This is a genomic window from Psychrobacter pacificensis (assembly GCF_900101915.1).
GTDB classification, from domain to species: Bacteria; Pseudomonadota; Gammaproteobacteria; order Pseudomonadales; family Moraxellaceae; genus Psychrobacter; species Psychrobacter pacificensis.
This window is the reverse complement of record NZ_FNAL01000017.1, coordinates 1-57,671: the sequence shown is the minus strand read 5'-3', so window position 1 is coordinate 57,671 and position 57,671 is coordinate 1. Positions and strand designations below refer to the sequence as shown.

44 protein-coding genes, 1 tRNA gene and 2 pseudogenes (1 of these 47 running past the window's edge) are annotated in these 57,671 nt (G+C 44.1%); 30 read left to right on the top strand and 17 right to left on the bottom strand.

The window, feature by feature from the left end; all coding sequences use genetic code 11:
* Positions 1 to 306: the 3' portion of a tyrosine-type recombinase/integrase gene (locus tag BLR43_RS10175; protein WP_093070922.1), read on the top strand. It extends 969 nt beyond the left edge of the window; the window shows 306 of its 1,275 coding nt (coding positions 970–1,275); its start codon lies off the left edge, out of view; it ends in the stop codon at positions 304 to 306.
* A 233-nt stretch (positions 307 to 539) separates the two neighbouring features.
* On the top strand, positions 540 to 3,326 hold the full coding sequence (gene ppc, locus BLR43_RS10170; protein WP_093070920.1) for a phosphoenolpyruvate carboxylase: 2,787 nt from the start codon (positions 540 to 542) through the stop codon (positions 3,324 to 3,326).
* Positions 3,327 to 3,511: 185 nt separating this feature from the next.
* Here the strand turns inward: ppc and BLR43_RS10165 are convergent, their stop codons facing one another.
* On the bottom strand, positions 3,512 to 4,474 hold the full coding sequence (locus tag BLR43_RS10165) for a hypothetical protein (protein ID WP_093070918.1): 963 nt from the start codon (positions 4,472 to 4,474) through the stop codon (positions 3,512 to 3,514).
* Between the two features lie 246 nt (positions 4,475 to 4,720).
* Here BLR43_RS10165 and BLR43_RS10160 point away from each other — a divergent pair, with 246 nt between their 5' ends.
* From BLR43_RS10160 to BLR43_RS10135, 6 genes are all read left to right on the top strand, one after another.
* Positions 4,721 to 5,734, top strand: coding sequence for a LysR family transcriptional regulator (locus BLR43_RS10160; RefSeq protein ID WP_093070916.1), 1,014 nt, complete (start codon positions 4,721 to 4,723; stop codon positions 5,732 to 5,734).
* Positions 5,735 to 6,050: 316 nt separating this feature from the next.
* A complete protein-coding gene (locus BLR43_RS10155) occupies positions 6,051 to 7,337 on the top strand; it encodes an NRAMP family divalent metal transporter (RefSeq protein WP_093070913.1) in 1,287 nt (428 codons plus the stop codon).
* Positions 7,338 to 7,696: 359 nt separating this feature from the next.
* Positions 7,697 to 8,590, top strand: coding sequence for a methylisocitrate lyase (gene prpB / locus BLR43_RS10150; protein ID WP_093070911.1), 894 nt, complete (start codon positions 7,697 to 7,699; stop codon positions 8,588 to 8,590).
* Positions 8,591 to 8,651: 61 nt separating this feature from the next.
* Positions 8,652 to 9,779: a bifunctional 2-methylcitrate synthase/citrate synthase gene (gene prpC, locus BLR43_RS10145; protein WP_071001556.1), complete on the top strand. Its 1,128-nt coding sequence runs from the start codon at positions 8,652 to 8,654 to the stop codon at positions 9,777 to 9,779.
* A 272-nt stretch (positions 9,780 to 10,051) separates the two neighbouring features.
* On the top strand, positions 10,052 to 12,703 hold the full coding sequence (gene acnD / locus BLR43_RS10140; protein WP_093070908.1) for a Fe/S-dependent 2-methylisocitrate dehydratase AcnD: 2,652 nt from the start codon (positions 10,052 to 10,054) through the stop codon (positions 12,701 to 12,703).
* Between the two features lie 201 nt (positions 12,704 to 12,904).
* Positions 12,905 to 13,144, top strand: coding sequence for a type II toxin-antitoxin system Phd/YefM family antitoxin (locus tag BLR43_RS10135; RefSeq protein WP_093070906.1), 240 nt, complete (start codon positions 12,905 to 12,907; stop codon positions 13,142 to 13,144).
* On the opposite strand, the gene BLR43_RS10130 is transcribed toward BLR43_RS10135, so the two are convergent.
* Positions 13,141 to 14,091, bottom strand: coding sequence for a hypothetical protein (locus tag BLR43_RS10130; protein ID WP_093070904.1), 951 nt, complete (start codon positions 14,089 to 14,091; stop codon positions 13,141 to 13,143). The genes BLR43_RS10135 and BLR43_RS10130 overlap by 4 nt on opposite strands.
* A 70-nt stretch (positions 14,092 to 14,161) precedes the next feature.
* On the opposite strand from BLR43_RS10130, the gene prpF reads away from it, so the two are divergent.
* The 4 genes from prpF to BLR43_RS10110 all read left to right on the top strand — a co-directional run bounded on the left by prpF (position 14,162) and on the right by BLR43_RS10110 (position 19,681).
* Entirely contained in the window at positions 14,162 to 15,397 is a 1,236-nt protein-coding gene (gene prpF / locus BLR43_RS10125) for a 2-methylaconitate cis-trans isomerase PrpF (protein ID WP_093070901.1), read from the top strand.
* A 38-nt stretch (positions 15,398 to 15,435) separates the two neighbouring features.
* Positions 15,436 to 17,289 (top strand): ABC transporter ATP-binding protein, encoded by a 1,854-nt coding sequence (locus BLR43_RS10120; protein ID WP_093070899.1) that lies wholly within the window; start codon positions 15,436 to 15,438, stop codon positions 17,287 to 17,289.
* Between the two features lie 71 nt (positions 17,290 to 17,360).
* The gene (locus BLR43_RS10115) at positions 17,361 to 17,987 is read left to right on the top strand and encodes a GNAT family N-acetyltransferase (protein ID WP_093070929.1); all 627 of its coding nucleotides are present in this window, start codon (positions 17,361 to 17,363) and stop codon (positions 17,985 to 17,987) included.
* Between the two features lie 152 nt (positions 17,988 to 18,139).
* Positions 18,140 to 19,681 carry a bifunctional 2-methylcitrate dehydratase/aconitate hydratase gene (locus BLR43_RS10110; protein ID WP_093070897.1) on the top strand — a complete coding sequence of 514 codons (1,542 nt, stop codon included), beginning with the start codon at positions 18,140 to 18,142 and terminating at the stop codon, positions 19,679 to 19,681.
* Between the two features lie 39 nt (positions 19,682 to 19,720).
* Here the strand turns inward: BLR43_RS10110 and BLR43_RS10105 are convergent, their stop codons facing one another.
* Positions 19,721 to 20,500, bottom strand: a complete 780-nt coding sequence (locus tag BLR43_RS10105) for an SDR family oxidoreductase (RefSeq protein WP_071001548.1) — start codon at positions 20,498 to 20,500, stop codon at positions 19,721 to 19,723.
* A 204-nt stretch (positions 20,501 to 20,704) separates the two neighbouring features.
* Between BLR43_RS10105 and BLR43_RS10100 the strand changes: the two genes are divergently transcribed.
* From BLR43_RS10100 to BLR43_RS10090, 3 genes are all read left to right on the top strand, one after another.
* Positions 20,705 to 22,093: a DUF2868 domain-containing protein gene (locus BLR43_RS10100; RefSeq protein WP_071001547.1), complete on the top strand. Its 1,389-nt coding sequence runs from the start codon at positions 20,705 to 20,707 to the stop codon at positions 22,091 to 22,093.
* Positions 22,094 to 22,214: 121 nt separating this feature from the next.
* Entirely contained in the window at positions 22,215 to 23,189 is a 975-nt protein-coding gene (locus BLR43_RS10095; protein WP_093070894.1) for a sterol desaturase family protein, read from the top strand.
* A gap of 125 nt (positions 23,190 to 23,314) precedes the next feature.
* Positions 23,315 to 25,009, top strand: coding sequence for a DUF3482 domain-containing protein (locus tag BLR43_RS10090; RefSeq protein ID WP_093070892.1), 1,695 nt, complete (start codon positions 23,315 to 23,317; stop codon positions 25,007 to 25,009).
* A 28-nt stretch (positions 25,010 to 25,037) separates the two neighbouring features.
* Here the strand turns inward: BLR43_RS10090 and BLR43_RS10085 are convergent, their stop codons facing one another.
* The 3 genes from BLR43_RS10085 to BLR43_RS10075 form a co-directional block, all read right to left on the bottom strand.
* Positions 25,038 to 26,063, bottom strand: a complete 1,026-nt coding sequence (locus tag BLR43_RS10085) for an ArsA family ATPase (RefSeq protein ID WP_093070889.1) — start codon at positions 26,061 to 26,063, stop codon at positions 25,038 to 25,040.
* Between the two features lie 52 nt (positions 26,064 to 26,115).
* On the bottom strand, positions 26,116 to 26,427 hold the full coding sequence (locus BLR43_RS10080) for a cory-CC-star protein (RefSeq protein ID WP_093070887.1): 312 nt from the start codon (positions 26,425 to 26,427) through the stop codon (positions 26,116 to 26,118).
* A gap of 115 nt (positions 26,428 to 26,542) precedes the next feature.
* Entirely contained in the window at positions 26,543 to 28,225 is a 1,683-nt protein-coding gene (locus BLR43_RS10075; RefSeq protein WP_071001544.1) for a carbon starvation CstA family protein, read from the bottom strand.
* 307 nt (positions 28,226 to 28,532) lie between these two features.
* Between BLR43_RS10075 and BLR43_RS10070 the strand changes: the two genes are divergently transcribed.
* On the top strand, positions 28,533 to 29,201 hold the full coding sequence (locus tag BLR43_RS10070) for a hypothetical protein (RefSeq protein ID WP_071001543.1): 669 nt from the start codon (positions 28,533 to 28,535) through the stop codon (positions 29,199 to 29,201).
* 92 nt (positions 29,202 to 29,293) lie between these two features.
* Positions 29,294 to 29,857, top strand: a complete 564-nt coding sequence (locus tag BLR43_RS10065) for a hypoxanthine-guanine phosphoribosyltransferase (RefSeq protein ID WP_071001542.1) — start codon at positions 29,294 to 29,296, stop codon at positions 29,855 to 29,857.
* An 82-nt stretch (positions 29,858 to 29,939) separates the two neighbouring features.
* Here the strand turns inward: BLR43_RS10065 and recD are convergent, their stop codons facing one another.
* The 3 genes from recD to BLR43_RS10050 form a co-directional block, all read right to left on the bottom strand.
* A complete protein-coding gene (recD, locus tag BLR43_RS10060; protein ID WP_093070884.1) occupies positions 29,940 to 32,144 on the bottom strand; it encodes an exodeoxyribonuclease V subunit alpha in 2,205 nt (734 codons plus the stop codon).
* 73 nt (positions 32,145 to 32,217) lie between these two features.
* Positions 32,218 to 36,744 (bottom strand): UvrD-helicase domain-containing protein, encoded by a 4,527-nt coding sequence (locus tag BLR43_RS10055; protein WP_093070881.1) that lies wholly within the window; start codon positions 36,742 to 36,744, stop codon positions 32,218 to 32,220.
* 72 nt (positions 36,745 to 36,816) lie between these two features.
* Positions 36,817 to 41,322: an exodeoxyribonuclease V subunit gamma gene (locus BLR43_RS10050; RefSeq protein WP_071001539.1), complete on the bottom strand. Its 4,506-nt coding sequence runs from the start codon at positions 41,320 to 41,322 to the stop codon at positions 36,817 to 36,819.
* 411 nt (positions 41,323 to 41,733) lie between these two features.
* Here BLR43_RS10050 and BLR43_RS10045 point away from each other — a divergent pair, with 411 nt between their 5' ends.
* From BLR43_RS10045 to BLR43_RS14050, 5 genes and pseudogenes are all read left to right on the top strand, one after another.
* A complete protein-coding gene (locus BLR43_RS10045; RefSeq protein ID WP_071001538.1) occupies positions 41,734 to 42,234 on the top strand; it encodes a hypothetical protein in 501 nt (166 codons plus the stop codon).
* Positions 42,235 to 42,307: 73 nt separating this feature from the next.
* Entirely contained in the window at positions 42,308 to 43,141 is an 834-nt protein-coding gene (locus BLR43_RS10040) for a hypothetical protein (protein WP_071001537.1), read from the top strand.
* Between the two features lie 70 nt (positions 43,142 to 43,211).
* Positions 43,212 to 43,287 (top strand) — tRNA-Arg (locus tag BLR43_RS10035).
* 166 nt (positions 43,288 to 43,453) lie between these two features.
* A complete protein-coding gene (locus tag BLR43_RS10030) occupies positions 43,454 to 43,786 on the top strand; it encodes an integrase arm-type DNA-binding domain-containing protein (protein WP_071001536.1) in 333 nt (110 codons plus the stop codon).
* Between the two features lie 212 nt (positions 43,787 to 43,998).
* Positions 43,999 to 44,640 (top strand): annotated as a pseudogene (locus BLR43_RS14050) (transposase); the annotation flags it as partial.
* On the opposite strand, the gene BLR43_RS10020 reads toward BLR43_RS14050, so the two are convergent.
* The 6 genes from BLR43_RS10020 to BLR43_RS09995 all read right to left on the bottom strand — a co-directional run bounded on the left by BLR43_RS10020 (position 44,621) and on the right by BLR43_RS09995 (position 49,675).
* Positions 44,621 to 45,106 (bottom strand): DUF305 domain-containing protein, encoded by a 486-nt coding sequence (locus tag BLR43_RS10020; protein ID WP_058025818.1) that lies wholly within the window; start codon positions 45,104 to 45,106, stop codon positions 44,621 to 44,623. The pseudogene BLR43_RS14050 and the gene BLR43_RS10020 overlap by 20 nt on opposite strands.
* Positions 45,107 to 45,133: 27 nt before the next feature.
* Entirely contained in the window at positions 45,134 to 46,096 is a 963-nt protein-coding gene (locus tag BLR43_RS10015; RefSeq protein ID WP_093070879.1) for a copper resistance protein B, read from the bottom strand.
* Positions 46,097 to 46,121: 25 nt separating this feature from the next.
* Positions 46,122 to 47,822 (bottom strand): copper resistance system multicopper oxidase, encoded by a 1,701-nt coding sequence (locus tag BLR43_RS10010; RefSeq protein ID WP_071001534.1) that lies wholly within the window; start codon positions 47,820 to 47,822, stop codon positions 46,122 to 46,124.
* A 117-nt stretch (positions 47,823 to 47,939) separates the two neighbouring features.
* On the bottom strand, positions 47,940 to 48,581 hold the full coding sequence (locus tag BLR43_RS10005) for a DUF411 domain-containing protein (protein ID WP_071001533.1): 642 nt from the start codon (positions 48,579 to 48,581) through the stop codon (positions 47,940 to 47,942).
* Positions 48,582 to 48,716: 135 nt separating this feature from the next.
* Positions 48,717 to 49,310, bottom strand: coding sequence for a c-type cytochrome (locus BLR43_RS10000; protein ID WP_071001532.1), 594 nt, complete (start codon positions 49,308 to 49,310; stop codon positions 48,717 to 48,719).
* A gap of 86 nt (positions 49,311 to 49,396) precedes the next feature.
* Positions 49,397 to 49,675, bottom strand: coding sequence for a hypothetical protein (locus BLR43_RS09995; RefSeq protein ID WP_071001531.1), 279 nt, complete (start codon positions 49,673 to 49,675; stop codon positions 49,397 to 49,399).
* Positions 49,676 to 49,864: 189 nt separating this feature from the next.
* On the opposite strand from BLR43_RS09995, the gene BLR43_RS09990 reads away from it, so the two are divergent.
* The gene (locus tag BLR43_RS09990; protein WP_093070877.1) at positions 49,865 to 50,587 is read left to right on the top strand and encodes a heavy metal response regulator transcription factor; all 723 of its coding nucleotides are present in this window, start codon (positions 49,865 to 49,867) and stop codon (positions 50,585 to 50,587) included.
* A 1-nt stretch (position 50,588) separates the two neighbouring features.
* On the top strand, positions 50,589 to 52,058 hold the full coding sequence (locus BLR43_RS09985; RefSeq protein ID WP_093070875.1) for an ATP-binding protein: 1,470 nt from the start codon (positions 50,589 to 50,591) through the stop codon (positions 52,056 to 52,058).
* A gap of 309 nt (positions 52,059 to 52,367) precedes the next feature.
* Here BLR43_RS09985 and BLR43_RS13490 read toward each other — a convergent pair.
* Positions 52,368 to 52,511 (bottom strand): annotated as a pseudogene (locus tag BLR43_RS13490) (IS3-like element ISPar2 family transposase); the annotation flags it as partial.
* A gap of 246 nt (positions 52,512 to 52,757) precedes the next feature.
* Between BLR43_RS13490 and pqqA the strand changes: the two are divergent.
* The 6 genes from pqqA (at position 52,758) to BLR43_RS09955 (ending at position 57,111) form a co-directional block, all read left to right on the top strand.
* Positions 52,758 to 52,832 (top strand): pyrroloquinoline quinone precursor peptide PqqA, encoded by a 75-nt coding sequence (pqqA, locus tag BLR43_RS14045; protein ID WP_143007430.1) that lies wholly within the window; start codon positions 52,758 to 52,760, stop codon positions 52,830 to 52,832.
* Between the two features lie 79 nt (positions 52,833 to 52,911).
* Positions 52,912 to 53,823 (top strand): pyrroloquinoline quinone biosynthesis protein PqqB, encoded by a 912-nt coding sequence (gene pqqB, locus BLR43_RS09975; RefSeq protein ID WP_071001528.1) that lies wholly within the window; start codon positions 52,912 to 52,914, stop codon positions 53,821 to 53,823.
* Between the two features lie 21 nt (positions 53,824 to 53,844).
* Positions 53,845 to 54,612 carry a pyrroloquinoline-quinone synthase PqqC gene (gene pqqC / locus BLR43_RS09970; RefSeq protein WP_290127425.1) on the top strand — a complete coding sequence of 256 codons (768 nt, stop codon included), beginning with the start codon at positions 53,845 to 53,847 and terminating at the stop codon, positions 54,610 to 54,612.
* Positions 54,609 to 54,905, top strand: a complete 297-nt coding sequence (gene pqqD / locus BLR43_RS09965) for a pyrroloquinoline quinone biosynthesis peptide chaperone PqqD (protein WP_093070872.1) — start codon at positions 54,609 to 54,611, stop codon at positions 54,903 to 54,905. Before pqqC ends, pqqD begins: the two co-directional genes overlap by 4 nt.
* On the top strand, positions 54,902 to 56,053 hold the full coding sequence (gene pqqE, locus BLR43_RS09960; protein WP_071001526.1) for a pyrroloquinoline quinone biosynthesis protein PqqE: 1,152 nt from the start codon (positions 54,902 to 54,904) through the stop codon (positions 56,051 to 56,053). Before pqqD ends, pqqE begins: the two co-directional genes overlap by 4 nt.
* Positions 56,054 to 56,064: 11 nt before the next feature.
* Positions 56,065 to 57,111: a dipeptidase gene (locus tag BLR43_RS09955; RefSeq protein ID WP_197496708.1), complete on the top strand. Its 1,047-nt coding sequence runs from the start codon at positions 56,065 to 56,067 to the stop codon at positions 57,109 to 57,111.
* A 243-nt stretch (positions 57,112 to 57,354) separates the two neighbouring features.
* Here the strand turns inward: BLR43_RS09955 and BLR43_RS09950 are convergent.
* Positions 57,355 to 57,671: IS30 family transposase (locus tag BLR43_RS09950; protein ID WP_057694202.1), on the bottom strand; the 317-nt coding region annotated here is incomplete at its 5' end.

The following is a 57,671-nucleotide window of genomic DNA, read 5'->3' as shown; positions in this document are numbered from 1 at the left end:
TTTGCCTCAATGCGCGGTTCAAGCAATGCTTATATCAGCAAAGCCACACTGGTACAGATATTTCACCGGCTTGGATACAAAGACGTGCAATGCGCGCATGGCTTTCGGGCCTCGGCCAAAACCTTGCTTATGGAACAGCCAGAGTTACGCTACTCAGACATCGTCACAGAATTACAGCTGGGTCACAGGATAAAAGACACGCACGGCGGGGCTTACAACAGACTTGATGAAATCGATACTAGGGTAAAGATGATGCAAGATTGGGCGGATTATATAGATAAGCTGCGAGATTACGCTAAGACGTAAGCCAAGTGAACTCGAGCTAAGAATTGTTTGAAAAATAGACGGGGCGTTAAATACACTATAATATGACGAACATCAATTGATAAAAAATTGCTTTGAGCGTCAGACATAACTACCCATTCATGTTAAATTGTAAAAAACGGTAAGGATGTCTGTAGAGATAAAAAATCTATGATAGCCCTAATATTATACTCGTTAACACTGTACTCACTCATTTAATAAGAAGGTTGTTAAGGATGACTTTAGATAATAACGTACTACGTAAACGCACCAGCTTATTGGGTTCATTGCTAGGCGATGCCATTTCTCGCCAATCTGGAGAGCAGACAATAGAGACCATTGAGACCCTGCGTAAAGGTTTCATTCAACAGCGTCGTGAGCCAAATGAGGCACATAAACAGCAGCTTATCGACTTTATTGCGTCTCTGGACAATCAAACTTTAAAAAACGTCATACGTGGATTTTCTATCTATTTTTTCCTAGCCAATCTCAGCGAAGAAAACTACTTGCGTGAGCAGCGTCATAAGCTGCGTATGCAATCGGAGCAAAGCTGGGAAGGGTCATTTCGTCGTACCTTACTTGAATGTCGTGAACGCAATATCGAGCCCGCTCAAATGCAGGAGCTGATTGATCAGCTAAAATTTACACCTGTATTTACGGCGCATCCCACCGAAGCGCGCCGTCGTACCACAATGAATATCTTACAAAGTCTATTCACGCACAGCGATGCTTTAAACAATGTGTCTGAAAACAGTTTCGCCTACGAGCAAGCCAAAGAGCAAACCGCTCAAACGATTGACTTATTATGGTCATCAGATGAAGTGCGCACCCGCAAGCCATTGGTCTATGACGAGATTAACAACGGCCTGCATTACTTTAATGCCAGCTTATTTAATGCCATTCCCAAAGTATATCGTAATATCAAAAAAGCCATTGTTGATATCTATCCAGAGCTGACCGACTATCCACTGCCTGCCTTTATGAGCTTTGGCTCGTGGATTGGCGGTGATAGAGATGGCAATCCTTTTGTGACGTTTGAGACCACAGAGCTTGCCGTGTTGATGCATGCTGATACCGTACTGCGTCACTATCAAGTACTACTCAAAAAACTGCGCCGACAGCTCATTCATAGTGACACTATTGTCACCGTGTCTCCCGACGTATATGCCAAGATCAAAAGTTATGATGAGCTCGATCAGCGTGTATTTGATTACAACCTCGATGATTACGGCAACGAGCCGTATCGTCGATTGCTTTCTTTAATACTCACTAAGGTCAATGCCACCAATCGCCGCATTCAAAGCAAAGGGACTGACATCGAGGCTGAAAAAGACGCATACGCCAATCCAGAAGAGCTGCTAGAGGACTTACGTATTATCCGTCAAAGTGTCGCTACTCACGACAAGGCGCATGCAGATGGGTTGTTGCTTGATGTGATTCGCCTGGTCAAAACTTGCGGCTTTCATTTGGCGGCGCTCGATATCCGCCAAGAGTCGTCTTATCATGGTGAAGTGATTGCAGATATCTTTGCGAGTGCCTCCAACCTGCCTGATTATCAAACGCTAAGCGAAACCGAACGTCAAGAGTGGCTCACACGCTTGTTAGAAAAACCGGGTACGCCGCTCATCTATACCGATAACCTAACAGACAAAACACGTGAGCAATTGTCATTGATGAATTCGGTCGCCACCTTACGCAAATTGGTGGGACAGGCGACTTTTGGCAGCTATGTTATCTCAATGACCAATAATGCCAGCCAGCTACTAGAAGTGTTGCTGTTAATGCGATTTGCAGGCTTATGTACGATTGATGCTGACGGTCAATTGTCTGCTGACCTACCTGTCGCACCGTTGTTCGAAACCATCGAAGATCTTAAAAACATCGATAAAATCTTGCCTGCTGTGTTAGACAATCCACTATATCGCGGATTGCTACAGAATACAGATAATACGCAAGAGATCATGCTAGGTTATTCGGACTCATCAAAAGATGGCGGTATCATCACCTCGGCTTGGCAGCTGTATAGTGCGCAGCAAACCATTAATAGTATTGCTGAGCAATATGGTATAAAAACACGATTATTCCATGGTCGCGGCGGTTCGGTGAGTCGCGGCGGCGGCTCAACGCACAAAGCCATTGCGGCACAGCCGGCTGGCACGTTACATGGTCAGATTAAAGTGACCGAACAAGGCGAAGTGCTTTATGCCAAATATGCCAATACGGATACTGCCGTGTTTGAGCTGACCATGGCAATCACGGGTACACTCAAAGCCTGCTCGACAAGATTTGTCGTGCAACCGACTGAGTTGCCAGAGTATGAAGCCTTGTTTGCACGGTTAGCAGAAGCAGGCGAACAACGTTATCGAGAGCTGACCGATCATACAGAAGGGTTTTATAAATTCTACTCACAAGTGACCCCAGTACAAGAAATCTCTTTACTGAACATTGGCTCACGTCCTGCCCATCGCAAAAAAGGCTTGCCAAGTAAAACCACATTGCGAGCGATTCCTTGGGTATTTGGCTGGTCGTTAGCACGCTTTACCCTACCTGCTTGGTATGGCGTTGGTAGTGCTCTGCACAGTGTCAGAGACAAAGAGATTTTGATGAAAGAGATGAATGCGCGCTGGCCATTTTTTAGTGTCTTTATCAGTAATATTGAGATGGCTTTTACCAAATCTGAGATGAATATTGCACAAGCATATAGCCAGTTGTGTGATGACGAGGCGCTACGCGAACAGATCATGAGTGAGGTGCTCGATGAGCATGAGCTAACCTCCTCTGGCCTAAACTCTTTGCTAGATCAAGAGGATTTGCTAGCTAGCCAGCAAAATCTGGCTGCCTCACTGCAGTGGCGAGATGCTTATTTGGATCCTATCAACTATATCCAAATCGAGCTGTTAAAACGTGCTAGACAACAAAATGAAGATACAACAGATAACCATAAAGATGGCGATCTCAATGTAGAAGACCCATTAATCCGTAGTATTAACGCACTGGCAGCGGGTTTACGTAATACGGGGTAAGAGACGATACGACTGACCAACCAACGAGAATATTCTGATAGATTGCTACTGTCATAGTTATTTTCAGTGTGCTTGCCAGCACGATGGTGATAAAAAAATGTACCGTCGCCCATTATTTTTCCGTGGCACGGTACAAGGTACTATATGCCTCCGCTGTAATTAAAATGCGCCTAAACCTAACTATTCTAATCGTTAGTCTCACGATACAACGTGGTTTGTGACTCTTGCCTAAAGTCTTCATAGGTAATGGCAGCATCAATCTCTGGAGCTGGAGAGGGTTCTATAGGCTCAACTTCAGCTGCGGGCACGTTTTGTTCGCCATTGTCTGCATTAATCGATTGTGCTGACACTAACGGCTCCTCGACCGTATTGGCGTCATTAGGTAATGGATCGTCATCGCTATTCACTACAGGTTCGGCGCCGACCACTGGCGTGCTAGTGGTCGGCGCAGGCGCTGTCCCATTTAAGCCACTATCATTGCTAACAGTAGTATCAGAAATAGAAATCGATAAAAATCCTGTAAAAATAAGGGTAAGTACGACAATAGCAATAAGTAGTGAACCAAAAATCATACCAATAATGAGAGGTTTTTTACTACTGACCGCTGTCTTTTGTGGTTTTATAGCATCCCTATGAACTGGTTTCAATGGGTTGGATTTAGTATCTAAAGGGTCATCGATCGTTGTGTTAGATAAAGGCGTCGCTTGATCGAGAACGACAGAAGATGGCTTTTTTTCTTCATTATTCTTACTTAAATCACTATTTAAGTTATGGTCAACACCAGCATAATTATCCATTCGTGTATCTGACACCTTGTTTTGTGTCGATGCATTTTGACCTGAAAAATCAAAAGTAGCGTTTGTTGTGCCGATGTCGGCAAACTCTAATCTTGGCTCTTTATCGTTACTTTCATCTTCGAATAGTTGCAACTCTTCTACGCTTAGAGGCTCAAAAGCAGGTAACTTACTGGCCGTTTTTAAGGATGTTGAATCATCATTATCATTTTGGGTATCATTTTCTGCGCTTTGGACTCGACTGATAAAACGTTCGTAAATATTGTTTTTGACACGCTTAGGCGATTTTTTATGAACGAGTTGAGACAACTCTTCGTCAAAATCAGTACCGATGTCTTTTTTTTCGTCGTTCATAAAATAAAACCAAGCCAGTTTATGCTACTGACAGTAAATGACTGATAAAATGAAGTTGTGATTTTTATTGCTCAAATGTAACAGCATCACTAGTCCCCAATATAGTTGCTCACTCCCCTATCTTCAAGCACAATTTATTTTAGGTCGCTAATATTTGCACAGCTCGTCTTAAGTTAAGTAATGAGGTAGAAGCTTATTAAAAACGGCTTGTATAGAGACAACATATACCATAACAGGCTTAATAACATGGATTTAAAACAGCTCAATGCATTTATTGCTGTCGCGAATTTGCGCAGCTTTAGTGCAGCCGCAGAAAAGACAGGACTGTCACAGCCAAGTTTGAGCCGCCTGCTGAAACAGCTTGAGACTGATATGGATGTCGTGCTTATCGATCGTTACCACAGGCCATTACATCTGACTGAAGCGGGCGCATTTTTTTACGATAAGATAAGCACCATACTGACAGAAATCGAGACCGTCACGAGTATGACCCAGCGTTTATCAGCGCCAAGTAGTGCGCTAAACATTGGCTTTGTGCCGTCAGTATTATATGGGTTACTCCCTGAAATCATCGCCATGCTCAAGCAGTCCAATTCTGATATAGAGGTCAACCTCAAAGATATCAGCTCTTATCAGCAAATGGAGGCACTCAAATCTGGTGAGATTGATATCGGTTTTGGGCGTTTTGCCCATCAAGATCCATGGATTCAACAAATATTACTGCGTCATGAGCGCTACGTGGTGGCCTTACCAAAGTCGCATCCTCTTGCCCATGTAAAGGAGCAGCGATTGATAGATTTGGCAAATAATCGCTTGATTTTATACCATCAAACGCATTTGCCGATTGCCACCACACTACCAACATCAGAGTCCATCAAAGCAAAGCAGGAAGCTAATACAAAAACCAGACGTGTCATCAATGAAAAATCTGCACTTAGCGAGCCGATTACGGAGCCGTTGTTACATTTGTTTGCACAATACGGTATCTCACCCTTTATGACCACCACGGTGAGTGACTTGCAAGTAGCTCTAGGCTTAGTCGCTGCGGGCGAAGGTATCACGCTTGTACCTGCCAGCTTAACCACAGTACGTACAGAACAAATCAGCTATCAGCGTTTGGTACACGAAAACGCCACCTCTCCTATTTATTTGCATACTCTCAAAGATTTTGTGCATCCAAGTATCTCTGAATTATTGAATGCTATCTATCAGGTCTATGAAGAACGAGGCATCACCTACCGGCGACAAAAATTTGTGTAACGTCCTTAAATGACCAGATATTGCGTGGATATTGTGTTATAAAGAAACGCCAAAAATAATCTGCCCTAATACTTGATATTATCAGATTAATATGCTAACCAAAAAGAATGGCAATGCAAACAAATAGTAATAACTATCACTGTTAATAAATAGAATAATCATTCTCCTGAATCGTATTGGTGTGCTAAAGTCGATACAAGATTAATCGTTTTATAAAAAAACACGTATAAACACGTATAAAGCGGTTGTCTAGTGATCACTGGCAAACTGACACAGGTAAGTGATGTTTTGCCGTTTTAACCATTTCGAGGTATTCATGTCCACACAACCACTCAACAACCCAAGTACCACTGACGATATCGTTACTGAGCAACAAGAAGGCTTTAGTTGGCGTATCTTTGGCCCAGGTATTTTGATGGCGACCGCTGCAATCGGTGGCTCGCATCTGATTTCATCGACGCAGGCTGGTGCTATATATGGCTGGCAGTTGGCGATTATGATTGTTTTAGCCAACGTATTTAAATATCCGTTTTTTCGCTTTGCAACTGATTATGTTTACGATACGGGCGAGAGCTTGATTGCAGGCTACGCCAAGCGCTCAAAGGTGTATCTTTGGGTATATTTTATCCTCTCTATCTTATCAGCGGTCATCAGTACGGGTGCGGTCTCGCTAATTGCAGCGGTGATTTTAGGCTTTATGCTACCCGCCTCTCTTGAGTTATCGACGATGGTGCTGTCTATGATCATCGTGGCCGTCTCTTGGTTCTTTTTAATAGCCGGTCATTATAAATTGCTCGATGGCGTGACTAAATGGATTATGATTGCTTTGACGGCAGCTACCGTTGCCGCAGTCATGATTGCCGCTGGCAAGCCCACGGTTATGGCAGCAGATTTTATTGCTGTGTCTCCTTGGAACCTAGCGACACTCGGTTTCATCGTCGCACTCATGGGCTGGATGCCAGCACCGCTTGAGTTTGCCGCGATTACTTCTATGTGGACCTCTGCCAAAGTCAAAGCCGATCACACCACGCACAAGCAAGGCTTGCTCGACTTTAATGTCGGTTATGCCGTTTCAGCGATTCTAGCCTTGTTTTTCTTATCGCTTGGTGTGTTTGTCCAGTATGGTTCAGGACAAGAGATTGAGTTGGTCGGCGGTGCTTATATCAACCAGTTAATCAATATGTATACGGCAACTATCGGTGAATGGTCACGATTGCTGGTAGCGTTCGTCGCCTTCATGTGTATGTTTGGCACCACGATTACTTGTGCCGACGGCTACGGCCGTGCCAATGCTGAGTGCTGGCGACTGCTTAAAGGCGAAAGCGAAATCAATAAAAAGCAAATCGCTTTTTGGACGACATACGCTATCGGTGGCGGGCTTGTGATTATTACGTTCTTCACAGGACAATTGGGCGCAATGCTTAAGTTTGCCATGATATCCGCGTTTGTCTCTGCGCCTATCTTTGGTTGGCTCAACTACTCACTGGTTAAGAAACATAAAAAACTGTCCGCAGGTATGAACGCTCTGTCTATCGCAGGCTTGATATTCTTGGCAGGATTTGCTTTATTGTTCTTAGCCAATTTGGCAGGTTTATTTGCTTAAACTTAGTCTTTTTTAAGCTCATGATAAATAAAGCCCTAATAGCTCAGCTGTTAGGGCTTTTTGGTGGGAGCAGGACAATTTGTAGAGCAATATGCCTATTGTAATTGTAACTAAATGTAAATTATAAAGCCTCTTAATATTTGAATATTTGGGTAATATGAATACTTATCATAGCGAAGTATTGAAAAATACATAATGCTATTTGTTTTATGAATAATATTAAATTAACTACAATAAATCATTAAAAATAATAATCAAAAATTTATAAGCTAACCTTTGCAGACGTGGATAATTGGGTATAATCAGTGACAACAACAAGATTATTTTCTATCCATACAAGCTCATGAAAGGATACTCACATGACCTCACTCTCAGCAGGTGCACGCTTTCGCAGTGCGCTTAAACAAAAAAATGATAATAACCAGCCACTACAAATTGCAGGCGCGATCAATGCCTACACCGCGATGATGGCGACCCAAGTCGGTCACCAAGCGCTGTATCTCTCTGGTGGCGGTGTGGCAAACGCGTCATTTGGTTTACCTGACTTGGGTATGACCAGCCTTGATAACGTGCTAGAAGACGCTCGCCGTATTACGGATGCAGTCGATACCCCGCTACTTGTCGATATTGATACCGGCTTTGGCGGTGCGTTCAACATTTCTCAAACCATCAAAAAAATGGAAAAGGCAGGCGTGGCAGCCGTCCATATCGAAGACCAAGTCGCGCAAAAGCGCTGTGGTCACCGTCCTAACAAAGAAATCGTCAGTATCTCAGAAATGGTTGATCGCCTAAAGGCGGCATTGGATGCGAAAACGGATTCTGATTTTGTGGTGATGGCTCGTACTGATGCGTTATCAGTCGAGGGCTTAGACGCTGCTGTTGAACGTGCCGTTGCCTTTGCCGAAGCAGGTGCAGACATGATCTTTGCAGAAGCGCTGACCGATATCGAGATGTATCGTAAATTTACCGATGTACTCGACATTCCCGTCCTCGCCAATATGACCGAGTTTGGTCAAACCGATCTGTATACCACTGACCAGCTGTACGGTGTGGGCGTCGATATGGTGCTGTACCCACTATCCGCTTTCCGCGCCATGAATAAAGCGGCATTGAATGTCTATCAGCACTTGCTCGATGACGGTACGCAAGAAAAAGTCGTCGATACCATGCAGACGCGCATGGAGCTTTATGATTTCTTAAACTATCACGAGTTTGAGCAAACCTTAGACAAGCTGTTTGCGGACAATAAATAATCATAATAAGCAGTATTTTCACTTAACAATATAAAAAGCTACCCACAAAAGGAATGTAGACATGGCAGCACAGAAAGAACTTTCAGGTGCAGGACTTCGCGGACAAGTCGCTGGCAAGACAGCATTATCGACCGTTGGCAAATCGGGCTCTGGTCTGACCTATCGCGGCTATGACGTATCAGAGCTGGCGGATAAATGTATTTTTGAAGAAGTCGCGTATTTACTGCTATACGGTAATTTACCTACGCAAAGCGAGCTTGAGAATTATCAAGCTAAGCTCAAAAGCCTGCGCGGCCTACCACAAGCATTAAAAGACGTGCTTGAACGTATTCCAAGCGATGCGCATCCAATGGATGTGCTACGTACTGGTTGCTCAATGCTGGGCAACCTTGAGAGCGAAACGGATTTCGCTCAGCAAAACGATAAAACTGATCGTATGCTTGCCGCATTCCCCTCAATCATCAACTACTGGTACCGCTTTAGCCATGATAACGTGCGTATCGAGACTGAGACGGATGATGCGACCATCGGCGGTCATTTTTTGCATCTGCTCAAAGGTGAAAAACCAAACGAGCTGCACGAAAAGGTCATGAACGTGTCGCTTATCTTGTATGCAGAGCACGAGTTCAACGCCTCGACCTTTACTGCGCGTGTCTGTGCGTCTACTTTATCTGATATCCATTCTTGTATCACTGGCGCAATCGGTTCACTACGTGGTCCATTGCATGGCGGCGCGAATGAAGCGGCGATGGATATGATTGAGGGCTTTAGCTCAGCTGATGAAGCCGAGACAGAGATGATGGCCATGCTAGCACGTAAAGACAAAATCATGGGCTTTGGTCATGCCATCTATAGCGAATCAGATCCACGTAACGTCGTCATCAAACAATGGTCTGAAAAACTGGCCGCTGATGTTGGTGACGAGGTGCTCTACCCTGTGTCTGTGCGTGTTGAAGACGTGATGTGGCGCGAGAAAAAATTGTTTGCCAATGCTGACTTTTTCCATGCATCAGCCTATCACTTTATGGGTATCCCAACCAAACTCTTCACGCCAATATTTGTCTGTTCACGCTTGACTGGCTGGGCCGCTCACGTATTTGAGCAACGTGCCAACAACCGTATCATTCGCCCAAGTGCCGAATATACGGGTGAAGAGCTGCGTCCTGTACCAGATATGAGTGCGCGTTAAGTTGATTTCTTTTAAGTAGCTATTGTTACGTACTTATTATCAGCTAGCGGCAGTGCTAGCTGATACAGGTATGTCGATTGAGCCTAGCTATGATATTTTTAGGTTTGATCGTCATACGCTATTTTTTTATAGATCATGCCATCTTAACTTTCAATATCGATTCTTTAGCAAAGCCTGCAATAACGAACGATGATTTTGCTAAAGGAATGAATTTTTATCTAATATCGACGTTTAACTACTTATCAAAATTAGCCAACAGCCAAAGGTGACTTATGGACAACGCCCTCGTACAACCCATGAACGATGAGTTCAAAAAACCACTTCCTGATACTGACCTTTACTACTTTGACACTCGCGAAGCGGTCGAGCGCATCGAAGCAGGTGCTTATGACAAGCTACCGTTCTGCTCAAAAGTATTGTGTGAGAACCTAGTGCGCCGTTGCCCACCAGAGGATTTAACGGCAGCGTTAAAGCAGCATATCGAGGGTAAGCAAGATTTAGATTTTCCTTGGTACCCTGCCCGCGTCGTTTGTCATGATATCTTGGGTCAGACGGCCTTTGTTGATTTAGCAGGCTTGCGTGATGCCATCGCTGAGCAAGGCGGTGATCCGTCTAAGGTAAACCCTATCGTGCCCACTCAGCTGATCGTTGACCATTCATTGGCCGTTGAGCACGCAGGCTTTGAAGAAGACGCCTTTGAGAAAAACCGTGCGATTGAAGAGCGCCGTAACGATGACCGTTTTCACTTCATCAACTGGTGCCAGTATGCCTTTGACAATGTCAACGTCGTACCACCGGGTAACGGCATCATGCACCAGATCAACCTAGAGAAAATGTCACCTGTTGTACAAATCGTACACAATAAAGCGGGTGAAAAAGTCGCATTCGCTGATACGTTGGTCGGTACGGATAGCCACACGCCGATGGTCGATGCCCTAGGTGTGATCTCAATCGGTGTGGGCGGTCTAGAAGCCGAAAGCGTCATGCTAGGTAACCCCTCTTATATGCGCCTGCCTGATTATGTGGGTGTTAAATTAACAGGCAAGCTGCAAAAAGGCATTACTGGTACGGATCTCGTACTGGCGATGACGGAGTTCTTGCGTGATGCAGGTGTGGTCTCTACCTATATTGAGTTCTTTGGTGACGGTGCACGCCAGCTAAGTGTCGGTGACCGCGCCTCTATCTCCAACATGACGCCTGAATATGGCGCCACTGCTGCGATGTTCTATATCGATGAGCAAACCATTGACTATCTACGTCTGACGGGTCGTTCTGAGGAACAGATTAAACTGGTTGAGCAGTATGCTAAGCAAACGGGTCTATGGGCTGATGGCATGGAAAAAGCCGAATACGCACGCGTCCTTGAGTTTGATTTGTCATCAGTCGGTCGTAACATGGCAGGCCCGTCGCGTCCCCATGCCCGTGTATCTACTGATGATTTGGTAGCCAAAGGCATCGCCCACGCGCCTGATCAAAAACTCCCTGAACCAAAAGATGGTCTCATGCCAGATGGCGCAGTGATTATCGCGGCGATTACCAGCTGTACCAATACCTCAAATCCACGAAACATGGTGGCCGCAGGTCTTGTCGCTCGTAACGCGAATGCCAAAGGACTATTGCGTAAACCGTGGGTTAAGTCCTCACTCGCACCCGGCTCAAAAACGGTCAAAATGTATTTAGAAGAAGCAGGTCTAATGCCAGAGCTACAAGAAATCGGTTTTGATGTAGTAGGCTTTGCCTGTACGACGTGTAACGGTATGAGCGGTGCACTTGACCCTGACATCGAGCAAGAAATCATCGACAATGATTTGTTCACCACGGCAGTGCTATCTGGTAACCGTAACTTTGACGGTCGTATCCATCCGTATGCCAAGCAAGCATTTTTAGCATCGCCGCCACTGGTTATCGCTTATGCCATCGCTGGTAACATCCGTTTTGATATTGAAAAAGACTCGTTGGGTAAAGACCAAGACGGCAATGATGTCTATCTAAAAGACATCTGGTTTGATGACGAAGAAGTGGATGCCATTGTTGCTTCTGCTGTTAAGCCTGAGCAGTTTAATGCCGTATATATCCCCATGTTTGATGAGGCCAAAAAAGATACGGGCAAAGCGTTAAGCCCATTGTACGACTGGCGTGAAATGACCACGTATATTCGCCGTCCGCCGTATTGGGAAGGTCAAATGGCAGCGATGAACAAACTAAAAGGTATGCGTCCGCTTGCCGTATTAGGTGATAACATCACAACCGATCATATGTCGCCATCAAATGCTATTCTTGGTACGTCCGCAGCTGGCGAGTATTTGGACACTATGGGCTTGCCTGCCGAAGACTATAACTCATACGCGACCCATCGCGGCGACCATTTAACCGCGCAACGTGCCACCTTTGCCAACCCTAAACTATTGAACGAAATGGTACGCGATGAAGATGGTGAAGTTATCCAAGGCTCACTGGCGCGTGTTGAGCCAGAAGGTCAAGTCATGCGCATGTGGGAGGCGATTGAAACCTACATGAACCGTGAGCAGCCGCTGATCATCATCGCAGGTGATGGCTATGGTCAAGGCTCAAGCCGTGACTGGGCGGCCAAAGGCGTCCGTCTCGCTGGTGTGGAAGCGGTTGTCGCTGAAGACTTTGAGCGTATTCATCGTCAAAACCTCGTTGGTATGGGCGCACTACCCGTGCAGTTTGCGCCTGGTATCAACCGTGAGACGCTCAACATCGATGGTACAGAAATCTTCGATATCGAAGGAGATGTCTCTGCTGGCGGCGATATGACACTGGTCATTCATCGCAAAGACGGCAGTGTTGATAAAGCGCCTGTTATCTGCCGATTAGATACGGCTGATGAAGTAAAAATGTACAACGCTGGCGGTATGCTACAACGCTTTGCTAAAGAGTTCTTAGCGGGTGAAGTGGCCTAAGCGTTTTGAGCGTTTAAGATTTAGCTTGTAAGTAATACAGAGCCGATGTTGTATAGAGTGTCTATATGGCATCGGTTTTTTTAAGCTTATACTCTCTAACTATTTGAGTTTGGCGTAGGCTGGGTTTTTAACCCAGCATCACAATTTTGCAGAGTTACTATAGATTGTATTTTATTAAAATTTTATATTAAGAAAAATATTATGAAAGTTATCAGCTTTACAGACGCTAATAAAGACTTTAAAGCCGTTTTAGATACGGTGAATGATGGTACCGATGCAGTAGTCATAAATCGTCAAAACGATAATGATGCGGTTGTTATGTCGAGTGCTCATTACAATGGTTTGATGGAGACACTGTATTTATTAAAGTCATCTGCTAATGCTGCCCATTTGGCTAAATCTATTGAGCAATATCGGTCTAAAAGTCGCATCACTGACTAATGTAATAATAAAAATTCGTCAACGGAAAGTACTTTAGTTTTAGAGCCAACGAAAGCGTAACAGGCTTTCGTTTTTTGCCTAAATTTGTAATCCTCTGAAATTATATAGTCAAAGTGCCAAGCAGTTCCAGCATGAGCTGCATCACGCATAGAGGCAGCGTGGAAACCTTTTTTATTAGTATCGTTTTGGAACTTATCAGAATAATAACCGATCCAATTAAGGAAGTTAAAAAAGAATTCAATCTTAGTTTCTATATTATTTGCATCAAATTGAAATATATTTATGAAGTGAGGGTCATAATCACACAAAGCTTTAATGATAACGAACATAGCTTGTTCAGGTTCTATTGACTTAATTTCAGTATCTATTTTGATACATTCTCTAAAATTAACTGGATCAAAATCTGGCAGCTCATTGCTCATGCTAGAAAAATAATTGATTGTAAATTCGACTGCTTTTTTTGAAAAATATTTATTTGCTTTCCTCAGAATGGGTATTTTATTATCTAAGTATGAGAAAGGTATACTGACAGCTTCGCCAAGCATACTATTAAAACTATCTTTGGTAGTTATTCCAATATCTATACCATTGATTCTTTTAATAAATTTTTCCTTACTAGTGTGAAGACTTCTAGAAAACTTACCTTCATGCACTTTGACAAAATTTTTATATATAACATTCACATTGTGTTCATTGGGTGTGAACAGCCTGTCCCAATAAATTGCGTTTAGTAGCTTGAGAGCTTTTAGGTGTTCATCTATATAAATATCGTTATCTATATTATAGATTTCCATTAAAGTTACACGTGAGTAAACTACGGTGTATTTATTAGAAGTCAATAGTTTTAATATTTGGATATACTTCAAATCATTTGTATAAAGCTTATCAACTCTTAACTCTGTTAAAACATTTTGATCTAAATAGATTGTTTTCTTAGTTTCAACCATAGTTAAATCACTTCAATATAATTAAATAATTAATATCACTATTGTAACATCATTAAAAGGACTCTCAAAAATGACCAAATCAAAATTTGCCCCGCAAATCCCCGTCCCTGCCACCTATATGCGCGGCGGTACCTCAAAGGGTACGTTTTTTAAATTATCTGATTTACCTGAGCGATGCCAAGTTGCTGGCGAGTCACGTGATAAGTTTTTGCTGCGCGTCGTCGGTAGCCCAGATCCTTACGGTAAGCAGATCGATGGCTTAGGCAATGGCAGCTCTAGTACCTCAAAGACCGTTATCTTATCGGCCTCAGACAGACCAGATCATGACGTGAATTATCTGTTTGGACAAGTTAATATCGCAAAGCCCATGATTGATTGGGCGGGTAACTGTGGTAACTTAACTGCAGCCGTCGGTGCCTGTGCCATTAATATGGGTCTAGTTGATGCCGACAAAATTGCTAATAGTATCGATGACAATGCTGAAAGTGGAATTTGTGAAGTGCGTATCTGGCAAGAAAATATTGGTAAAACCATTATTGCCCATGTGCCAGTCTATAAAGATGCAAATGACAAAGTACAGGTTCAAGAGACGGGCGATTTTGAATTAGACGGTGTCACCTTCCCAGCAGCTGAAGTCAAAATTGAGTTTATCGATCCGGTTGATGCCACCAGCGACATGTTCCCGACGGGCAATTTGGTCGATGATTTCGATGTATCAGGCTGCGGTCTAAATGCTGATAGCATCAAAGCGACCTTCATTAGTGCAGGTATCCCAACCATCTTTATAAACGCAGAAGATTTGGGCTTTACGGGTACTGAGCTACAAGGCGACATTAATAGTGATAGTGAGCTACTTACCAAGCTTGAAAAAATCCGTGCCACAGGCGGCGTGGCGATGGGATTATTTAAAGATGTGAGCGAGGCGCAAACCAGCCAACACATTCCTAAAATCGCATGGGTTGGTAACGCACAGAGCTATAGCGCCTCTAGTGGTAAATCGGTCGATGCAGACGAGATTGATCTAGTCGTCCGTGCCATGAGTATGGGTCAACTGCATCACGCCATGATGGGGACAGCAGCAGTCGCTATTGCTGCAGCAGCAACCACGCAAGGCACGCTTGTTAACAAAGCTGCTGGTGGTGGCGACTTGTCAGAGGTACGTTTTGGTCATCCATCAGGGACATTGCTCGTTGGCGGAAAAACCGAACTGGTCGATGGGCGCTGGCAAGCCAAAAAAGTGTCGATGAGTCGTTCAGCAAGGCGTATCATGGTTGGTGAAGTTTTTGTGCCTGCGGATGCATTTTAAGCGTCGTCATGGCTTATTTCAATTTGTGATAGAGTTTTATGCCGACATCTCCCCAACCTCGCCGCGCACAGTTAGACAAAAAACCGCCAGTCGAGAAAAAAGAACGGCGGGCGCTGCTGTGGGATATCCTCAAAAAACTGGCGGTATTTGCTAAGCCTTATCGCTTACTTATTATCGCCACCTTAGCGCTGACTGCTCTAGGCTCCTTTACCGCGCAGGTCAATGCTTTTGTGTTGCGTTATGCTGTCGATACTTTGACTGAGATTGCCACGCTTGCCGAGCCATGGCAGGCAGGTCTGCGTATGCTGACCATTATCAGTGCGGTACTCTTAACCAAAGAGATATTATCGATATTCATCTCGTTTGGGCAAAGCTTCTTCGGCGAAAAGATTCGTATCAATCTATCACGTGATTTATCGCAAAAAATCATTGAGCGCATCTTGACCTATCGGATGGCATTTTATACCAGTAGCGAAAACGACAGCGGCAAGTTGCAAACCCGTATTGATTATGGCGTCAGCAGCTTAACCAGTTTAGTGCAAAACTTCTTTATCGATATGCTACCGCTGTTTGCCAATGCAATCGTGGCGCTTATCATCATGTTTTCGACCAATTTTTGGATAGGCTTGGTCGGTCTTATTATCATTCCCATTTACTTTTTCATCAGCCAAAAACAAGCCAAGCGCCTACAAGGGTTTCGTCGGCAAATGCGCGGGTTTCGCGAAGCCAAAAGCGGACTGGTTATCTCGCTTATCAACTCAATTAGTGTGGTGAAATCCTTTGTCCGTGAGTCGATAGAAGCAGAAAAGCACTTAGCCATTCAAAAGGAAATGACCGATAATCAGCTGCGTATTCGCAGTATTGGTTTTGTTTATGATGCCATCAAAACCTTTATCGAGCAGATTGGTGTGGTGGTTATTATCTTGCTCACCGCGTATTTTGTCCTACAAGGTGAGATGACCATTGGTATGATTTTGTTTCATGTCATGCTGTTTCAAAATGTCGCCGCCCCTATCCGTCAATTACACCGCATCTACGACCAGATAAATAATGCATTGACCTATGCCGAAGGTTTTTTTGATATTTTAGAAGATGACAGCCAAGTCGAGAGCATCGCTGGTATCAGTAGCGACAACCTAAAAGGTCATATCGAGCTTAAACATGTCGACTTTACTTATCCGAATGGGACGCAAGCGCTCAAAGACGTCAGCTTCACTATTAGGCCCAACCGTATCACGGCGCTGGTTGGCCTCTCTGGCGCTGGCAAGAGCACGATTATCAATCTATTGGTCAAATTCTACGCCCCAGACGCTGGCACGATCTGCCTAGACGGGCATGATTTGGCTGACTGTGATACTCATGAGCTGCGTCAAAACATTGGTCTGGTGCTACAAAGCAATCATATATTTTCGGGCACGATCAGTGAAAATATCCGCTATGGCGATATGAACGCTAGCATTGATGACATCATTGCAGCGGCAAAAAAAGCTTCGATACACGATCAAATTATGGGGTTAGCTGATGGCTACGAGAGTACTGCCAAGTCGTTATCAGGTGGGCAGCAGCAGCGTATCGCGCTGGCAAGGATGTTTTTAAAAGATCCACCGATTGTGTTTTTGGACGAGCCGACCGCCAGTCTCGATGCTATCGCCAGTCAGCAAGTCAAAAAAAGCCTTGATCTGATCAAAAAAGATCGTACCGTTATTATGGTTTCGCACAATATTGCTCAGATTATCGACGCCGATGATCTGGTAGTCATAGAGAATGGCGAAGTGGTTGAGACAGGTACCCATGAGGTACTTTATGCCCAACGCGGCAAATACTTTGAGATATTTAGTGCCATGTCTGATAGCTTAAATTTAGACAAAATCAGTCAGACCCTACAGGGTTAGGAATGGTTAATGACTGCCTAAATCGTTATAATGCCCCTATTTTACCGCCTATTGCCAGAAGCTTGCCCATTATGAATTGTGAATTTTCTATCAAAACCTTTGATGAGCTGACCTCAGTTGACCTTTACCATATCCTAAAAGCACGCTCGCAAGTGTTCGTCGTCGAACAAAACTGTGCTTATCAAGATATGGATGAGGTCGATTTTGATTGCTTGCATTTGATTGCTCATCAAAACGCTGCATTGGTCGGATATTGCCGTATCATTCCACCTGAATTCAATAAACTAAAATCCAATCTATCGGTCGCCGACCCAGCCGCGAAGACCAACCACACTGCCATGCCTGCCATCGGTAGAGTGCTTGTGTTATCAGAGCACAGAGGTGATGGCCTAGCGCGGCAAATAATGACGCAAGCTATTGCTCATTGCCGCAAAAAATACGGTAAAAAGCGTCCGATTATTATCTCGGCACAGGCCTACCTGCTCAGTTTTTATGAGTCTTTGGGTTTTGTACCTGAAGGTGAGCATTATCTTGAAGATAATATTGAGCACGTGAAGATGGTGCTATACGTTGCTAAGAAAAACAAAGTAAGAAAAGAAAGTGTGGATACTGCGTCAACCACAACCAAAGTTTTAAGCTTCCTGCTGTTTATTATAGCAGCGCTGTTTATTTTAGGTCTGCTCTATTTGATGATTTAAACGGCCTACAAAGTTTTACTTCTTAACACGATTCAGTCTGGTTGTTCCATATTGAGTATGCTACTTTTGAATGATAACCGCTTTAAAAGGATGACTGCGAGCATGGGTCAACAAAGCGAAAAGTTAGCACACTCAAGGAAGAGGAAACAACCATGTCAAATACCCATTCAGATACAGCCCATTCAAATACAAATGAGGCAACGGTAGAGAGCAATATCCGTCCAGAATATGACGATGAAATCCAAAAAATCGCCGATTATGTGCTCAATTATTCCATAGATAACGAGTCACCAAGCCCCACTGATGCATGGCGTACTGCTCGCCACTGTCTCATGGATACCATCGGCTGCGGACTACTGGCACTGCGCTTCCCTGAGTGTACCAAGCACTTGGGGCCTGATTGCCCTGATCAAATAACGCCGCATGGCGCTCGCGTCCCTGGCACATCCTATAGACTAGACCCCATCAAAGCCGCTTTTGACATCGGCTGTATGGTACGCTGGCTTGACTATAATGATACGTGGCTCGCTGCTGAGTGGGGTCATCCGTCTGATAACTTGGGCGGCATCTTGGCGGTCACCGACTATATCAGTCAAAAAAACATCAGCCAAGGGCAAGCACCTCTGACCATGAAAGCCGTGCTCGAGGCGATGATCATGGCGCATGAAATTCAAGGCGTCATGGCACTCGAAAACTCATTCAACCGCGTGGGTCTTGATCATGTGTTTTTGGTAAAATTAGCCTCAACTGCGGTCGTCGCCAAACTATATCAGCTGCCACGCGAGCGCATCATGGCCGCCATCTCACAAGCCATTGTCGATGGTCAGGCACTGCGCACCTATCGTCATGCACCCAACGCGGGCAGCCGAAAATCATGGGCGGCAGGTGATGCAACCAGCCGCGCGGTTCGGCTGGTAGATATCACTGCACGTGGTGAAATGGGTATCCCTGGCGCACTAACCGCACCGCAATGGGGGTTTTATGATGTGCTGTTTAGCCATACCAATAAGGATCTTGCGACCAAACCCGAAGACGAGCGTCGATTTACCTTTCAACGTGACTTTGGCAGTTATGTGATGGAGAATATCTTATTTAAAATCAGCTTTCCCGCTGAATTTCATGCGCAGACTGCTTGTGAAGCGGCGGTTATTTTGCACCCACATGTGAGAGGTCGAATTGATGAGATCGAAAAAATTGTTCTAACCACGCATGATTCAGCAATTCGCATCATCTCAAAAGAGGGCGCGCTTGCTAACCCAGCTGATCGGGATCACTGCTTACAATATATGGTGGCTGTTCCCTTATTGACAGGCGATCTGATGGCGGAGAACTATGAAGATGACTATCATGAAGAGCATTTATCAATCGATGAGCTACGCGAAAAAATGGTGGTAGAAGAAGACGCACAGTATTCAAAAGATTACCATGACCCCAGTAAGCGCTCTATTGCCAATGCCATTCAAATATTCTTCAAAGATGGTAGTAGCACAGAAAAAGTCGCCATCGAGTATCCTATCGGTCATAAACGCCGCCGTGCCGAGGGCATTCCTATACTTGAGGCAAAGTTCCGAGCCAGTCTGGCCACCCGCTTTATCGACAGTCGTTGTCAGCAAATCATTGAGCTGTGTAACGATCAAGAAAAATTGGAGCAAACGCCAGTGAATGAGTTTATGGACTTATTTATGGCTTACTAATGACTCAGTGACTAATATCTCATTCTGTTGACGTATTGACTACCAAGGTATCGACTCTCCTGCCCAATCGACAAAACTGCCTGATTGGGCAGCCTTCATCCCTGATAGCACTTCCAATAAACACTCGGCGCTATACGCTGGCGAGAATAGATGTCCTTCAGCGACATTGCCTTGAAACGGCGCGGACAGTTGAGTATTCACGGTTCCCGGTTGCATAACGACTACGCACACCTCTTTGAGTGATCGGCCCCATTCGATACTCAAGTTTTTCATCCCCATATTGAGCGCCGCCTTGCTCATTCTATAACTATACCAGCCGCCTAGCTGATTGTCCGTGATACTACCGACACGAGCTGATATGGTCGCAAAAATAGCTGGATGCTCAGCGCTGCGTTCAGCTTTGGCGAGCAACGGTTTGATATGCTTGGCTATCAGCAAGCTTGCTAGTGCATTGATTTGCATGTTCTGTAAAAAGAACTCCGTTTCAATCTGCCTCAAGGCCTTTTCTGGCTGCGCCGTCTTGGTATGGAGTAATCCCACGCAGTTGATTACCCAATCGACATGACCCATTGTCTGCTTGATGGTGTCGGCCGCTTTTTGGATGCTGTCTTCGTCACTGATATTCATGGGTATCCAGTGTAGATTTTCTGCTTCAAAGTTCGGCTCACTGCGATGATAAGTGGCGAATACTTGTGTACTATGTCTTTTAGCAGATGCGCCGTCAGTTTGATCGGCAGCTGACTCTTGTACCAGCTGCTTGACCATGGCCTGACCAATACCGCCCGTTCCGCCGATGATAAGATAGGTTTTATTATTCATATGCTACCCTCACTCTTTTTATACAGCTCTTAGCACGTGTTGGTTTGTTTATTCATTTTGGCTGATTTTACGAGTGTTTACTATGATAAAAATCATAGACATTATTCTCATTCTATATACGCTACAATACTTTTTAGCGATTAAACCCGCATTTTTTGCTTTCCATTATTTATATTGACGTTCTTATACGGATATCAGCGCCTTATGCTATCACCCCAAGACCAACTGACCGAGCTAGTACGTGCCTTAGAGACTGATCAGCACGTCTTTGCCACTGACCCGTTACTGATCACGGAAAAGCTACAGAGTGAGGATGGCACACCTATCCAAAAGCTGCATCGACGGGCCTCACGCATCGATAGCAATGGCGCGCTTGCGCGGGTACTGGGCAAAATAGATGGCCGCATAAAAGGCATCATGATCGTCATGAGTGTGGTGTGGTGCATCTCGGGATTTTTGGGACTGTTCACGCTATTGCAGTCCAATGTGGTGAACTTCTTTTATGTCTTGGTTTGCTTGCTTGGTTTTCATACTATTATGCTTGGTGGCTGGCTGGTGATGACACTCATCAATCGAGACCAGCGAGACCAGCAAGCGCCCAGTTGGTTTGCCAGCTTTGTCAGTCCCAGCTATCTCATACGCGGCAAAGACGATGTGACCAAAGCGGCCGTCGATCTGTATGAGCGCCAATTACAGCATAGCGGTATGCGCTGGTATTTGGGCCGGTTTAGCCATCAGTTATGGCTTGCGACGTTGACTGGCATGCTGCTTGCGATTATATTTTTATTGATTGTGCGTCAGTATAGCTTTAGCTGGGAGTCGACCCTACTCTCTGATCAGGCGCTGGTGAGCTTAACGCAAATACTCGGCTGGCTACCAGGCATGGTTGGTTTTGATGTGCCAGATAGTACAGCGATTGCGCAAAGCAGGTTGGTCACAGAAGCGATGCCATTGTCTGTGGCGCGGCAGTGGGCAGGATTGCTAGTCGGTAGCTTGCTGATGTACGGTATTGTCCCGCGTGCGATAGCGTGGGTATTTTGTGCTTTGATGTTCCGCCGCAAAAAAATGCGCTTGGATATCAAGCAACCGTATTATCAAAAGATCATAAATTTTTGGCAGCGTCAGGTGGTTGATGCAGATGACTTTACGGAAGCACCCGCACCTGTCGCGCCCAAAGCGGCGGTAAGTGCAGGCAAGAAACTGGTCGCCTTGCTTGAATATCCTTCAAATCAGGATAAATGGTGGCAGTCAGGGTTGACTAATGACCGTCATGATTTTTCAGAATCAAGTGAGATTGAGAATTTTGGTATCGTTGATGATCGTGAGGATATGGCACGGCTAAAAAACTACTTAGACGAGCACCCTGTGCAAGTCCTATTAGGTATCCATAGCAAAGCGCTGCCTGACCGCGGTACGCTACGCAAACTTGATCAAATCGCCGCTCATGCAAAAGATGGTCTTATTGTACAGCTGCTTAGTGATGCTGATTTGACACATGAGGATGAACCAGTGGATAAGCAAGCTGTACGCTATCAGCAGTGGCAAACAGCGCTCTCTGCGCGAAAAATTGGCTTGGTAGATATTGATTCTTAAAGTTTTTGAATGCGATACTTAATAAAAATTATTTTTATAAAAAGGACAAAATAAATCAGTAATATAGAAAATAGTTATCTCTTGGGTAACAAGGATGTTTTATAGTGGCTAGGAGCCAAATATGTCAACAGACAACACCCTCTTAACATCAGGTGAGTATGGTCAGATATTGGATAATTACAAAGAGGCGTTAAACCAAAGTATCTTAACCGCTGCACCAGAGTCATGGCAGCCAATGCTGGCAAGTATCTTACCTGCTCACTGGCAAGAATGGCTGTTACCGCTGGCTGGTGGCCCATTTCTCTTATTGTTTTTGGCAGAGTGGTTTTATCAGTCTAAGCGTGGGAAAAGTGAAAGCTTTAGCTGGCGCCGTGCGATGACCAATTTTAGCTTGGGCGGCTCTTATCTCGGGTTTGAATTGATTGTCCAAGCAATTATTGTGCTGCCTATTTGCCTGTGGCTATATCAATACCGACTGTTCACTATTGAGGTGACATGGCTGACAGCCATACCCATATTTGTCGCGGTTGAGTTCAGCTATTACTGGTTTCACCGTGCCTCACACCGCATGAATTGGTTTTGGTCAGCGCATGTTGTGCACCATTCAGATGATAAGATGAACCTATCCACTGCCATGCGCCAAAGCCTGCTGTACTCGGTGACAGGTTGGTGGTTATTTTTCGTCCCATTAATGCTGCTGGGTGTGCATCCTGTCTGGGTGTTTTTCTTTTATGCGTTAGATTTGATTTATCAGTTCTTTATCCATACCGAGACGGTGGGAAAATTTCCAAAATGGGTTGAGTATATCTTTGACACCCCATCCAACCACCGCGCCCATCATGGTACTAATGACGAATATATTGACCAAAATTATGGCGGCGTTCTTATTATTTTTGATCGCTGGTTTGGCACTTATGTAGAAGAAGATACCGTCAATAATCCCGTCAAATATGGGGCTGTTGGTGAGACCAGTCACGATAATATTATTGGTCTGATATTTTGGGTGTTTTACCGAATGTGGCAGCGGTTTTTTCGTGCCAAGGGCATTAAGAAAAAAATCAAGGTACTGCTGCGACCACCTACAGCAATCTCATAGCGTATCATGAATACATAAAATACAGTTTACGATATGGACACTACGCATCCAGAACCAACCTGCCACCAGATTTGTTTTACAATAAATGGCTAAAGTTTGATCATCAATAACAATAAGACGCGACTATGAATAATGACAATAAAAACCAAAATCACGAGCATCACACGCCTACAGGTCTTTTTGCAGACAAGGCGTTCCCCAGCGACTCAAATAATAACGCCAAGACCTCGCATTCGACAGTGTCAAAAACGGCCGCTCATTCGAAAGTGACTCATGATAATCCATCCATATCAACTGAATCAGTACCGCCAGCCACCACAAATGTGACAAAAAAAACCACCGCCAGTGGTGAGGCGCTAAAATTGGCGGTCGTGGGACACACCAATACCGGTAAGACCTCCATATTGCGCACGTTACTGCGTGATGTCTATTTTGGTGAAGTCAAAAACGAAGCGGCGACCACGCGTCACGTCGAGCAAGCAAGTCTGACAGACAGTCAAACGGGTGAGGTGCTGGTAGCACTATACGACACACCAGGCCTAGAGGACGCATCAGGACTCATGGACTGGTTGGAGGACAACACCGCCAGTCGCCGTGATGGTATTGAGCGCTTGCAGCAGTTTTTGGCATCAAATATCGCTCAAGGTGCAGATAGCGGTGTTCTAGACAGCTATGATTATAGCCAAGAAGCAAAAGTGATTCGTCAGCTGCTGGCAAGTGATATGGCCATCTATGTGGTAGATGCTCGTGAGCCAGTATTGGGCAAGTATAAAGATGAGCTAGCGATTTTATCGTGGGCTGCCATTCCGGTGATGCCTGTCTTTAACTTTACCGACAGTCAGAATGCCAATATTGATGATTGGCAAACCATGCTGGCAAGACGCAATCTACATATCTCCACACGTTTTGATTCCGTTGCTTTTGAATTTGAAGATGAGATGCATCTTTGGCAAAACCTCGCCACCATGCTCACTCATTCTGAGATGCTTGAGCAATTGATGCAGCGCCGGACTGAAGATTGGGCGCAGTTGTATGATGAGGCCAATATTATTATTGCTGACTTTTTATTGAATGTCGCTTCTTTTGTACGCGAGATCAATGAAGATGACGACCCGATGCCTGTATTAGAACAAATGCAAGAAGCGGTGAGGCAAAGTGAGCGTGCAATGCAGCACAATTTACTTAACCTCTATAAGTTTTATGACAATGCCGTTGCAGCAACCCCGCTTGAATTGCAAGCCTATCAGCAAGACCCATTTGATCCTGAGTTACTCAAGAGCTATGGTATCCGTACCACTTCTGGCGCAGCAGCGGGCGCGCTGTTAGGGTTGGGTATTGATGCAGCAGCGCTAGGTACGACATTGGGCTTGGGTGCAGCGATAGGTGGTATCGCAGGCGGGTTACTATCTAACACCAGTAGTATTGCCGATAGGATCACTGGGGTAAAACGCTTATATATCGATCCTGCGACGTTGACATTGCTAGCAACGCGAGCGATCGACTTACTCACTGCCCTACGCCATCGCGGTCATGCTGCGACTGATGCCACCCAGCTATTATACAAAGGCGAGAAAAGCAGCCTTGAGACATCGTCAGATGATGGTAGTTACCACAATGATAGCAACAGCAATACTAATGAAGATAGCAACCCGATTACCGTATGGCCTGCGAATAAATTACCTAGTGAGCTAAAAAAGGCTCGCGGCAAACCGCAATGGTCATCGCTTAGCAGTGGTAATTCTGAACAGGCGCAGCTGCTGCGCGCAGATATGGCATGGTCGCTATCGGGTAAGCTGCAATCGTACAAGCGTGAGTCGTAGTCATTTACCGTTCTATCGTTTGCTGCATCTAGCCTAGCAATGTACTCAATGCCTCTGTGCCACGTACGTCTGTTTGCTGCAGATAAATTGGATATAGCGGATATTTAGAAAAATTGTTTTCAATATCCTGCAGCAAATCCTGCTGACGCTCAGCACGCCGGCGCCAAAACTCATCCGACTGCGTTGTTGATATCAACTGATTGATGACGATTGCTGCGGGCGTGAGCTTGCTGTCCTCTAGCTGTTCGATAGCCCGTTTGGTCTCAGCCAACGGCAACACGTCAGCCGTCATAACCAACACAATTGCCGTTTGTGTACGATCATGCAGCAGCAGTCCTGCTTGGCGAAACAACTGCTTGCGCTTTTCTAGCACGGATACCGCTTGCTCCCAGCGATCAGGCTTTTTTGCGGCAAACGGATTGGCCACATGGTTCTTTTGAGCGCTATCCGTTTGACTGCTTTTTTGATTGTGACTGTCCAAATGCGTCGCTACTGAGCGTAGCTTGGCTTGCCGTCGTTGCTGAGCAAGCAGTCCATCTGTCCATGCACCCATCATTTCTGGTAGTACTAGCAACCGTAGCGTATGCCCTGTCGGTGCAGTATCAAAGATAATATGCTCATAGCCTGCATCTGCCGCTTCGACTAAATGCTGGCACATGGATTCGAGCATCGCTGCTTCTTGGGCGCCGGGTGCTGATTTTGAGAGCTTCAGATGCTCACGAATTTTGGGCATCATATCTGGATTGGCATAGGATTTAATCGTACGCTCAACTTGAGAAAAATGCTCGTCAACGATTACATCAGGATTTAACTCAATGGCATCGAAATAAGGTGATATTGCTGTTTTTGCGTTATTAAGCTGTGTATCCAACACGTCGCCCAAACTGTGTGCTGGATCGGTTGAGACAATCAGCGTTTTTTGCTGCTGGCTTGCGTAATAACTGGCAAGTGCGGCGGCAGTAGTGGTTTTTCCCACACCGCCCTTACCGCCGATAAATATAATCGGTTGTGCTTTTAGTTGTTCTACTAATGTATGTAGAGGATGTAATGCCATATTTTTATCTCATTTCTTATATTATTTTTATTTTTCAATCATAAATAAACGATTAGCAGCAGCCAACATGGTCAAATGGGCATCTATCCATACCCATGCGCGTGTGCCACTCGTGAAAGTTTTCTAAAAATAACGGTTGTAACTCTAAGGTATAAAAGCTGGCAGGATTATCAATGCCTAAGCTTTCAGCAAACATCAGCAGCATAAAGAAATCTTCTTCATCACGGGCAGCACGTGCCATCGTTTGGCGATAAGGTGCATGATAAAACTCATTGAGTCCTGCCACAAATCGTTGCCACCATGGTTGAGTACTCTCTGGTGGTTGGGCGTTTTCTATATCATTTGATGTGTTTTTATTTTCCATAATTCGCTTATACCCTACTTATTTCTTATTACCTATCATGCCTATGTGATACAAAAAACGCCAGCAATTGCTGCTAGCGTTTTTAAGTTGATAAATATTTAGTATGGTTTAGCGTTTAAATGTCACCGCTTTTGCCTTTGTGTATCGACCATTCTTTGCGTAATACAGACAGACTCTCAAACGTTACTAAGATGGTTGCTATCAAGATAATGATATCCATAATGATAAGCAGCCAATTGCCATCAGTGAAGAAAGTTTTGAGCTGAATAAGTAGTGCAAATACCGTCATGACTAGCAAGAACGACAATGGCGCTAAAGTGTACCAAACTGTTCTGCCTTTACGTAACAAGATAACCGTTACGATCATTAGTGTTAACGCCGCCATTAGCTGATTAGTCGTACCAAATAGTGGCCAGATAATCATACCACCAGCACCATCAATACCGCCCGCGCCGAATGCTAATAGCAAGCAGCTGCCGACAGCAAGCAATGTTGCGACCACGCTTTTATTGAGGACTGGCAGGTTATAAAACTCACCGAACTCTTGGAAAATATAGCGTTGCAGGCGTACACCAGTATCCATAGTGGTACCTGCAAACAAGGCAGCCATGACCGTAAGCATCGTCTGTGATAGTACCATGTCAATGCCAACACCCGCATTTAATATGGTCGCACCACCATCAATGAAGGCACCGATAGAACCGTCGCCAAATTTTTGATAGACCGCTTGCCAATCACCAAGGGTAGCAAAACCTGCGGTTGCTGCTAGAATTGCGCCGAGTGCCAGCATACCTTCACCTAGCGCACCAAAATAACCAACGAAACGCGTGTCTTCTTCTTTATCAATCTGCTTAGACGTCGTCCCTGTCGCAACCAATCCGTGGAATCCTGATATCGCCCCACAAGCAATCGTCACAAACAACAGCGGCATTATTGATGGCGTGCCAACTGGCAGTGCTGTGTTTATTGCTGGCGCGACAATATTTGGCGTGCCGATAAAGATAGCTGCATACAATAAAATCAAACCAACGAACAGCTGCAAACCATTAATATAATCACGAGGTTGCAGCAGCATCCATACGGGCAACAACGAAGCAATCGCCGCATAGGCGAATAAAATAAGAATCCATACAGCGTTATCAGGTAAGCCCATTACGGTCTCAGGTAACACAATCGGGAACATAGGGCCAAGATAGATCAGCCCATATAAAGCGCTTACCCCGAGAATAGATACCCAAACCAAATTCATCTTGTAGCGATAAATACACTGACCGATGATAAAGGCAACCACTAAGGCGCCCCAAACAGGCAGTACAGCAGATGGCGTTTTGATCATCATATTAGCGATAGCAACACCAAACACCGCGTTGACCATCAATAGTAATAAGAAAATCACAACCATCATCAAACTGCGGACACGTGTGCCCATGACTGTACCCGCAATAGAGCCAATTGACTGTCCCCTATTGCGCATACTTGCCCAAATGGCCGACATATCATGTACACCAGCCATAAAAATCGTACCGAGCACCACCCAAATGATGGCAGGTACCCAGCCCCAAATAACCGCAATTGCGGGACCGATAATCGGTGCAGCGCCTGCCACCGAGGTAAAATGGTGCCCCCATAGTACATATTTATTGGTAGGAACATAATCGACCCCATCTTTCATCGTATGCGCTGGCGTGGGGCGACTGTTATCCAATGCTAAAACTTTAGTAGCAATGAATTTTGAGTAAAACACGTAGCCACAAAGCATAGCAGCAACGCCGAATATCAGTACAATAGCACTATTCATCTTATCTCTCCCTAGACAAGTAGTAGGTAGTCTTATAAGTTCAAGCTTTTTAAATCAAAATATAAAAAATATGCTAAATTAGTGTGCAGCGAGTCATTCATATAAACCGACCCGTCACCGAATAAATTGTAAAAATCATGTGTGATAAATATTAGCCAACAAATTTTCACATTGTACAATTAAGGTGCGTCACTAAGTAGCATATAGCCTGGTGAGTCTTTGTTTCAAATTCCGGTTAAATGGTAACCGATTTCACGGCAAATGTAACGCAAGTAAGACATGAAAAACAACAAATAAAGGAAGCATAATGGCACATTATTTTGGTTTCGTACCTTCAGATAAATTAAAAGTATTAATCAGCGAGGCCGAACAAGTCGTTGCTTCAAATGAGCAAGTAGAATATTACCCTTACCGAGACGCGCTCACTCATCAGACTGCACGAGATCTAACGGACAATTTGTTAGTCGGTTTGGTTGAGATTATTCCAAATCCTGAGCGTCAAGCGGCCATGCGCAAGATTGTTGCCACCATTGAACGTGCCACAGATACCCTACTCAATATCTTGTTAGGTAAAGAAAATAACGAAGATGTGCTGCCAAGCTTTCACTTTCTAAAAGATCAGGCAACTTTTATTGATAATGAAGGCGTAAAACGTATTGGCTTTAAGTTGTCAGAAGCAGATGCTAGAACTATCGTTGAAGGCTTTGCTGCTATCACACCAGAGCACGTAGATAGAGCCAAGTTTAAAACAGCGCTCGAAACCATGAATGACGCGACATTAACCCACTTCGTCAGCCGCTACGCTGAAACGTTAAAATTAGGTATGATCAAACGCAAATCAGTGCCAGTTGCCAAATCTGCGATTGATAAAGGAATGAATATGGCGCTTAACAAGCTACTACCTGATCTACCAAATGACTCTCTCAATCGTTTGGCGAATTATTACCGTCCATTTATCATTGAAAAACCAGAGTAATTGCTAAATTTTGATCAAATGGTCATATAACATTGGGAAAATTTACCAAAACTTGTTAAAATACTTGGCATTTTTCACCAAAGGTGCGCCCGATGACCCAAATCAGCAATCAAGAAATCGAAAAAACATTACGTAACTCAGAGTGCCTGATCAGCAGCATTGAAGTTGCTGCCGCTTATGAGCGCTTGGCCGCTCAGCTTAACCTACACTACGCTGGTTTGAACCCAATTGTGATGGTTGTTATGAACGGTGGATTAATTCCCGCTGGTCAATTATTGACGCATCTGACATTCTATCATCGTATGCATTATATCCATGCGACACGCTATCGTGACAACGAAGGTACTGACGATCTTGATTGGAAATTCAAGCCTGATGTGAGTATCGAAGGCGAGCATGTCTTGTTGATTGATGATATTTTTGATGAAGGCATTACTCTAAAGGCTGTTGTCGAAGAGCTAAATAAAGAAAAACCATTATCTCTCGAGTCTTGTGTGCTGCTAAACAAGCAGCATGACCGCAAAGTTGCCGATTTTGATGTTGATTTCGTTGGTATTAATGTCGCAGATCGTTATGTCTATGGCTGTGGTATGGACTTCCATGGTTACTTGCGTCACCTGCCAGGTATCTATGCTATCAAAGAAGATAAGGTTTAAGTCTTACCTCTAAGTGACTAACAATATCTAAGTTCAAAAAAAGCATCCAATTTGGATGCTTTTTTTGAACTTAGAATGATAATCATAAGTACTCAAACTGTAGGGACAAACCGGTATGTCTTTCGGTCGGTGTTTGGACAGCTTTCTCAAAAGCGTGTTTCGTACTGTATATCGTCACTTGTTTTTTGGCACGAGTCACCGCTGTATAAATAAGCTCCTTGCTTAATAATCTTGCATGACTATCATCAAACGTAATTGCGACATGATCAAATTCAGATCCCTGCGACTTATGAATCGTCATAGCGTATGCAGTAGCAACTACCTCCTCGTTGAGTAGATTGACCGCAATCCCTTGGGTCTTATTTTCAAAAAATACTTCCAATTGATTTCGTTCATCTGATGTCTGTAAGCAAAAACCAATATCACCATTAAATAACCCTAATTCATAGTTATTCTGCAAAATCATAATAGGGCGACCGTGGAACCATGCGTTTTGACCCAGTGGGAGCTTTAGTTCAGTGAGATGCCATTGGGTGAGATAATTATTGATGTAATGATCGCCCCACTCACCATTGTGACCAGCAGTTAATATTCTGAACTCACTAAATATTTCCATCAATGATGCAATAGTGTTTTTTATTGATTCTGGCATAGATTTTTCTATTGGATTTCTTAGTAAATTTTTAACTATTTCTATATATGGTTGATAAATTTGGGATATCTTTAAGATATTTTTTTCATTGCTTAGGCTATTTTTTATTTGATTGCTTGGTACAGAGTCTACTTGCAACGTATTCACGTATTGGAAACTCAAGGCATCGTCTTGCCTTAATAATTGCCAAATAGTTTGAAGATTTGTCTCTGCTCTATTGATTTGGATAGCCAGCTTGCCAATACCTGAGTCCGCGCCAAATCGGCGACTCTCAGTCAGCTCTGCATGAATGGATTGTAGCAATGGTATGCAGCATAAATCCGCCAATACCGCCCCTGCATCGACTGCTGCCAACTGGTTAGCATCACCTAACAGTATGAGCCTTGCGCCTGGTTTCACTGCACTCACCAAGTAATTAGCCAACTCAACCCCTAGCATCGACGCTTCATCAACAATGATAATATCTTCGCCAAGTGGATTATCGGCATTGTAACGAGGTCTGCCCGTCCGCCCAATACCTAGCAAACGGTGAATGGTTTTGGCTTCTTGCAGCTGCAAATCAATGCCCGCTGTATCCAAAGCAGCCTGTAAAGACTCCTGCATACGCTGTGCAGCCTTACCAGTAGGCGCTGCTAGTGCTAGACTCGCACTATCCGTACTAAATCTAATATTTTCAGAACCCTCCCCTCCACTCTCTGTCGCTTGTTGCAGTGCAATAACTAACTGAGCAACGGTGTATGTTTTACCTGTCCCTGGACCACCGGTAATGATACTAAACGCGTTGTTATTAGCGACATTAATTGCTTTTATTTGATTTTCGTGAAGGCTTTCAGGTATTGTTATTGGTAAAGGCTTTACTTTTTGATTCAAGATATTGTTAATATTTTTTGCCAAATTAAATTCGGCCTGCCATGCGCGATGTAGCCAAAAAGTAATAGATTCTTTTGAATTTTGGCTGTTAGTTATGTCGTAAATGATAGGTTGGTTATTATTGCTTAGGCTATTTTCTTCATTGTTACTATTAGTGTTAGCCTTAACCTCAGCAAACAAAGCATACTTATTAACTAGATTCATGAAAAAATTAAAATCGGTATTTTTTAGTAGCTGAAATACCTTGGCAATTGTATCAAAACGCTTGGTTAGCATGTCCTTTTCATGATTACTCAGCGCCAACTGTATCCATAGCTGATTCCGCTTATCAAATAATGTGCTTAGCAATGCAAATATCGACGTTTCGGCGGTAGGTTGATCCTCTGGTTGAGTATTTGATTTGGTATCTATGAGCGCAAAGATTGGCATTGCTAGAATCTCTAATAACTGTTGCTGCCAAGTGTATAATGTGACTGACTGATTATTGATTTCACCTTGCAATACCTCTTCATCCTCAGAGGACTTAATGGTCAGTACGGTATGGCCCTCTTCCAAATGCGTCGCTAACATCATGAACAATGCGTTAAATAAATAATCGTCTTCTTTCTTATCAGCTTGTTTGCTCTCATTATTCGCTTTTGCATACGTTGCGTCGTACGCTATACGCGTTTGCTCACGGCGTAGCAAAATATAATCACTGATATTACTGGCCCAGCTTTCTTGCAATCCCATTGCTGCACTGCTTTTATTATTATTGCTCATGATATATTTGTCTCTATTTTGACCTATTTGATCTTTTTAGAATCTTTGGTTAATGATAGTCGCTAGGTATGATCTACTAATCAGGTACACCAAATAGCGCATCTAAACCTTTGATAAAATCGATTGGTATATCCCACGTCACAAGTCCATAACGGCCGTTGTATGGTGATTCGCTCGTTTTAATAGCCTCTTGTGATACGGTAGCAGTTGCTTGAGCGTCGGGGCTGTATACCCCTCTTAGAAAGACATATTCTACCGCCCCTAAATACCTAGACTCATTGCCTACATAATCAGCAATTCTCATCGAAAGGAATCGATGCAATGCTACTTGGTAAATTGCTGCCTGTAGCCAATACCCTGCTTTGGACATGGCTTTTTTAAGTGTAGTTTCATTATAATCGCTTAGGCTATTTCCTAAAAAATTACTCTTATAATCGACCACATAGTACTTGCCAGCATACTCATAAACCAAATCAATCTCACCACGCAAGTAACGATACAAGTGCGTTCTATTTTGCGGTACAAGATTGACATGCTTGTCTGTCTCATCCGGTAGATACTGTTGAAATAACTGACTGATATCCTCTGCTTTAAAGCGCTCTGACAATCCCATATTGAATTCTAATTCAGCAAATCGCTGATTTGCATCCAAAGCATATAAGGGTTGATTGGAGGCCAATAGCGGGGTACCCAGCACTTCTTCAATCCAAGCAATCAAGGCCTCATGCTTTGTCGTATCTATTGCATCAGCGTTAAATGAGACAGAACTCTCTTCTCGGTTGCCTTGTGCTCTACGGCTTTGATGTTCAGCACTGCTATACACCAGCGGTAATTGATAACTACTTACCGCTCTATCGATCACCCCAGACCACTGGGATTTATTAGTGAAATCGATTTTTTCAAATATCTCATGTAAAAACGTACCTGCATTAGCACCTTTTACAAAGGTAAAGCGAATATCCTCTTCTGACTTGAGACTTAGCTCATCAATTTTTTCGAGAGACGTATTACTATCAAGGCTACTATTAGGATAAGGCTCTAACGACATTGCAGCGTCTGCCATATCAATGTCTATCGCATCATCAATACGCTCATCAACAACAGCCATTGCTTGTGTTGATTCGTCTAGCTGACGAGCCAAAGCTGTAAAGCTGGTCTTAGCCCAACCATAAAAATAACTCGTTTTCATGACCTCAGCAAAAGGAACATACTCAATCGCTTGTGTCGTGGGTTCGATGGTAAGTTTGGTATCTGTTGACGTTACTGTCTTAGTATAGTGACTATTATAGAACTCATTAATATTATGACCTCTAAGCATACCTATCGTGCCTTTTAGCCTATCAGGTAATTCAAACTTTGCGTCTGGAGAATCAAACCAATAAAATACCGGTTTTAGCTCAAATCCTGTTTTGTTGCTTGGATCTCGCAGCACGATATAAAGCTGCTCGCTAGCCCGCGTAAATGCCACATAACCAAGTCGGCGCAGCTCATCAAAGCCTTCTTTTGTTTCGATATCAGTATAATAGTCCTCTACCGTAGCAGAGCCTTGCAATGGTGAGAAGCGGCGCTGATTACCTATAAATTGATCCTTTGCTGATTGCTGCACTAACGCTGAAGGTGCTTGCTGAGCATTATATAGATACAGACCATACTTCTCATTATTACCTGATTTCCTACTGGCATCTCCCATACCCAGTACATAGACTATCGGAAACTCAAGCCCTTTTGATTTATGAATGGTCATGAGCTGCACGCCAGACTCTGTGGGTAGCGGATACTGCTTCGCCCAATCGCTGTTGGGTGCAGCCTCTATGTGCTGCCTAAACCAAGCTAATAGCTCATGCTCACCCATGCCTAGGCCATACTGCGCCAACACATCCATGATATGACGCAAATCCATGATATGTCGATCGCCATCTGGATGAGCGGCTAGTGCTTGCCAAACGCCTTGTGTCTGTATGGGGCTTTTATCTAGTAAGTAATGTAGCGCCGACAAAACACCAAAATGCTGCCAGCGCTGTGCCCCTTCCTTTAGATACGTAATAAAATCTTGATAGCTCTTTTTATGTTCTGTATTTTGAACATCGCTACTATTTAGATTGATACTATTAAGTCTATCGTCACTCTCAGCCACGCCTGACTCATGATCCGTCATCATGGCTTTGATATCGTTGATACTTAGGCCATATAGATGACTGGTTAAGACCCGATTAATCATGTCATGACGATACGGATAGAGCATGGCGCTCAGTAGCGCTGCGACATCTTCTGCCATAATCGTCTCGAAGATACTGACGTCACTGGTGGTCAGGGTTGGGACGCCTAGTTTGACCAACTCGTCTTCAACCTGCTTTAAATCTTTTTTGGTACGTGCCAACACTCCAATATCACTAGGCTGAATCGGCCTATCTTTTAATGTCTGACCACTACTGAGCAAGCTAGCAATATGACGAGCGGTGATTTCATACTCATCATAATCAAGCTCACCATCTTTACCATTAGGCAGGTGCAAGATGCTCACCGGCTGAGCAGAAAGCACTTCCGTCACCAAGCTACTATCTTTTGCGTCTGAATCCCTAAACCAAGATAGTTTACTCTTGGCTTCCTCACCTTCTTTTTCTTTCCTAGCTTTCGTATGCTGGTAATAAATATCACTGCCCAACTGTGCCAGCTTGTTGTCAGCAGTCGTTGCTGTCGGCATACCAAACCAGCAGTTTAGTGCATGAATCACCCCTGCATTTGAGCGACGGTTGGTGTTGAGCGTCCAAATGGTACTTTTGTCAAACTGCCCTTTCATATAATTATAGTTGGTCACGTCACCGCCACGGAACCCATAGATCGCCTGCTTTGGGTCACCAACCAGTAGCAAAAACTCATGGCTGGATTTTTTGGTAGTGGATTGCTTGTCATTATCCGACTGTTTACGTTTACGCTTTGGCAAATAGATACTTTCGATCATAATGGCTTGCTCGCCATTGATATCTTGCGACTCATCAATTAATGCAATGGGGTAATGGTGACGTATATAACGTGCTAGCTTATCGCCTTGCCGACCTGTTAGTGCTTGGTTTAAGCGCACCATCTGCAGACTAAAGGTGGTCTCCCCTCGCTCCTCTAAAATCACTGGCAGTCTATTGCGTACCGCAAGCACGATATGACGGTTGAGGTTGGCTAAAATCAATAAAATATACTGATTTAACCTTTCGATCATATCCAAGAGCGCCATTAATGTACTAATGGTCTCTAACTCAAAAAGGGTCTGGTGCTCTTTCTCCCTATTCTTATTAAAGTTTTTAATTTTGCCATCTTCATTTGGATATCTGGCATCCTGCAAAGACGTCAATATCTTGTTTTCACGCTCATTCAAGTAGCTGCTAAATGTCAGCTGATATTGGACTACTTTTTGATGAACATCGACAAGAGCATCAAAATGATTGGTTAAATTAGAGTTTCCACGAAACCCTTGAGATTTTCTATAATCGGGGTTTAGATAGGGCTGAATATCTGCCAAATCTAACTGGGCAAACTCATCAATCAATTTCTCATACGCATCAAAATCAAATCCTTGCTCTAGTTTTATCTCATCAATCGGCGCAGAAATAAAATTCAGCGAGCGAGAAACAAAATTTTTATGATCACCTACTGCTGTCAGCTTACCTTGCTGATCCATAAGCGCATACAGTTTGGGCTGCTCATGATACAAACGGCTTTGAAACTGACGCAGCTCATCATGGATAATACTATCGGTAACCTGCTCGATACTACTGTCTTCTATAATCGCCATGCCTTGCTGATGACCGGTTTCACTACTGTACTCGGTCAGCCACTTTTGCGCCAAGCTATCGAGCGTCCCGACAAACAGCTTATCCAACGTGGTTAACACTAATGCAGTACGCCGGATCGCCTCCGCCATCGGATAGCTATACACATGATCTAATAGATAACCGACTAAATGTAGGTTAATGGGATCGTCCATAATAGCGTTTAAGCGTGCATGTTTGGCTTGCTCTTTTAACCAATCTTCACGCGCTTTTTTGACTTGCGCGCGCTTTTCTCGAGCCACCTGCTGAGCATGTTTATGGTCATGGTCAATATCTTGATTAAACTCATCAGCCTCTGTTTTAGCATTTGATTCGATACTTGAGTCGTTGCTTGTTGGCTTATCCTTGTTATTCTTGTTATCGCCCCTATCAGGCAGTACCTGCAATATATTGGGATATAAGTTATCTTTGTTCTTGGTATCTGCACTCAGGTTATTGACCCATTGTAATAGCTGATAAAACTCTACCAAACGATCATGGATACGCTGACGCATCTCGGCAGCGGCGGCTCGAGTAAAGGTGGTGGCAATGATTTGCTCTGGCGCACGCCTCGCTTCAATCAGGAGACGCAGCACAATGCCTGTCAGCGTCCACGTTTTGCCTGTACCTGCTGAGGCTTCGATAAGATGCCTTCCCGTTAATGCAACAGCAACCGCCGGTGTTACTTCTTCTTTTTCCTCAACTATAGCCCCTGAGTCACCCGAAACATCTGGATGATCGTCAGATAAATTTGGTTGTACAGTAGGTTCGATAATGTCGGTTGTGTCAGTAAAATCTGTCATATAAGCGCATACTTTTAATTATTATCTATAAAATCTAGAGGATAAAAAGAAAACTAAAAACAACTGCTATAGCTAATTGTCTAACCCGTCTAATGCGGTAAACATCGGCCTATACAGTGGTTGCGCCAAGGTGGTCAACGCTGCTGATAAGGCTCTAAAGGCATCTTGGTCACGCAGTACATATTGCCAAATAGCATGCTGAGAGCAAGTATCGTATACCGTGTCTGAGTTATAATTAGGTCTTAGCCAATCTGAGAAGTCTGCCCGTTTTGGCCAATAATTGCTATTTTCATTATCATCTGCTTGCGATTTTGAGCACTTAGCCAGATAATTGAGCGCATACTCAGGCAGTAATGTGATGGGGGTTTGACCCGATAGATTGCCAAAAATCGCCCATTTCATCAGTTCTATCACTGCATCTTCATAGACGATTGGGCTTAGCTTAAATGCGATGACATTTTTGTAGGCATCTACTTTTGAGCTGGATTTATTAAAGCGCCAAATACTCACGCCATCATTTGCTGCCACTTGCTCAGCCGTGGTGCATCTGGCTACTTGCCAGTATAGATGGGACAACCAAAACTTAAGGAGATGTTTTGGACTGGCAGAATTAGGCAGTATATTTAACCATTGCTTAGGTGATTGCTCGGCATAGGTCATGCCTGCCTGAATATGAGCGTTTTTATCATCGTTATCTGATGATACTGATATTGGTGATAGCCTTGGCGTTAACAGCGGCACTAGGCCTTTTATTTTGATAGATTTGGGTAGGATTTTTAGCCATGCGTCTGTGTCTATTTGACTGTTTGCGTCGCTATTTACACGATTAAGTATAGCTGCCAGCTCTATCTGAACGGGGTGCTCTGCGGTGGGTGTCAGTAAATGCAAAGCTGGCATGTCCTCTGTTCTACCTGCATTAGGTACGACACATTCACCAAAACCATTAGTGATCAACTGCTCTTCAAACTCTAGGCACTGCTGCTGTAATTGTTGTTGCTGATTGGGCAACGTGGTTTGGCGTGCTACCCCTGCTGGTATGATTTTTTGATACATCAACGTTGAGCTATCTTGCTGGACCGTATTGTCAGTACGCTTATCGGCGGCCAGCCCTTTAATCAAATGATCTTTAATCTGATAAGTTGTCAGGTGATCCAAAAACAATGGCTCTTGATGCGTCATCGCTTCCTCACCTTGTACCACATGCACTTTTTGAGACCGTAAAAACGCTTTGGCAGGATGGCGCACTTGATACACCAGCATACCCTCAATATCTATCTCGCCAATATTAAATACGGTATCACGCACCATTCGGGTGAGCGCCTGAGTCCTATCGTTCATATCATTAGCAGCAGTAGTATCGAGTCCCAGCATATTGGCTAATGTAGACACGATTTGATGATTTATGTTCCCCAGTCCACCCAAGCGATGACCCAGCATTTGAGCAATGGCTTCGTACTGTGTTTTTGTGGGTAAGTCAATCAGTTGTGGAAGCTCGCTAGCTCTTCTTTTCTGTAGTGTCTCAAAAACAGCCTGCCATAGCGGCGCCGGAGGAAATTGTTTTTTCTGAGCCAGCTTGGTTTTGCGCATGGCTTTATTTAGCAACCTATCTAGCTCATCGGCTACAGCAGTATCAGGGTTACTATCGCTAACATCATCAGACGTATTGCTAGGATCAACATTGATATTGGACGTATCAGCCTTTTGCTCAGAAGCTCCTTCAATATCTGCTTCAAACAAGCTCTTGTGAAAAGGTAGTGCTGGATGCTCAGTGACCAGCCATTGCTTTATGAGCTTTGGTAAATAACGCTTAAGGCTTTCTGCCGTTGAATCAATACTTTCAGGCAAAGTATCAAGCGAGTTGACCTGCCACTGCACCTCACCTTGCAAAAACTGTAATAATTCACTCACAGGATTCGCTGGCAGATGCTCGTGAGTGTCAGTCAAGCTTTGACCATTGTAGAATATCCAGCATGCACTACGCGCACATAGTAGCGCATCCAAAAATGCCCCATTATCATCGTCCTCGCTGACTCTATCACCGCGCCGTGAATTGGTCGCTTTCATCAAATCATATCGGTTGTCTCGGTCGCGTCCAGGAAACTCAGAGAGATCCATATTGAGCATGACCACCAGCTCAAAAGGGACGTTCCGTAGTGCACCAAATCGACCAAAAGTAATCACGCCTGTCGGCTCAGCACTGACTTGCTGGCTTTCAAGCTCAGCTTCGATACTGTCTAGCATAAAGCTCAGCTTGAGCGGTAATTGCTCGACCCCTGCCAGCCTTTGCTCCACCTCTACCCTACTGCTATCACCACTAGAATATTGTCTATAATGACGATTGGCACGTAAGCTTGATTTAAAGCCATTCATCGCATTATAAATAGCGCGCATCGTACGCGTTTGATCGACATCGCCAAAGTATCGATGAATCACTTGGGTCTCAATCTGATCTAGCCAATCTTCCGCTTTCATTTTTTGTGTATGGTCATCACGTCGTGCCACCAGACCAGTATAAATACGGCAAAGCGCTTCTACAATCATGGCGTCATTTAGACTCACTTGCGCGAGTGGTAAGCTCATCTCAGGTACAGCTGTACTTGGCCATTCATCTTCATGCAAAGGGTATAAACAATCACTCAGACCCGCCTCTGGCATAATTAATCCCAAAGTCAGTCTGTCTAACGCTTGTGCGAAGCTAAAGCGATAATCATAGTCGTTGACGTCTAGGGTCTGCTTTAGATGCAGCTCATCAAACCCGCGGATAAATCCAGCTTCCACCAACAAATCACAACCACGGCTCATTTGCTCATGGGTCAACCCAAAACTCTCAAATAAGGGTGGCAGCATCAGCCAGTCCAACACCTCAGCCGCTTCAAAACGAGCGCTATGACTGCCAAGCAGCTTATAAAACCCAATAATCGCTTCCCATAACTGGCGAATATCAGCATCGACAACACCAGTCACCTTCGCAGGCAAGGTCAGGCCATCTTGTCCCCTACCATTGACGAAAATAGAGCTAATTAGCGCATGATGACGCTCAACATCAGGTAGCAACACCACAATGTCTGATATATGGCGTTTTTTCTCACCAGATTTGATGGGCTCATTGAGCCAGCGTCCAATCATAATGCGCAGTACTTCAAGTTGGCGCTGTAAATTATGACAAGAATGAATGCTTAGGCTATTATCTTGAGAAGAGATAGCCCAAAAACGGTCTTTTTCAAAGCGCTTATTCTCTAGTACCTCATCGTCGTACCATGACGTTTCTTGCTCAAAGTCCAATGCTATCTGATTGCTAACAGCTTCTGAAACTTTTGCGGCTGTTGCTTGTTGGGTTGATTGCTCGTCAAGCATCAACACATCGTTTTGCAAACGGTGCAATAAACTTGGGCCGTTTTCTACTGCTTGCAACCTATCATCATCACTGTTACTGGCACTGCCATCGATGACGCTACCAGTTTCATCATCAAACCTATCACTAAAGTTATCTTGCCACTCCACCAGCGCCTCTTGGTATTGCTCATTACCTGACAAATTGGCCAACATGGCAAAAGTATCACGAGACTGCTTGCCTAAACGCGACAGCAAACTGTGCCCGTAATCACGTAAAAACACGCTTTGGGGATTAATAATCTGCTGACGCTGTAGCCACGCTTTATCAACAATATCTGCCCAAAATAACTTTGAGGGATTGTAGTGTAGTAACGTGATGTCCATATATTTTGACAAGCGCTGCAAAAAATCAAGCTCAGTCTGTGGCAATTGCTGAATGGTAAAAATACGCAATACTTTGGGCAACTGCTCACGTTCATTTGCTTTGTTATCTTTTAAGGCTGACCAAAAAGTATTCTCAATGGCCACGCGGTGCTGATGTACATCCGCAAATAGATGCGACCACAAAAAGCGCTGCGCAATCTCAAGCTCTACATAGTGCGCCACTAACCATTCAGGCGTACCGCGTGCATACTGATCAAACCGTAGGGACAACGCATCTTTATCTGCGATCAGCTTGTCTACATCAAGTGGCTTGTTATCCGACCATAGCGCCAGCCAGTCCTCACGATGAGTCAAGTAACGGTTAAACACCCTTGCCAAGTCACTTGCCAGCTGCCAAATGCGCGCGTCTTGTTGCGCCTTATCTTGCTCGACCCCTTCTTGCGGCTCGTCAATCAAAGATGCCAACAATGGGTTCACAGGATGCGTGTCATCATTGACAATCAACGCTTGATAGTAAGTTAGGTAGCCGAACAGGCGCCACTGCATCACCGTTGGCGACAGCACGGCAACTTCAGGTACATTCAAGGTTGCTGCTTCAGGATTAACCTCTAACAAATAGGCATTATGGCGAGTTAGCACATCCTGCATGAGTGTCCACTGATACTGACCCCAAAATTTGGTACGTACCAATGTACTGATACCAGCACGGCTAGCAATGGTTTTATCCAACCAGTCGCCCAATACCATTGACGGTACAATAACAATAAAAGGTTCAAAAATGTTCTGACTCTTTGACTGATATTGCACCAGTAGCTGGTCAACGAGATTTTCGGTACGATGTGACTGAATGATAGTAAACATAGACAATAATCTGATTAGAATAAGCGTAAGCGTAAGCGCTGAGGGCTACTGTTGGTTACAGCTAACCTGTCAATCACTACGCTTGTAATAAAAGTGCCACAGAAAGTAGCAATGAAGCCTGAATTGATACTCATCAATACATCTTTGGCAGTCGTCACTGTAATGCATTTCTGCTAGCATTATATGATGTACAATACGCTTTTATAAGCCACGTATATGCTCTGTCAGTGTGCCACTGATATTCGATGTTTACCAGTATAGATATCAGCATTATACTATCTTGCGACATCTAATGTCGTTTTGTGGCACTGCTTATAATTATGATAATAAAATATACATTGCCGCTCTTTTAAGTTATTTTCTATACCTTATCTAGACCTAATATCCATTATCACGAGATGATTTAACATTATGCCTTTGCGTCCTATTGATGCCGTCTTTGTTCATCCGAAACAACGTTTATACGTTGTTTACTATCGTGGTGAGCTATGGCAATTACCGCGTATGAAAATCGATGATAAATCATGGCAAAACAGACGTCCTTATACTGACGATAGTAGCTCCCTTTATCTGAGCATTCACCAAGCCATCAGCGATCCTGTATTGGCACAAAAATTACGTACATTAGATTTGCCTATTGCAGTGCGTGGTAGCACCTTATCGCGTTTTGAAGCGTGGTGGGAGGCGCATGGGTTTAAATGGCTAAAAGACAAGCTTATGATCGGTCAGTCGCCATTGGCTGCACATCAAGCGACAGCTTATACAAAAGCGATTGATAGCCAGCCTGCATCGCCCGGTCATAACCGTACTGAGAATAAAACCCCAGCGTCTATGTCTTCTTTTGTGAATACAGATGTGTTTGCAGAGATGCTGACTGAGTTAACCAATGAAGTACTCGATCAAAAGCTTTGACGCAAGCCATATATCACCTATAGTGTCTTATGTAAATTTTGAACTGAATCCATTAATAAAAGAGCGGTAATATATGAAAGACTACAAGCTGCTACTGGCTGGGCTAATTTTATTGCTGCTAGCAATTTTTATCGCTCTGATTGCATGGTTGTGGACCCACAATCGTAAAAGTATAGATCCGCTACCTATCATGGCAAGTGAGAATGAATCTGCCGCTGCCAAAGGCGATGAGACTGCCAAAACTGTGCCTGATAGCATCCTGTATGTCCGTGCAGCAAAAAGCCTGCAAGTGCCATTGGACGATATCATTGTCAGTTTTGAATCTCGTTATCCTCATATTCAAGTGTTAGCAAGCTATGTGGCACCAAACACACTTTTAACCTTATTAGATAATGATATCAATGCTAACAATGACAGCGACGCCGCTTTTAATACAGACATCATTATCGCAAATGATAGGCTATCGGCAGAACGTCTCGCACAACTACAAGCAAAGCTGACAGCGTCTCAACACCAAGATAACCAGAGTAAGGCAAACGCCAATACAGTTATTACAGAGGATGAAACCGATAGCGAAAATACTGATAGTGAAAATGCTAATAGTGAACAGGCAGCTACCGAGAACGATAATAAAGAGGCACGTACACTAACCTCCTTTAATTATGCCTTGAAAGATAAGCAAGAACTCGAAGGCGTTATTTTGACAGACCGTACGGTTGCCGTTAGTTTTCGCAACTTCTTACTCTCAAGTACGGGCCAAGGTATTTTAGAGAAATACGATTATTATAATATTAATGGTTATGAGAATAGCGTAAACGACTTGTTTCAACCAACATCACGGGCAAAAAAAGCATCAGGCGATAATCCAGTAGATGTCGCTGATGCTCTTAGCAATGGAGATAAATGACAAATTGCCTCTATTTGTCTTTTGTTGATTGCTTTTATGACTGCTTTTTCCTACAATGTCACCCCATAATGCGCCTATAGCTCAACAGGATAGAGCAGTTGCCTCCTAAGCGATCGATCGGGGTTCGAGTCCCTGTGGGCGCACCACATGAATATACTAAAATACCCCTTAACGCCCCTCCAACAAGGCTTTTAGGGGTTTTTTATTGTCCAAACCTTGCTTTATATACCCATAATTACCCCCTGCTTACTGTAAAAATGGTAAAAAACTGTCAAGCCCCTTACCAATACTCAAGTCGATAAGGCTAAGCCTTTGGATAAACCCTATACCTTAAACGATGGCGGTGGTCTTTATTTACATATCAGTAAGGCCGGCACAAAAGCATGGCGCATTGACTATACGACACCTATCACAAGAAAGCGTGTCACAGTAACACTAGGTCAATACCCAGAGATCACTTTAGCAACTGCAAGACAGATGCGGACTGATATTAAGTATCATCTTGCTAACGGTGATGATCCACGCGATATCAAAAGAGATGAAGAGCGCAAGCAATTGCTTGAGTCTAAAAATACATTCGCTATGGTTGCTGAAGAGTACATGAGCCGCAAGACTCATATCGCCCCCCTCTACTATCAAAAATAACTATAGGCAGATGAAACGGCTAAATGCATACCTTGGCACCATGCCTATAACTGATATCAAGCCAATGGATGTATTAGAAGTTTGCAGATCAGCTGAGGCGTAAGGATATATTGAGACAGCGGTAAAGATGCGCTTAAAAGTTTATTATGAGCTATGCTGAAGAAACCGTAGAGATAAACCTGGTAAACTAAGCGTATTAACCGGAGTTTATCATGACCAAGAAAGTAAGAACCTACAGTGACGAATTTAAAGCCGAAGCTGTTAAAAAGATAGCAGACAACAACGGCAATATCTCAGCCACTGCAAAGCAGCTCGGCATCGCCATGCAGACCTTAACTAATTGGCATAATAAAGCTAATAAAGGCAAGCTAATCGGTACTAAAGAATATGATCCTGAGCTTATGGCTATACTAGAAGAGAATAAACGTCTTAAACGTGATCTCAAAGTTGCTCAAGAAGAGCGAGACATTCTAAATGAGAAGGGATAAAGCGAAGCACCGCTTCGCCCTGACGCAAGATGAGAGCTATGCTCGAATGAGGCGACGGCGTACTTCGCCAATGAGGAACGTTAAGAAACAGTCTGGGAGACTGTTTTAGTGACGCAAGGCGAAGGGCTATGTCCGCAGTGACAGCTAGTCAAGTACGCCTTTATCAAAGACAACCAACAAGTCTTTAGCATTAGTAGCATGTGCCGCGTACTACAGGTTAAACCCTCAAGCTACTATGACTGGCTGGGTCGTCATATCAGCTGTCAGCAGGTACATCGCAATCAGTGCGAGTTACTGGTTAAAGCCGCTCAATGTGTAAAGGTTCAAACAGCGATATCAATACCCTTTATTCCAGCTCATCAATCAACTGCTTCATTTCATCAATTTCACGCTTTTGTGCTTTTATAATATCGTCAGCAAGCTGCTGCACACGCGGATCTTCAATATCAGCACGACTACTGGTGAGAATAGCAATCGAGTGATGCGGTATCATGGCCTGCATCCAATCGACTTGATTAACCGTTGCTTGCGATCTCACGCCCCAAATGCCGACAGCAAACATCAATACGCTCAGACCGTAAATCATCAAGTTAATCTTGGTCTTCTTATACATATTAGTCATAAATGCCAACATGACGACTGCCATACCGGCACCCATGTAGAGCGCCATATAAGCCCTGGTTTCACTAAAGTAAATGTGATCCCACTGGTAGGTATTGAAGTACATCATGATATACATCACAATCGTAGACGTCACAATCATCAGAGTGAACTTTACATAAGGGTTCATGCCCTGTTGATGATTCATGTTGTTTTGATCTGAAGCATTCATAGTATATCTCCTATTATTTTAATAATATTAAAACCAGAATTTAACCCCCGTTGTCAAACTACTGCTATCAACCGGTTCATTATGTTGACGTCGTTGACCACGAGCCTTGCCAAGCGCTGTCTCATAACTCATACCGATGTAAGGCGCGAGTTGGCGACTGAATGTCTCATAAGTAAGCCTGACCTCAGTTTCCATCTCATTAAAGCCCTTGGTAATGTCATTATCATGGTCATCTTTACTAAAGGCAGTCAACCCCACCTCCGGTATAACTACCCAATGCTGATCCAAACGCCACTCGTATTCTGCGCCCAAATCAAGACGAATCTGACCATCGGTATATAAGTACGCCCTAGCGTCCGTTTCGATAAAATATGGCGCGGTACCGACAATACCTGCCATCACTGCAGATTTGTCGTTTTCAGTATCGTAAGCGACACCGGCCTCACCGTTCCAAAAGATACTCAGTGGTTTCCAATAAGCGAGCGAGCTCAAGCTATCGATTTCTTTATCATCTTTGGTCTGAGCACTACCTTCGGTACGTAGCCTTATACGATTACTATCCGTACCGTACCAACCCGTCGCTTCGAAGTTGATTTGATCGTCATCAAACTGATAGCCCAAGTCGTCTACTGACACTCCCCATAACGGCATGCTGCCCATCATCATTGGCTTACCATACTGCCCGTAGGGAACCCCATTTGAATAGTCTGGACTACGAGCATCGGCTGGTGGTTCACCACCCTGCATGCCAGACATGTTCATACTGCTATGATCCATGCCAGACATATCCATACTGCTGTGATCCATATCAGACATGTCCATACCGCTGTGATCCATATCAGACATATCCATACTGCTGTGATCCATATCAGACATGTCCATACCGCTGTGATCCATGCTCGGCATCTCAGCAGCATTTGCTAACGGTGACATTAATAACATCAAAGACGACATGCCAATAAACGGTAGACCTACTTTATATATTCTCATAATAAGGCTCATATTCGAAGGTTTATTAAACAACGGCAACTTCTCTGAACATGCCGGCTTCCATGTGATAAAGCAGATGGCAATGCCAAGCCCATCGTCCAACTTCACCCGTCACATCAAAGCTAATCTTTTGCGCTGGTTGAACCACAATCGTGTGTTTACGTACCTGAAAGTCTCCGGATGGCGTTCGTAAGTCACTCCACATTCCATGCAAATGCATAGGATGATTCATCATCGTATCATTCACTAAAGTAATGCGTACACGCTCATTAGGCTTAATATTTACAGGCGTTGCATCTTTAAACATAACCCCATCTAATGCCCAGATATAACGCTCCATGTTACCCGTTAAATGTAGCTCGATCTCTCGGGTAGGCTTGCGCTGCTCCGCAAATATTGCCTCATCGACAGAGCGCAGCTGACTGTAATTCAAAACCTCTCTGTCAATATTACGCAGGTTGATACCTGGGTCATCAAGGTTCATACGTGGACTGTCGACACGCATATCAGATTTAAAGTCATATTCGGTCTTGGCATGCTTTGCTTTGTAGCCTTTGTCACCCATCGCACCCATCATATCAGCCATGGTCAGCCATTCAACCTTGTCCATCGCAGGTATCGCAGGACGAGCGCCTTTCTTGGTCGCAAGCGTGGTCGCGACATAGCCTGAACGATCGATATTTTGGGCAAATATCGTATGTGCATCTTGAGTAGGCGTGACGATGACATCATAGGTCTCAGCCACGCCAATGCGGAAATCATCAATTGCAACGGGTGCGACATCAATACCATCGGTTGCCACTACAGTCATTTTGAGACCTGGTATGCGCACATCAAAGATGGTTTGTGCTGAGGCATTGATAAAGCGCAGTTTAACAGGCTGTCCTGCTTTCACTAACTGCGTCCAATTGGCGGCTGTCGTCTTACCATTCATCAGGTACGTAAAGGTCTTTTCACCAGATAGATCGGTAAAATCTGTGGGCATCATGCGCATCTGATTCCACATTTTGCGCTTATCATAAGCCGCTTCTAGGTCTGTAGCTGCAATATCAGACAATAGCTTCTTAAAATCTGGTAAATGATAATTGTCAAAATCTGCACGTTGTTTTAATAGCTTGAGTAAATTATGTGGGTCACGGTGTGTCCAATCACTTAATAAGATAACATGGTCTTCTGCGACTGGGTGACGCTCACGGCCTTTTGGCTCAATGACAATAGCACCACGCATACCAGTTTGTTCTTGAAAGCCACTGTGTGAGTGATACCAATAGGTGCCTGATTGTTTAAGTTTGAATTTATAAGTAAAGGTACTGTTCGCGGGAATACCATCGAAGCTGATGCCTGGTACGCCATCCATCTCAAAAGGTACGAGCAGACCATGCCAGTGAATAGAGGTCGACTCATTCATCTGATTATGGACACGGATGGTGACAGTCTCGCCCTCTTGCATCTTTAGCGTTGGCGCTGGTAGCGAGTCATTAATCAGTGTCGCTATACTCGACTTGCCATTGACGGTAATCGGCTTTTTACTGACATAAAGGTCAAACTCATTACCGGTTAAGATGGGTACGATATGGTCGGCTTTGTCACTATTGACGGCGACGTTTTGTTGACCTTTACCGAGCGCACTATTGGCAATAGACGGCAGTGTGGACAACATGGATGCCCCTAACAAGGTAGAAGATCCTGTCAAAAAACGCCTGCGGTTAAGCATAGTTTTATTCATAATTATTCACCTGATTTATATCCATAAAGTGAGAGTTGAGTCTATATTTATCAGCGAAGTCTATGCCTTTGGCCGCTTATTAATAGAGCTTTATAAGCTATTTAAACGATAACCAAGCTAGATTTGCTGCTGCGGTGTGTCAATAGTTGCATAAATAGCTGTTGAGCCATCTTTGTTAAGCTGCATCACTTTATAGGGCATAAATTTATCTTGGTATTCCATACCTGGGCTACCGACTGGCATGCTCGGTACAGCAAGTCCGATCGCATCACTTGGCGGGTTTTTTAGGAACTGCGCCATATACTTAGCAGGCACATGACCTTCGAAAACGTAGCCATCAGTAGTGACGGTGGTATGGCATGAGCGCATTTGCTGGGGTACGCTATAACGGTCTTTAAATAACGATACATCTTCAACATTTTGAGCAGTTGCATTTAAGCCATAGCCTTCAGCATGACTAACCCACTCTTTGCAACAACCACAATTGGCATCTTTATAAACAGTGGCTGAAACATTGTGCAAAACCGCTGATTGAGTGTTTGAATGAACGTTAGCGGGTGCTGTTTTGCTTTCTAGCTTCACCTCTGATGTACTTTGCGTAGCACTGGCTGATTCATTTGCAGGCTTTGATTCAGCTGCAATATTAGGCTGACTGCAAGCAGCTATCGTTAATGATAATGGTAAAACAGCCATTTTTGTAAGTATATGACTTGATATAAGACTATTTGTATTTATATATCTATTGATATAGCCTCTCATAAAATCACTCCTAAGCGCCTATCTAGCGATCAATCTATAAGCATTGAAGCCGTAATATTGACCAAGTTATACCGATAAATTTTAAAACTTAAATCATAAGAACAGCACTATGCAGCACTGTATACTCACGAATACTCAATGCTGCATATCAGACTCATTACCTGACATGCCCATATCACTATCAAACGACATATTTAGCGTTTCATCATCTAGCCGAGTCGTTAACATCGTGTACTGGTTTTTGTTCAAATCCGGTAGCGATCTGATAAAAGCCATCATTGCCCACATCCTATCATCATCATGAGAAGCACCCCATGCGGGCATACCTGATGCCATAATGCCGTGTTTTATTGCCCAAAAACCTTTTTTGGCACCGTCTTCACTTTGGTATCGTTTAACGACATCTGCGTCAGTAAAATTTGGTGGTTGTGGATACAGTCCTTTACTCAGGTCTGTACCCGCGACTCCCGGCGACAAGTGACAACCAGCACACATCTCTTTGTAATCTGCGCCACCTGAACTGATCATTTCTGCCTTTTGTAAGTCTGGCACCAAAATATCTTTACTGGCATGTTCAATTGAACGACTACGTGCTGTCTCTAAAAAGTTATAGACTAAGGGGCTATGGGCTTGATCAGCACCGATATTTATCACGCCGCTAGTTATTACAATAAAAATACCTATCATGATGATACAGACGGTAAAAAGTATTCCTAGTAAAAACTTCATAGGTCTGTCCTAAAAATCCATTTTTATTCATATCCGCTTATTGCTCGACCACCTTGTCCAACAACATCAACACGCTATAAACATCTTTAAGAATCATTTTTGCTAGGGATACAATGTTTTTGGTACATCTGCTTCATTTTGCTCATATTGGTCATCATAGCTTTCATGGCCGGATCGTTCATATCCATTTTGCTATGATCCATTTCCTTCATCATTTGCATGTGCTTTGCTATTTTTTCGCAATTCATTTGGTCTTTTTCGGCATGCATTTTTGGATCGTGTGCCAGTGCAGAGGTTGAAACGACCAAGGCTACAGCAGCTGCTACGATTGATTGAGACAGTGGCATTGATTTAAAAAGTGACATAACTCATCCTTGATTGGCTATGAAGTCAGTAGGACTTCAGAATATTAAGTTGCCTTAGAGCATACTGTAGCGATTCTGAGAGAGACATGACGACAACATTACAATTCTGTCATCTTGGAAATTTAGATATCTAAAAAGCATTATGCTTTACTATGTTAAATAAGCTGGACAGGAGTAAGAGAAGCTACTATGAAAATATTGCTAATAGAAGATGAGCTAAAACTTGGTGAGTATATAAAAAAAGGCTTAACCGAAGCTGGGTTTATTGTAGATCATCAGCTCACAGGCTTAGATGGCTATCACGCATTGATGACAGAAGAGTTTAGCGTGATATTGATGGATGTCATGCTACCAGACGTTAGCGGCTTTGAGCTGGTACGTAACTACCGAGCAGCAGGTAAGCATACACCCGTATTGTTCTTAACCGCAAAAGATGACTTGAGCGATAAGGTAAAAGGAATTGAAATTGGCGGCGATGATTATCTGACCAAACCTTTTGCTTTTGCAGAACTAATAGTGAGAATAAAAAGTCTATTAAGACGTGCCAATCAAATCGACTACCAAAGTACAACTATGCAAATAGCGGATCTCAAGATGGACATTGCCAAGCGCACAGTGCATAGAGGAGTGAAGCCTATTAAGCTCACGGCAAAAGAGTTCTCGTTATTACAGTTTTTATTAGAGCGCCGTGGTGAAGTGCTTCCACGCTCAGTCATCGCCTCGCAAGTATGGGATATGAACTTTGAAAATGATACGAACGTGATTGATGTGGCGATAAGACGTCTGCGCATAAAAATAGACGATGACCATGAGGCAAAGCTGATTCATACGGTGCGTGGGATGGGCTACCGGCTAGAGGCTATCGATACAGCGCTTGATAGCAATCAATCTGACGACACTGGCACTATTTAATATGAAACATCGATTAGATAATCGACGCTTGCCTCTACTGTGGCGCACCGTTTTTCTACTCACTGTATTCGTGATTATCTCTCAAGTGATTATTTATGCATGGGTGCAGCGTTCTGTTAGTGGGCACTTTGAACAAATGGACTCTGAGATTCTCACGCATGCAGCTTTTAACCTGCGCAGAAGCATCAATAATGTTGATGCTCAGACAAAGTCAGCAGCAGCTTCAAAATCTCAGTCATTAACTAGCACCAATCATCTACATTCTTCTCAGCGTGATTATGACTTAAAGACTGTCATCGCAAATAAAAACGGTGCGCTATTATCTAGCGATCCAACCAGCTTTGCCAACGACCTACCTTCAGATTTCAGCTTGCCACAATTGTGGCAAGTCTATCGTGATCAACAATTCACGGTTGAGATAAAAAATAGAAATTACCGAGCCATCATCATCGAACACCAAGCGTTGTTGGCACTTATTGCCCTCCCCATCGATGTCCATCACCACTATCTCATCCATTTTAATCGTCAGCTTAGTATGATTTTATTCGCGATCACCTTACTACTGGTGTCAGTAACTGCATTCAGTGTGTACTGGGGGTTTGCACCTTTAGCCACTATCGTACAAAAAATGAAAAGAATTAACCCTGAAAGACTGGATGAAAGAATAACCGTCAGTGATATGCCTTTAGAGCTACGATCACTAGCACAATCTTATAATTCGATGATGGTCAAACTTGAGAGTAACTTTGAATCTTTGTCTCGGTTTTCAGATAATATTGCCCATGAACTCCGTACCCCAATAGCGACGCTTAGTACGCAAACGCAAGTCATGTTGAATAAGCCAAGAGATGGCAATGAATACATTGAGCAGCTACATCATCAACATGACACGTTAGAGCAGCTATCGGCTATGATTAATAATATGTTGCTGCTGGCAAAAACTCAAAAAGGCTTAAGTGAGTCGCAAATTGGTAATGTAAATACTGAGCGCTTAATGACTAAGCTCGTTGACTACTATGAAATGCTGGCCGAGGATCGTGAGATCACTTTTGAAAAATCGGGTGAATTTGTGACAGTAGTAGGTGATGAAGGTTTGCTTCAGCGATTATTTGCTAATCTGCTGTCAAATGCCATCTATTACGCTGCGAGTGCCAGTACTATCACAGTATCAGCTACCATCATTACCTCAGGCATCGGCCTTGATGGTTCAAAAGAAGAGGCTCTAGCCGCAAAACAACGATTGTTAAAAATCGTCCTAACTAATCGCTTAGACAAACCACTAGAGCAGAGTGAAGCTGAAAAGCTGTTTGAACGATTCTATCGTCATGATAAGACAAGCAGTCAACATTCAGGGACAGGGCTAGGATTGTCTATTGTTCGGGCTATCGCTCATGCCCATAAAGGCAAAGTAAATATTGCTATCAAAGATGAGTATTATTTTGAGGTCACTGTAGAGTTATTGCTGGCCTAGTATTGACTATCTTCTATGAAGCTTGGATTTTATGAACTTTAAAGATCGATAAATTAATAGAATGTTAAGATAGTAATAACAGTACCCTAGTGAGGACTTGAATATTGAACCGCCCCGGGATTGTCGGAGACTCAACGCTCCAAGAAAATACGACAATGAAAACATGAAACTATACCCCTGAAATGAAAGAGCGCGCCGTCTGTATACTAATTGAAACTAAAGACGACTACCCATCCACTTGGTCAGCCATCAAAGCCATAGCACCAAAGATAGGTTGCACGCCTGAGACCCTACGATGAGGCAAGTGGACACAGCAAGCTTTTGCGGTTTGTCTCGTTTAATACGGCGTTTAGGCTTTATTCTTAAGTTTAATTCAAGCTCACGGTAGATACGATAAACACGTTTATGGTTATAAGGCAGTCCGAGTACATTTCTTAGATATAAGAAGCACAGCTTAACGTCAACAATTTATTCAATCAAAAATATCTTGCTGGCGAAAATTTTTTTGGATTAACGTATGGCGAGCCTTTAAATGTAGTCGGTAGAGTGACGTATCGCTTTTAGTCTAAATATTAGAGTGTGTTGAGTTTGAAAGTTAACATCTAACAAATTGACATTCAGGGTCGGCTTATAATACCATTGATAATTACTTTCATTCATCTCAACGATGGTCCTATAATAACTTTTTGGAGCAATCCCATGCAGTGGACTAAACCCGCTTTTCAAGACATCCGTATCGGTTTCGAAATCACTATGTATTTTGAATCACGCTAAAAACTCATAGACCTGAATACATTAAAAGCCCTAGATGATTAGGGCTTTTACTTTTTTTGACATTTGGAAATATTGCGCTATGTATATTCACGTTTTAGGCTCAGCGGCTGGTGGCGGTTTTCCGCAGTGGAATTGTAACTGCGAAAACTGCCACGGCGTACGTCAAGGCACCATCGAAGCAAAGACCCGTACCCAATCCTCAATCGCCATCTCAGAAAATGGCGTTGACTGGATTTTATTCAACGCCTCCCCCGATATTCGCCAGCAGCTATATGACTTTAAAGCGGCTCAGCCAGCGCGTCAATTACGAGACACAGGCATCACCGATGTGGTATTGATGGACAGTCAGCTTGACCACACCACGGGATTGTTGACCCTACGTGAAGGCTGCCCCATCTCTGTTTGGTGTACGGACATGGTGCATGACGATCTCAGCACAGGATTTCCGCTGTTCAACATGCTAAAGCACTGGAATGGCGGCCTACAGTACAATCAAATCGACCCAAAGCAAAGCTTTCAAATTGACGGCTATAGCAATTTAGAACTGACACCTTTGGTGATTAGAAGCTCAGCGCCGCCGTATTCGCCGCATCGCAATGACCCTCATGATGGCGATAATATCGCGCTGATTGTGAAAGATTTAAAAACACAAAAGCAGCTGTTCTACGCGCCAGGCTTGGGCAAAATTGATGACGACGTGATGCAAATCATGAAAGCGTCTGATTGCGTGATGATTGACGGTACACTATGGACAGACAACGAGATGCAAGAACGCGGCGTTGGCATCAAAACAGGCCAAGACATGGGGCATTTGCACATCAGTGGTGACGATGGCTCACTGCATTATCTCGATCAGCTCGACAATGCTCGCAAAGTGCTCATTCATATTAATAACACCAACCCGATATTAAACGAGCAATCAGAACAAGCCGCGACATTAAAACAGCACGGCGTTGAAGTGGCGTTCGATGGCATGCAGATAGAACTGTAAGACACACGGTAAGGCAATCCTATGACAACAATAACAGAAGACAATATCGCCTTAAGTCCAGAAGCGTTTGAACAAGCGATTATGGCAAAAGGTCAGTATTATCATATCCACCATCCTTTTCATATCATGATGCACGAAGGGCGCGCCACGCAGCAGCAAATCCAAGCGTGGGTCGCCAATCGGTTTTATTACCAAATCAATATCCCGCTAAAAGATGCGGCGATTATGGCGAACTGTCCCGATCAGCGCGTGCGGCAAGAGTGGATTCAGCGCATGATTGACCAAGACGGCGTGTATCCTGATGGTGGAGGACGTGAGGCGTGGCTCGGTCTGGCAGAAGCGGTCGGTCTGACGCGTGAGCAGGTGATTTCGGAAGAATTGGTATTACCCGGTGTGCGTTTTGCTGTTGATGCTTATGTGAACTTTGCACGCCGTACCTCATGGCGTGAGGCCGCTAGTAGCTCATTGACCGAGCTGTTTGCCCCGCAGATTCACCAATCACGCTTAGAGTCTTGGCCCAAGCACTATCCTTGGATCAAAGAAGAAGGCTATACCTATTTTCGCTCGCGCCTCAGCCAAGCGCGCCGTGATGTTGAGCATGGCCTGACCATTACCCTCGACTCATTCAAAACGGCAGAGCAGCAAGAACGCATGCTTGAGATATTACAATTTAAACTCGATATTTTGTGGACGATATTGGATGCCTTGAGCCTCGCTTATGTCCATGACCAAGCGCCTTATCAAAGCGTCACCACAGATAATGTCTGGCATAAAGGATTGTTCAAATGAGTATCCCTACTAGTTTACCTGAGCTGGATCAATCTCTGGTTCCCACATGGCGTCATGGCTATCGCTTTCAGTTTGAGCCAGCGCAAGACGCGTATGTCCTGCTCTACCCCGAGGGGATGATAAAACTCAATGACAGCGCCAGTATCATTGGACAACATATCGATGGCACCGCATCGGTTGCTGATATTATCCAAAAGGTGCAAGCCATGTTTGGCGACGTGCCTGAAATCGAGCAAGACATTATCGAATATATGCTGGTCGCCCAGCGTGAACATTGGATTGATTTAGTATGACTGCACCCGTCGGACTGCCGCTATGGTTACTCGCTGAGTTGACCTATCGCTGCCCCTTACAATGCCCGTATTGCTCAAACCCCATTGATTATGCTCAGTATAAAGACGAGCTGACGACACAGGAGTGGTTTGATGTGTTTGATCAAGCGCGGCAAATGGGCGCGGTGCAGCTGGGGTTTTCTGGCGGTGAACCACTGGTGCGTCAAGACCTAGAAGAGCTGGTCGCTTATGCGCATAAGCAAGGTTTTTATACCAATCTCATTACTTCAGGTATGGGACTGACTGAAGCACGCATTGCCAGTCTAAAAGAAGCAGGCCTACAGCACATTCAGATCAGCTTCCAAGCCAGTGATCCATCGGTGAACAATGCCTTGGCAGGTTCAAAACATGCTTTTGAGCAAAAGTATGAGATGTCACGTCTGGTCAAACAATACGACTATCCGATGGTACTTAACTTTGTGATTCATCGGCAAAATATCGATCAGATTGACCAGATTATTGATCTGTGTTTAGAGCTGGAAGCGGATACGGTTGAATTGGCTATCTGCCAGTTTTATGGTTGGGCGTTTGAAAACATCGAAGGCCTACTACCGACCAAAGAACAAGTCGTGCGCGCCGAGCGTATCACCAACGAGTACCGCAAAAAAATCGCCGAGCTGGGCATTAAGTGCAAATTGATTTTTGTCGTCCCTGATTATTACGAAGAGCGCCCAAAAGCGTGTATGGATGGTTGGGGCAAGATTTTCTTGACCGTCGCGCCCGATGGCACCGCGCTTCCCTGTCATGCGGCAAGACAGCTGCCGATAGCATTTCCGAACGTCAAGCAAACACCGCTAAAAGACATCTGGTATGACTCGGCGAGCTTTAATCAGTATCGCGGTGATGAATGGATGCCTGACATGTGCCAAAGCTGCCCCGATAAAGAACGCGATTATGGCGGCTGCCGTTGCCAAGCGTTTATGCTGACGGGCGATGCCAAAAACGCCGATCCTGTGTGCGGCAAATCACCTTATCATTATTTAATTGAAGAGGCGCGCATCAATAGTGAAACGCCCGTCGCCTTTGAAGACTTACGCTTTAGGAACCCCAAAAACTCTAAGCTACTCAGCAAAGAGGCGCGCATCCCAACGCAGACGGTGACAGAATGAATAAAGCGACCATGACCCAGCCTATAGTCTTTGATGGACACAATGATTTATTAACCCGCCTTTGGCTCAGCTCAGCGGCTGACCCTGTGCATGATTTTATTTATGGCACACTACCGGGACATTTAGATTTAAAGCGTTGCCGACGAGCAAGATGGATGGGCGGCTTGTTTTCTATTTTCTTACCGCCCTACGCTTATGTAAAAAACAACCATCCTGATAAGTTATCCAACCCGTCAAACTCAGACTTCACCGCGCAAGAAATCGTTGATATTTGCTGTGCGCAACTAGAACTTGCCCAGCAATTGCAGGCGCGATCAGACGGTCAGATTCAGATCTGTACGTCTGTTGCACAAATAAAAGCCTGTCAGCAGAACCAGCAACTGGCCATCGTTTTGCATCTTGAAGGCGCTGAGTTTTTAGCTATTGAGCCTGACTTGCTGGATGTGTTTTATGAGGCAGGACTCAGAAGCATTGGCCCACTGTGGAATAGAAAAAGCCTGTTCGGTGATGGCTTAAATGCGTCTTTTCCGCATTCGCCAGACACAGGCTCTGGACTCACCGAGGCAGGTAAAGACCTTATTTTAGCGTGCCGTGATAAGCATATGCTGATTGATGTGTCGCATATGAATGAGCGGGCGTTTTGGGATACGTTAGAGATTGCCGATCAGCCGATTGTCGCAACGCATTCCAATGCGCACGCCTTATGCGCGCAAGCAAGAAACCTGACTGATCGACAACTGGCTGCCATTAAACAAAATGGTGGTCTGGTTGGGGTGAACTTCGACGTGGCGTTTCTACGTGCGGATGGGCAGCGAGATACGCATACCTCACTTGATGTGATCGTCGATCATCTTGCTTATCTGATTGACCATTTGGGCGAAGATCACGTTGGCTTTGGCTCTGATTTCGATGGTTGTCTATTACCTGATGAATTGTCTGATATCAGTCAAATCTCTAAGCTGATTGAGCGGATGCAACAACGTCACTTCTCTGATGCGCTTATTGAAAAGATCACGTCAAAGAATTGGTTTAGGGTGTTGGATGAGATATGGGAGTGATGGTTTATATCTTTGGATACCACGAAATAAAATATCTATATCGATGCGTATTGCTCTAAGAGTTGGATATAGTCGAACCACTATTAAAGTGTTACAGCGTTAGACTCGTTTAGCCTACTACTGTAGTACTTGCACTCGTCTGCCTTGTACCACTTTTAATATTGGTTGACTATAACGGGTATGAATTTTTCCTGACTCCCAAGGTGCTTTTTCATACCTTAGATTAACACACCAAGTGCAACGCTAATTAATATTATAGAACGCCTGCATAGGCGTTTTAAACCCTAATCGTTTTCTTGGTCTGTTGTTTAGTTTGTTCTCAATGTCCTGTATTTCATTATCAGAGACTTGTCTAAAGTCACAACCCTTAGGCAAGTACTCTCTGATAAGGCCATTGGTATTCTCGTTGGTTCCTCGCTGCCATGACGCATAAGCATCGGCAAAGAAGAAAGGGCTAAAGAGCTTTTGTTTCACCTTCTTATGCTGAGCAAACTCTTTACCATTGTCAGAGGTAATGGTCTTAACCTGCAACCTCACTGGCGCTAAGAGTTCTATCATTG

Excerpts from the sequence above, each read along its gene's own strand:
- ppc (WP_093070920.1), top strand. The coding sequence starts at position 540 with ATGACTTTAGATAATAACGTACTACGTAAACGCACCAGCTTATTGGGT.
- BLR43_RS10165 (WP_093070918.1), bottom strand. The coding sequence starts at position 4,474 with ATGAACGACGAAAAAAAAGACATCGGTACTGATTTTGACGAAGAGTTG.
- BLR43_RS10160 (WP_093070916.1), top strand. The coding sequence starts at position 4,721 with ATGGATTTAAAACAGCTCAATGCATTTATTGCTGTCGCGAATTTGCGC.
- BLR43_RS10155 (WP_093070913.1), top strand. The coding sequence starts at position 6,051 with ATGTCCACACAACCACTCAACAACCCAAGTACCACTGACGATATCGTT.
- prpB (WP_093070911.1), top strand. The coding sequence starts at position 7,697 with ATGACCTCACTCTCAGCAGGTGCACGCTTTCGCAGTGCGCTTAAACAA.
- prpC (WP_071001556.1), top strand. The coding sequence starts at position 8,652 with ATGGCAGCACAGAAAGAACTTTCAGGTGCAGGACTTCGCGGACAAGTC.
- acnD (WP_093070908.1), top strand. The coding sequence starts at position 10,052 with ATGGACAACGCCCTCGTACAACCCATGAACGATGAGTTCAAAAAACCA.
- BLR43_RS10135 (WP_093070906.1), top strand. The coding sequence starts at position 12,905 with ATGAAAGTTATCAGCTTTACAGACGCTAATAAAGACTTTAAAGCCGTT.
- BLR43_RS10130 (WP_093070904.1), bottom strand. The coding sequence starts at position 14,091 with ATGGTTGAAACTAAGAAAACAATCTATTTAGATCAAAATGTTTTAACA.
- prpF (WP_093070901.1), top strand. The coding sequence starts at position 14,162 with ATGACCAAATCAAAATTTGCCCCGCAAATCCCCGTCCCTGCCACCTAT.
- BLR43_RS10120 (WP_093070899.1), top strand. The coding sequence starts at position 15,436 with ATGCCGACATCTCCCCAACCTCGCCGCGCACAGTTAGACAAAAAACCG.
- BLR43_RS10115 (WP_093070929.1), top strand. The coding sequence starts at position 17,361 with ATGAATTGTGAATTTTCTATCAAAACCTTTGATGAGCTGACCTCAGTT.
- BLR43_RS10110 (WP_093070897.1), top strand. The coding sequence starts at position 18,140 with ATGTCAAATACCCATTCAGATACAGCCCATTCAAATACAAATGAGGCA.
- BLR43_RS10105 (WP_071001548.1), bottom strand. The coding sequence starts at position 20,500 with ATGAATAATAAAACCTATCTTATCATCGGCGGAACGGGCGGTATTGGT.
- BLR43_RS10100 (WP_071001547.1), top strand. The coding sequence starts at position 20,705 with ATGCTATCACCCCAAGACCAACTGACCGAGCTAGTACGTGCCTTAGAG.
- BLR43_RS10095 (WP_093070894.1), top strand. The coding sequence starts at position 22,215 with ATGTCAACAGACAACACCCTCTTAACATCAGGTGAGTATGGTCAGATA.
- BLR43_RS10090 (WP_093070892.1), top strand. The coding sequence starts at position 23,315 with ATGAATAATGACAATAAAAACCAAAATCACGAGCATCACACGCCTACA.
- BLR43_RS10085 (WP_093070889.1), bottom strand. The coding sequence starts at position 26,063 with ATGGCATTACATCCTCTACATACATTAGTAGAACAACTAAAAGCACAA.
- BLR43_RS10080 (WP_093070887.1), bottom strand. The coding sequence starts at position 26,427 with ATGGAAAATAAAAACACATCAAATGATATAGAAAACGCCCAACCACCA.
- BLR43_RS10075 (WP_071001544.1), bottom strand. The coding sequence starts at position 28,225 with ATGAATAGTGCTATTGTACTGATATTCGGCGTTGCTGCTATGCTTTGT.
- BLR43_RS10070 (WP_071001543.1), top strand. The coding sequence starts at position 28,533 with ATGGCACATTATTTTGGTTTCGTACCTTCAGATAAATTAAAAGTATTA.
- BLR43_RS10065 (WP_071001542.1), top strand. The coding sequence starts at position 29,294 with ATGACCCAAATCAGCAATCAAGAAATCGAAAAAACATTACGTAACTCA.
- BLR43_RS10055 (WP_093070881.1), bottom strand. The coding sequence starts at position 36,744 with ATGACAGATTTTACTGACACAACCGACATTATCGAACCTACTGTACAA.
- BLR43_RS10050 (WP_071001539.1), bottom strand. The coding sequence starts at position 41,322 with ATGTTTACTATCATTCAGTCACATCGTACCGAAAATCTCGTTGACCAG.
- BLR43_RS10045 (WP_071001538.1), top strand. The coding sequence starts at position 41,734 with ATGCCTTTGCGTCCTATTGATGCCGTCTTTGTTCATCCGAAACAACGT.
- BLR43_RS10040 (WP_071001537.1), top strand. The coding sequence starts at position 42,308 with ATGAAAGACTACAAGCTGCTACTGGCTGGGCTAATTTTATTGCTGCTA.
- BLR43_RS10020 (WP_058025818.1), bottom strand. The coding sequence starts at position 45,106 with ATGAATGCTTCAGATCAAAACAACATGAATCATCAACAGGGCATGAAC.
- BLR43_RS10015 (WP_093070879.1), bottom strand. The coding sequence starts at position 46,096 with ATGAGAATATATAAAGTAGGTCTACCGTTTATTGGCATGTCGTCTTTG.
- BLR43_RS10010 (WP_071001534.1), bottom strand. The coding sequence starts at position 47,822 with ATGAATAAAACTATGCTTAACCGCAGGCGTTTTTTGACAGGATCTTCT.
- BLR43_RS10005 (WP_071001533.1), bottom strand. The coding sequence starts at position 48,581 with ATGAGAGGCTATATCAATAGATATATAAATACAAATAGTCTTATATCA.
- BLR43_RS10000 (WP_071001532.1), bottom strand. The coding sequence starts at position 49,310 with ATGAAGTTTTTACTAGGAATACTTTTTACCGTCTGTATCATCATGATA.
- BLR43_RS09995 (WP_071001531.1), bottom strand. The coding sequence starts at position 49,675 with ATGTCACTTTTTAAATCAATGCCACTGTCTCAATCAATCGTAGCAGCT.
- BLR43_RS09990 (WP_093070877.1), top strand. The coding sequence starts at position 49,865 with ATGAAAATATTGCTAATAGAAGATGAGCTAAAACTTGGTGAGTATATA.
- BLR43_RS09985 (WP_093070875.1), top strand. The coding sequence starts at position 50,589 with ATGAAACATCGATTAGATAATCGACGCTTGCCTCTACTGTGGCGCACC.
- pqqB (WP_071001528.1), top strand. The coding sequence starts at position 52,912 with ATGTATATTCACGTTTTAGGCTCAGCGGCTGGTGGCGGTTTTCCGCAG.
- pqqC (WP_290127425.1), top strand. The coding sequence starts at position 53,845 with ATGACAACAATAACAGAAGACAATATCGCCTTAAGTCCAGAAGCGTTT.
- pqqD (WP_093070872.1), top strand. The coding sequence starts at position 54,609 with ATGAGTATCCCTACTAGTTTACCTGAGCTGGATCAATCTCTGGTTCCC.
- pqqE (WP_071001526.1), top strand. The coding sequence starts at position 54,902 with ATGACTGCACCCGTCGGACTGCCGCTATGGTTACTCGCTGAGTTGACC.
- BLR43_RS09955 (WP_197496708.1), top strand. The coding sequence starts at position 56,065 with ATGACCCAGCCTATAGTCTTTGATGGACACAATGATTTATTAACCCGC.